The sequence below is a fragment of the Streptococcus sp. SG1 genome (genome assembly GCF_030439935.1).
GTDB lineage: Bacteria > Bacillota > Bacilli > Lactobacillales > Streptococcaceae > Streptococcus > Streptococcus gordonii.
The window spans coordinates 57,672-115,342 of sequence record NZ_JAQFJC010000008.1; the positions used below are offsets into that span (position 1 = coordinate 57,672).

Here is a 57,671-nt window from a genome sequence, read left to right on the forward strand (position 1 = left end):
TTGATAATCGCGACCAATGACTTCTAGAACACTGGCGACGTTTTCATTCATACGATACTGAGCAAATAGATGAGTTAGCTTTTGCTTAATATAATCTAGCAGGTCCTCAAAGGACATCATGCCTTCAATCTCCTTGATAATGCTGGTCATATCATCTGGTTTCAAATGCTCGAACAAATGATAAACATCCATCATAAATTGAATAAAGAGCTGTTTGGTAATCGATATCCTTGGTGTGTGACTCAAGACGACACCTTTTAGCAAGTCTAATTCGTCCAAAATCTGATTGATATTCCCCTGAATAATCACACGATACATGGGTTCATAGTATTGGAAAAGGGGATCCGCCTGATGCAGGCCAACCGTTCCATAAAAGACAACTTTCTCAAGATTGGATTTGAATTGTTGCAAATTATCTTTGTAAGGAGGCTCCAGCTCTATCTGGTAGAGGCTCTCTTCTTTCGTATGTGATAGGAAAAGATATAAGGTCTGACCAGATACGGAATAAGAAGTAGAAGCGATACCTTGAGGGATTCGACTAGCTCCTAGCCAAATTGTTCCTTCCTTTTCTAACAGTCTAGTCAAATCCTCCTCTGATAGACCATCTTGGAAAATTGCTTCCATTTGATGGTGAGAAGATTGGTCAAATTGCTTGGAAAGTTTCTCTAAAATAGCTGCAAGCTCAACCTTATTGACAGGTTTGACCAAATAATCAGCCACCTGCAAATTTAGGGCCTTTTTGACATATTCAAACTCCTGATAGCCTGACAAGATGATAAAGGCGAGTTTAGGTAGGCTTTCTTTCATCTGGGCAATCATTTCTAGGCCATTCATACCTGGCATATTGACATCGGTGATGACCAAATCAACAGGGTGGTTTTTAACATAGTCTAGCGCTTCTTCAGCATCATTGGCTGTTGCCACAACCTCCATATTCCATTTTTCAAAAGGGATGAGAACTTTCAGACCTTCGGTAATCATGTATTCATCATCAACTAGTAATACTTTATGCATGGTGTTTTCTTATTCATCCTTGATCTCTATAATATAGCGAACGCCCCTATTTTCTCCCGACTCTACAGCAATGCTATAGCGATCTCCAAAGAAAAGCAAGAAACGTTCGTGGATATTGATAATCCCAATCGAGGTCCTTTTCTCCTTATTTTCCGAATTTTCCAATTGACGATTGGCTAAAATTTGTTGGATTTCTGCAAGCTTGTCAGCCTTTATTCCACGGCCATTGTCTTGAACAATGATTTGAACTGCATCAGATTTTTTCAAGACTTTGACACTGATTACATTATCCTTTCTGCGATAGTCCACGCCGTGGACGAAATAGTTCTCCACCAAAGGCTGGATAGTAAACTTAGGAATAATCATTCCTTTAAGCTCCTCAGCAATGGTAAAGCCATAAGCAACCGAGTTTGGATGGCGCACCATACAGAGATAACTATACTTACGACAGAACTCCAATTCGCTTTCCAAGGTTACCTGCGTCTCATCAGAAATATTGTTTCTCAGCAAGCTACTAAATTCATAAATAATATCCGCAAGTTCTTCTTGGCTCTTCATAACCGCATACATACGGATAAACTCCAGAGTGTTATACATAAAATGCGGATTGATTTGGGCCTGCAGAGCCCGCATATTGGCATCTTTTTGACTCAGCTGTAGCTGGTAGATGTCATGAATATTGCGGTCAAGATTATCCAACATGGTGTTGGTGTTATCAGCAATCAAGAGCAATTCCTGCTCCTTGGTTGCAGTCTCAATCCTTAGGTGACTGTCTCCTTGTCCTATCGCTTGGATCGTATCCACCAAATCAATAACTTGGCTCTGATAGTTGCGGAATACTCGTTGCAGAATCAGATAAAGACTTCCTGTTAGAATTGCACTAATAGCCACTATGGCAAGGGCATTTACTAAACTTCTCTCTAAAACATAATGTTCTGGAACAGCCACTTGAACACCATAGCCATGAGGTGTCTCCTTGACCAGCCAATTCTTACTTTTCCCTTCCCCAAATGTCAGCATATTTTTTTGAAATGGAGAAGTTATTTTTACCAGTACAGGGGTTGTATTTCGAATATTGTCAATCGTTTGTTCAAAAACTTGAGAATCAATCGTTAGATAAGCGACCCCGATATGGTTGCTGGTGACGCTGTCATAAATAGGGATTGGAAAAGCATTCTTAGCTGGCTTATATTTACTAGCTTCAACTTGCATTCCTCCTTGTTTTTGACGAGTTGAAACAAAGACTGTCTTATAATCCTGCAACGCAACATCAAAACCTGCCACAAAATCATTCTGCAGATAAATATCGGCAATATTCTCGTGTAGCGAAACTTCAACAATCCCAAGAAGACCATTATTTAAACGCCAATAAATGTATTCGGATGGCGACATGGTGAAATAATTATAGACACCTTCCAACTTGGCCTGGTTACCTACAAGGCTTTTAGTGATTTGAACACCACGCTGATAGTAGGATTCAACTTCGTCAACAAGTCTTGTTGAAATACGCTGAGAAGTTTCTGTTACTTCTTGAACCTTGGACTGCCAACTGGCATAAGAGATTAACAAAGCTACAAAACCGACAATGACAAACATGGTCATCGCATAGACTCTTAGCAAGGAATTTAACCAAAATTTTTTCATGGTTGGTCCACTAATCTAGAAGCAATCAACTGATAGACTGGTTCTAATAAATCACTGATAAAGAAATGCCAAGCACCCAGAAAGACAAAGAAAACCAAGGCAGGCATGTAATAAAAGATTGCCATAATCATGGCCGTTCCAAATGCAATCTTAAACATTGCACCTACATTCAAAAACATGCCAATAAAGGAAAGCTTAATCGAATTAATATAAGATAACTCGAAATAAACTTGCAATTTCAAATAAACCGCGTAAGCTAGTGGCAACAAAAGAGCTAAAAGCAGGTTTAAAATACTGATAATCACAGTTAAAATAGACTGAGGAAGCTGAACAAGAAGATAGAGGCCATACAAGAAAACTGCCTCAATTGAAAGTAGGGTATAAAAAACCTGATTAGAACGAAGAAAGTTCTCTTTAAATAAAGACCAAGCCTCTTGCCACTTATAAGCTTTATAATCATATCGGTATTGAGCAAAAAGAGTCATTAAAACCGTACTAGCAGGTGCTAGACCAAACAAGACACCACCACAGAGAGTCAGGACTAAAAAAATTCCCGATGCCAGCATTGCCATATAAATTTTTTGAAAAATTAATTCAATAAATTTTCCCATATCCTACCTCTTCTATTTCATCTTCAATCTAAAGTTCATATAAACAAATTATACCATATTTTAGATCCTTGCTCTTTTCAAAATTGAACAATCGAACAAGAAAAAAACAAGGAGGTCGGGATCTACGTCCCAACCTCAATGTTTACCTCGGCTTATTTTTTAGCAGCCAAAAATTCATCGTATTGTTTTTGCATTTCTTTCAGTACTCTGTCGTAAGCACCTTCAGATTTTAGTTTTTCCATCAATTCTGGAATAGCTTTTTCTGGGTCCACTGTACCAGTGTTAATTGCTGTATCAAATTGTTGCATTGTGTTTGTAACAGCTGTGATATCAGATTTAACTGGTTCTGTGTTGAAGATAAATCCAAGAGCTGGTGATTCTTTTGCTTCAGCCAATTCTTTCTTAGAATCTTCAATTTGTTGATCAGTTACATTTTCGTTGATGTAAAGGATCCAGTTGTTACCAGTGTTCCATCCAGACATGTGAGTGTTTCCGTTATAGCCATCCAAGACTTTTACACGGTTTTCTGAACCTTTAACTTTTTCCCAGTTTTCTCCTTCTGGTCCATAAACAAGTCCATTAAGAAGTTCTGGGTTAGTGTTCAATTCGTTCAATACTTGCATTGCTTTTTCTTTGTTCTTAGAGTTGTTTGAGATGACAAAGTTAGCAACTTGAGTTGTTTGGTTTTTCTTGATGAATTTAGTAATTGGTTTGATTTCGATCTTACGGTTTGCCACACGTGAAAGCAAGCTGTTACCATAGTCAGCAGGACCTACTGTTTCTTCACGAACAAGCCATGTATCACTGTTGTGTTCGTAAGTGGTATCACTTGTTGCTACGTCTTTAGGAATGTATCCAGCATTGTAGAATTTGTGAAGAGTCTTCAAGTGTTCTACGAAGCGAGGAACTTCATAACGGTTGACGATCTTAGTAGTGTCACCTTCCATATCGATAACAAATGGAAGACCGTTTGCTACTGGGTAGTCAAAGTTTTCTGATGGAATGAAGTTTTTACCAATTGCAAATGGAACAACGTTTGGATCTTTTTCTTTGATTGCTTTCAAAACAGGTTCAAGTGTTTCATATGAAGTTACGTTTGAAATGTCAATTCCATATTTTTCCAAAAGTGGACCATTGAAAGCAAAGTTTTGTGATGATGCAACGTTAGCCGCTACTGGAACAGCATAGATCTTACCATTTACAGTGTTACCTTTGATGTAAGCAGGATCGAGTGCTTTATAAAGTTCTTTTCCTTCTTTCTTATAAAGGTCTGTCAAATCAGCATATGCACCTTTTTGAGCAGTTACAACATAGTTATCAGCAAAAGCGATATCATAGTTTTCACCAGATGAAGTAATTACAGACATTTTCTTGCTGTAGTCACCCCAACCAAGGTATTGCATTTCCAATTTAGCATTGACTTTCTTTTCCAAGATCTTGTTAGCATTTTCCAACAATTTGTCCAAGTTGTCTGGTTTATCACCGATTTGGTACATCTTAATGGTTGTTGGACCATTTTCTGAACTAGATGATTTACTGCTACCGCAGGCAGCCAAAGCTGTAATCAAGAGTGCGCTGGCTGAGAAGAGTGCGACTTTTTGCCACTTTTTCATAAGAAAAACTCCTTTATTTTTATTTTTTAATAAACAATTTAATGAACTGATAAGCTCAGTTACGAAGCTTGCTTCAAGGAAGACCAAACTTGACAGGCAGGTTTAGGACTTTTATTCCTTGACCCCACCAATCGTTAAACCTTTTACGAAATAACGTTGGAAGAATGGGTAGAGCATTGCAATTGGCAAGGTTGCCACAACCACCATGGCCATCCGACCAGTTTCTTTAGGCAGACCACTAGCTGCCCCAGCAACTTGTGATGAAAGACCTGTTGATTTTGCGATGTAGTCCATATTTGATTGGATTTGCATCAGCAAGTATTGCAAAGGATAGAAATCTGGATTTTTGATATAAAGCAAGGCATTGAACCAGTCGTTCCAATAAGCTAGAGCTGTGAAGAGACTGATTGTGGCAATACCTGGTAGAGCAAGTGGTAAACAAATTTGGAAGAAAATCCGTGTTTCACTTGCACCATCAATCTTAGCTGACTCAAGAATCGCTTCTGGAATCGTCCGCTTAAAGAAAGTACGCATCAAGATAATGTTAAATGGAGAAAGCAACATTGGTATAATCAAGGCCGCAATGGTATCTCCGATTCGTAGCAACTGAGTTACCACGATGTAACCTGGAATCATACCTGCATTAAAGAGCATGGTAATCAAAGCAAATACTGTAAAGAAGCGTTTGTATTTAAATGTTCTTCTAGAAATTGCATATGCGTATGTCGTTGTCATGAAGACATTGACGCTGGTACCGACTGCTGTCACAAACAGAGTGATAAAAAGGGAGTTTAAAATTTTGTCCTTAAACTGTACCAGGAAAAGATAACCGTCAAAGCCAAATTTAGAAGGCCAGAAGCTGAAACCATTTGTAGCTATCACAGACTCATTTGTAATAGAGATCATAATAACGAAGATAAATGGTAAGATACAAGATAGGGCAATAATCCCAATTAAAATACTGAAAAATAAGTTAGCTGGCTTACTGAAGGCATGGATACCAACGTTATCGATTTTTTCTTTTTTGATTTTTTCCGATTTTTTCATTGGTTCCTCCTTTCTAGAATAGCGCAGAATCTTTATCTATGCGACGAACAATCAAGTTAGATACTAAAACGAGTATTAAACCAACAACGGATTGGTACAATCCTGCGGCTGCGGCCATTGTGATGTCCCCAGTTCCTGAAAGTCCATTGTAGACATATACGTCCAAAACGTTGGTAACGCTATAGAGAGATCCTCCTCCTCCGTTACGGGTTACTGTATAGAAGAGACCGAAATCCGCGCGGAAGATATTTCCGACTGCTAGAATGGTCAAGACCGTAATCAGAGGTGTTAGCTGAGGCAAGGTAATGTTGCGAATGCGTTGCCACTTGGTCGCACCATCCACTGTTGCAGCTTCATAGTAGGTCGGGTCAATCCCCATAATGGTTGCATAGTATATAACACTACTATATCCAAGCCCCTTCCAAATACCCAAGAAGAGCAAAAGAGCCGGCCAAATTCCTAAAGTTGTATAGAAGTTAATGGCTTCCTTTCCAAAACCTTGAAGCAAGTGATTAATCAGTCCTTTATCAATGTTTAAGAAAGCATCTACAAAGTAACTGATAATAACCCAAGACAAGAAATAAGGAAAGAGCATCGAAGTTTGGTACACTTTCACTAACTTCTTAGATCGCATTTCACTAAAGATAATCGCAATCGCCACTGCAGCAATCAAACCTAGAATGATAAATCCAAAGTTGTAGAGCAGGGTATTACGGGTAATGATAAATGCGTCCCTCGAACTAAATAGGAATTTGAAGTTATCCCATCCCACCCATTTACTATTTAAGATACTGGCAATGAAACCATCAGGGTGAATGTGGAAATCCTGGAAGGCAACTACGTTTCCGAAAACCGGAATGTAGAAGAATAAAATCAACCAAATAACTCCTGGCAGAACCATGAGCAAGAAAACGAAATTTTCTTTTAATGTTTTTATCAACTTTTTCATGCAAATCTCCCTTTCTATTTAGTTGACACCGTTTTCACATTTCTATTATATGCTTTTTTAATAATAATTTTAAACTCCAAATTATAGAAAAAACTATACAAATTATTTATCCAATTTATAGATAAAAATGAGATGAAAAAGCCGACCCCCAAAAGGTCGGCTTTTTGCTAAGTCGTATAAATCGTTGAGGCCGTTGCAATCAAGTGCCATTGGTTGGCAGTTGTCGCTGTCAAACCTTGGTCCTTATAGAAATCATTAAAAGGCAAGATTTCTTGTTCTAATTCTTCGACACGATCGATTTGACCTCTAATGTATTTCTCTAGGCGTTCTTGTGCTCGTTTGATCCGCTTGAGTAAACCTCCAAAGCGAATGTCAATTGTGTCCAAACCAAAAATCTTATTTTCCTGCTGCCATTGACGACTAAATTGGTCCGAAAAGTCTTCAACCATTTGGTAAAGCTGGGGTAGATCTTTTTCAGCTAAGGCTGACAAATGTTCTTTATCACCATTACGATAAGCTTTCTGAATACCAGATGTTATGGAAATCTTCAAAGCTAAGAGTGCATTTAACTGGGCTTGGGTCTCAAAAATGTAGGCATATTCGCCCGCTCTTTTGCTGACTTCTCCTAACTGCTGGGCAGAGGAGGCAAAATGTTGCTTGTCTTTCTCAGGTCTGATATGCTGTTCCAACAAGGGGCAGAGAACGTCCTGATAAAGGACATAGCGATTTGGATTAATACCACTGAGGTTTTCTGGTAAACCTGGCAAGAGATTGGCCAAGTCTATTTTCATAAAATCATCAAAGTCAAGCCCTGTGCTCACTAAGAAGTGTTCTGAAACTTTCTTCAAGTCATTTCGATAAGCTAGTTCCGCCCAAATCTGCAGAGCAGGTAAGATTGAGAATTGAGAAGTTTCTCCACCATTATCTCCCCAGCCTGTCACAATCACTTCCTTGACCTGATTTTTCCTGCAGGCCTTATTGGCTTCGATGGCTACCAAGCGACTGAAATGATTGTGTGGTGTAAAGCCAATCCACTTCCAAGCGCCACCAGCAAAGGCAATATTTTGACTGATTTTATGATGATTTTGGAAGTTGCGATTGTATTTTTCCTCGCTATCCTGATAATAATCCCAATAAACCAAGGTCACTCGCTCTTTTAGACGATCCAGATAAACTCGGGTTTCTTCTGGGATTTCTACATCACGGTCGTACTGACCATCTGCAGACATGAGTTTGAAGAACATATCGCTCCACATCTGACAGTGGAAACCATACTTATCTGCAATATCCAAGACTCGCTCAAGGTGTTGACACATGAGAAGACTGCGGTTTTGGAAACCATGTTGAATCAAATAACGTCCGAGACCGACCAAGTGGGCTTCGTCCATGCCGATATTAATCTTGCGTGTACGCAGATGGGCCATGGTCTGGAACATACCTTCGATTAGGTCATAAACTTTTTCTTCACCAATCAGCAGGATATCCTCAACATCTCGCAGTTCTTGCACTTCCTTGACACCCCATTTGACAAAAGCTGACAAGTGAGCCAAGGTCTGAATACAAGGAACAAAGGCTATATCAAAATCTGCTGCATAATCTTCAATCTCTTGCAATTCTGCAACGGTGTAGCGTCCTCTGAAATAGCCAAAATAAGGCTGATTTTCTATCTCGTAGGTGTCTTCCATATAAAGTTCAAAGGTGGAATACCCCATCAAAGCCAAGACCTCAATCATCTGCTTAGCTGCGTTTAGGTTTAAGACGGCATTGCGGGAACAGTCAGCCATATAGGCCAAATCCTCATAGGCTGCTTCTTCCTCAATCTGCACTTCGTCTTGACCTGATCCAAGCGCAGAAGATAAAAGCACCAAAGCTCGATAGAGCTGATGAGGTTGCTTAAAACTAACTTGATAACGCCCCTGACGTCCTTCAACCTTGATCGATGTAGCTGAATCAGTGACAAGACTGACTTCAATCTCGCCCAAGTTCAAATAGTCTTCTAAGCGAGCAAGAGCTTTTTCTTGTTTATTAGATAATCCTAAGAATGTGGCCATTGGCCTTCCTCCTGTAACCAGTTTACTAAAGCACCATACAGATTAGCCTCTCCTTGGTAGGTGCAGGCCAGAATCTCTGGTACAACCGAATATTCTTCATAGCGATCAACATAATAAGCAATCGCTGAGCGGACACCTTGGATAAAATCAGGATTTTGGCTGATAGAGCCACCCAGACTTATCACATCCGGATCAAATAAATACTGAATATTGAGCAGGCCCTTAGCAAGGTTTCGGTTCATCTGCTCCATTGCTGCTTGGCAAGTTTCATCTCCTGCAGCCGCCGCTTCATAGATCTTCTTACCATTCCAGTCTTGCGAGCCAGTACTAGCTTGAACAGAACGAACAAGACTACCTGTTGAAGCAAGAAGTGACCAATTCCCTAGCGTCTCAGCTGGTTCAGACAAGAGCATATAACCAAATTCTCCACCCAGATGGTGCTTGCCACGGTGCAATCTGCCATTGAAAATCATGGCACCACCAATACCAGTACCAACTACCACACAGGCTGCATTTTCTAGCTCAGGGTGAGCTAGCAGCTCGCTTAAACCAACGCAGTTGGCATCATTTTCTAAATGAATCGGTAGATCATGAGAGGCTAGCTTATCATACCATGAAAAACCATGAATATAAGGCACTGCGCTAATCCCACCAATAATACCTGTTGCTCGATCAACTGCCCCAGGCACACTCATGGCAATGCCCTGGTAAGCTCGCTTAGAAAGGCAAGAATCCAACCAAGCCAGCAAGTCGCCTAAATTGTCAGGCGTTGCAAGCTCTTGCTTTTCCAGTATTTCCCCTTCTTTAGACATAGCCGCAAACTTGATACCTGTTCCACCTATATCGACTGTTGCAATGACCATGCTTTTCTCCTTTACTTATTTTATTAATTCTAAGGCTGGGGCAAGACGCCCCAGTCTCAGTTTAATCTTTTTTCAAAAGCTCTGTACGAATTTCCTGTGGTCCTAGGACTCCGGACTTTTCAGGCACTACTTCTTCTAAAAGGTTAACTAGCGTTTGGGAAGAAGTAGTCACTTCCTGCTCTTCTTGGGTCATATTATAGTAACGATGGATGATTCCTGACTCGTTTTCAGCCACTTTCAAGGCGGTTGGACAGATTTCAGGCAGGCTGAGAGCTGGGTGATCCAGGGCTTGTCCAGTTGCTACAACACTTCCTTCTTGTTTGGAAATTTGCAGAGCTGTAAACGGCGTTTGGAAGGCTTTCGCCCGACGATAAGCACTAAAGCGCTCTTGTGGCTGGTGACATTCCACAGTGTACTCAACTTGGAAGTCACGCAAGCACTGTGCTTCTGGTGTTGGGAAATAGCCCCAGTCGCCCAGTTCACCTGTTGCCCGCAGAATGGTAACAGCAATCGTATCATCACCTAAAATCTCGTATTCATTTAGACCTTTATTAGCTACTGTGACAGCTTTTTGGTCATCATAGAGGCTAACGAAGGCTTGTTGGTGCTGTGGATTTTCTGGATTTTCCCATGAAGCAGCTGGCTGGTTATTACGACGAACAACTTCATAAATGCTGTCTGAATCGTTGGTTTTACTGCTGTTGTGGGTTCTGAAAAGAACACGGATGCGGTGATCTTTAGCAGTATTTGAAAAGCGAGTCTTAAAGCGCAGTTGCGGGCTGTCCGCAAAGACTGTCAACTCAGTCGTCAAGATCATGGTTGTCACTTCTGACGAACGACCCGCTGAGCGAGTCATAAATTCAACAATGCCTTTTTGCTCTTGCTCAAGCAAGTCATCAGCACTTACTGGCAAGGTCAATTCATGACTCAACTCTACTTTAGTATAGCGTGCATTATTTTCCAAAACCTTAACGCCAGCTAGTTTTGCATAGATTGGCTCTGTATCTTTTGGCTGGAAGTAGATATACTCATTTCCAATATCACCACGATCTTCAAATTGGAGGAAGTCTTCATAGGCTTCATGAGTTGACTTATCGTAAACGGTCAAGTCTTCATCAAAGCTAACAGTCACAAACGGAGTATCAATCACGCCATTGCGGTAGAGTCCTTCATGCTCTTCTTTTGCACCAGGAAGCAATTGGAAGGTTTTCCAAGATAGAGGTGCTAGATGAAGCGGCAAAGTTACGCGCAACTGACGAGCAATATAAGCCTGACGGAAGCGATCCTTTGGAAGGTCATATTGGAAATTAGCTCCCAAATCTTCGATTTTGGCTTCAACAGGACGACCATCCAAATCCTTGACAATCAGGTCTGGAATCGTCAGATCTGCCATTCTCCGGTAGGCTTCGGTCGGATGCGCCTCCTTGAAATCACAAGTCGCAAATGTCACATCCACAGAAACTGTGTCGACCTTATCATGGAGTCCCGTATTGACAACAGTGAAGAGCAGGTCACTCTCTGCTTGACGGCTATCTAATTTTTGTTTCCATACTTCCAGCAGGTTGCCTTTGACAAATTCTCCCACTTGATTGACTTTGGCAAAGCGAGTCTCCATTTCACGGTGAACTTCGTCTACACTACAGCCACAAATACTATCGTGTGGAGCATTTTGCAAAAGGGTCTTCCAAGCATAAGTCAGCTGGTCTTTGTGATTGTGACCTCCTGTGATAACAGTCAGAGGCTCAACTACCTGCTCTAGCAAGTTACTATTTTCTTGGAAAGCTTGTTTTAGATAGATACGGGCTGAGGAAGTGTTAGCTAAAGTGTACCAACCGTCTGTTTCTTGGCTGGTCAATTCGCCTTGAACTGTAGACAATTCCTCAGGAAGAGCTACTTCCACAGCCTGCATATAGTCATCAAAAGAACTATGCACAAAGTTAATATCTGGATAAAGCTCATTGGCTACTCGGATAGCTTGGCTGAGATTGCGCTGAACTGGCTGGTGGTCACAGCCGTTCATCATCAGCCATTGGTTTGTAGAGGCGTAGCACTTCACATCTGCTAATTTTTGCTCCCAAAAAATCTTCGCTTCCTCAGGGTCGACTGGGATTTCATTCCCATTACTATACCAGTTGGCAAAAAGGATCCCTAGGACTTTACTTCCATCGGCACCCTGCCAGTACATTTCAGAGTACTGAGAAGTGAATTGCTCGTCCTCTAAGACTTGGTTATCAAATCCGATTGGCTTCACTCCTCGACCGAAAGCTGCTACATGAATTCCTGATTGCTGCAAAAGCTGAGGTGCCTGCCCCATATTCCCAAAAGTATCTGGGAAATAACCAATCTGAGTGGACTTGCCCCACTTTTTGCACTCCTGCTGACCAATTAAGGTATTGCGGACATTGGCTTCGCTGGAAATCAGATAATCATCTTGTAAGATATAGAAAGGCCCGATTTTCAGTTTGCCTTCGTCAATGTAGTGCTGTAGCTTGGCCCGATTTTCAGGACGGATTTCCAAATAATCATCCAAAACAATGGTTTGTCCATCTAGATGGAAACTTTTAAAGTCAGGATCGTTTTCAAAAAGATCAAAAAGGTTGTCAAATAACTCTACCAGCTGCATCCGGTGGGACTCAAAAGGGAGATACCATTCTCGATCCCAGTGGCTGTGAGAAATAATATGTACAGTAATATTTTCCATTTTATACCTCTATTTTTAAAATTTTATACGTCAATTCTTAAATCGTAATAGTCTAATACTAATTCGCAGAACATCATATTTGCCCAGCTGAACCATTCACGAGAATACTTAGTCGGATCGTCCACATGGAAGCTCTCATGCATGACACCTGTGCCTCCGTCACAATCCACCAAGAGGTCTAAGATCCGACGTTTTTCTTCCTTATCGTACGTGGTCAAACCTTGAATTGCCAAGGCAATCGGCCAGATATAACGATAAAAGGTGTGTGAACTTCCGATTCCTGCAGCTCGCTCTCCTTCATAATAGTAAGGATTTTCAGGGCTAAGAATCGTGCGGCGTGTCGCTTGGTAGACTTCGTCATCTATCGAGCAAAAGCCCAGGTATGGCGCCGCCAATAGACTCGGTACATTGGGATCATCCATAATGCTGGCATTCCCCAAACCATCTACCTCAAAAGCGTAAATCTTTTCACCTTTGGCATTTTTGGTATAGGCGTAGTTTTCAATTCCGTCTTTGATTTCTCTTTGCAGACGCTGTGCATGCGGAACAATCTCCTCAGCGCCATCCAGATTCAATGTTTCAAAGATTTCTGTCACATAGCCTAAGACAACCGTTGCAAACATATTCGACGGCACTAAATAGCTGTAGATACAAGCATCATCACTCGGACGAAAGGCTGACCAAGTCATCCCTGTCACGGCAAAGTCAGGCCCTTGCCCTTTATTAACTAGTGTATCTTCCTTGCGGTCCGTATCACGTACAAAACGATAGGAAGAGCGACTGTGATCTTGTTCTACCGTCCAAACCCGAAGAATTTCTCTGACACCCGCCACAAAAGTAGCATCTAGATGACTCGTCTCACCAGTCTCTTTCCATAAGAGATAAGCCAGTTGCAGAGGATAGCAGAGTGAATCCACTTCATACTTGCGCTCCCAAATCCAACCAGACAAGTCTGTATGGTCTGTCTCATGATGTCCCTTCCAGTTATCCGCGATATTAAAAGCGTTGGCATAGGGATCTTTTAAAATCAGTGTCATCTGACGTTTGACCAGACCAGCAATTGTTTTGCGTGTTTTCGGATCTTCCTTAGCTACAAAGAGATAGGGTTTTAGCTGAGCTGTCGAATCTCGTAGCCACATAGCTGGAATATCTCCCGTCAAAACAAAGGTTGAGCCATCTTCTAATATTTCTACTGTATTATCTAAAGTGTCTGTATAACAACGCTCAAAAACGGATACCCAAGATGGATGTTCGTGGGCTAACTGGGCAACAGACTCCAGCCATTTCCCGACGATTTCTTTTGAATAAACCATTATTTTCTCCTTTTTCATAGTCCTTTACATCCTCTAGTATAGGCTAAACCGTTTTCAAAATATATACACAAACTAAAGTCGTTTTGAAACAAACTTATGAAAAAAAAGTTGGGATTCCCCAACTTTTTCTAATTTGACTTCTCTGAATATTCTTTATATCCGTCAGTTGCAAGCTCTGCCTTCAACCCTTCATAGTCTTCAGTTCCCCAACTAGAAATCTTTTCTGCCGTTTCAAGGTCTAGATTGCCATCCTTCAACAAGTAAGCTTCATAACCAAAGTACTTGTAACGAACATCAGTAGATCCACCAATTCCAGTGTGTGTCACTTTATAAACTGTAATGAGCGCAATTTTTCCAGTTGATGTTTTATCTTCACCAGGAATTACTTTTAAGTAGCTTCCCTGTGATTCCAAAACATAAGTATTAAATGAATCGTTTTTGTGTTCAGACTTGCTGTAATCTTCATTCTTCTTCAAAAGATCAGCAAAATTCTTCACATCTTTCAACTCTTTCAAACCTTCAACAGTTACTTCAACAGTCTTGCTATCAACCATTTTCCCTGAAGATTTCAGAGTATCGATATAATCTGAGCTAACTTCTAATGTTACTTTATCCCCATTTTTAAGGTTAGTAGGACGTTTACCATTTTCAAATTCGAAATAAGTTTCGTCATCATCATTTTCGGCAATAGAGATCGTACCATAACCATTAAATCCTGAGAAGGTTACCGGAGTCTCTTTGAGCAAATCAGATGCTGAAACCTTTTCATATTTTTTCAAGTTTTTAACTTTGAAAGTCTTCTTTTCAACTTTGAATGGTGAATTTTTTGAGTTCGTTGTTACAGCGAAAGTAACCTCATCACCATTTTTAAGACCATTTGTTTTATCAAATTCATAACGAACACTATTAATCATAGCTTCCGCTTGAACTAGCTTAGATGCCAACTTAGTGTCTCCTGACACTTGTGCGTAAGTAATAGAGTCTCTCTTAGCCAGGCCAGCTGCCTGCTCTTTATTAAAACCAGCTTTTTGGTAAGATAACTCTGCCACTTTTTCAGCAATATCTTGACTATTATAAGTCACTGTTCCAGATCCTTCATAACCAGAAAATTCAACTTTTACATCGTTAATCAAACTTTGTGGTTGTGACTGGATAACATTGTATCCTATAAAAGCTACAATGATGACTGCCACTGCCACAAGAGCCGCAATGACTTCCTTGCGTTTTGTTGCAAATAATCCTTTAGCTTTTTCAACTACTTTTTGGGCATCAAACTGTTGAGTAGAACTTTCAGTTGACACTTTTGCGCCTTCTTGTTGTGCTGGCTCAGAGTTTTTCTTTTCTACCACTTCTTTTTCAGAGTGGTCGTCTTGGACTTGCTCAGAAACTGTTGCTTCCACTGTTTGCTGTTCTTGAGTAACAGTTGACTTTACTTCCTCTGTAGGCTTGTTTTCAATCTTCTCTACAGATTCTTCGTTATTCGTATTATTTACTGAATCACTCATAAAATATCCCCTTTGCCTTTTTATTGTTACAATTCTAGCAAAAGAATGAAAATTTGTAAATGCTTAACAGATATTTATAGAGCTAACAACTATTTTAAATTCATTTATTTATTAATTAATTCATGATATACTAAACAAAAAATCCTACGAAAGCCTTATTATGAAACCAATACTAGAAACAATTGACACCCGTTATGGAACGGACAATTCCCATAGCATTTCACATGGCAATACCCTACCCTATACAGGGGCACCATTTGGTATGAACTACTTTGTACCTCAAAGTAGCCATACAGACGGATCTTGGTTTTTTAATCCAGACTCACCTATTTTCCAAGGCATCCGTCTGACCCACCAACCCAGTCCTTGGATTGGTGACTACTCATGGCTTCTCATAACTCCTGTCTCAGAAAAGATACTGCATTCAGATATTTACCACCGCCAGTCTTCTTATCGACCAGACGAGAGTATCTTCCAGCCTCATTATCTAAAAATCAACTCCAACCGCTACCAGATCAGCACTGAGCTGACTCCTAGTCGCTACGGAGCTCGTTTTCGGCTGACCAACCAGAGAGGGCAACCTATCAGTCTCATCCTCCATAGTGAAGCAAAGATGGTTTTCCAGCAAGTAGATGCCAACACTCTCTTAGGTAGCCTCAAGGAAGAAACCAAGCCAGCCAAGCAGTCCTTAGTCATGCATGTCTGCCTGCGCTTTGACCAACCTATCAAAAAACAGAGTTTCTTAGACCAAGACCTTGTCCTAGACTTCGAGCAAAGCCAACTGCAATTTTCCTTAGCCACATCTTTTATATCAGAAGAACAAGCCCTGATCAATCTACCCCAGTCTTCCTTTGACGAACTCAAAGAAGAAACAAAGAGGGACTGGGAATACTTTCTCCATCGTTTTGATATTGTAGACCAAGGCAAAATAGACCGTCGGATGTTTGACCAAGCTCTCTACCGGCTCTTTCTCTTTCCTCAAACCTTTTATGAGCTTGATGCAGAAGGTCAAGAAATCCATTGGGATTTTAGCCACCAGACTGTTCAGCCAGGGAAACTCTTTACCAATATCGGTTTTTGGGATGTATTTCGTACTAGCTTTCCTCTATTAGCCCTTATGGCTCCAGATACCTATCATGACTTTCTAGAAGGCTTTCTGAATTTCTACAAAGAAACAGGATTTTTACCAAAGTGGCTTGCTCCTGACGAACGGGGCATGATGCCAGGTACCTTGATAGACGGTGTCATTGCAGATGCTGCCGCTAAAAATCTCATACCTGATTTAGAAAAAGATCTTTTCCAAGCCATGTTAGAGACAGCAGAGAAGGAAGACCCTTCTAAACGATACGGCAGGCAAGGAGCTTGGGACTATCAAACTCTAGGATACCTGCCATTTGACTACCATGAAAGTGTCAGTCATAGCCTAGACTATAGCTATAGTGATTTTTGCATTGCCAGTCTTGCCAATAAACTCCAACAAGAACAAGTTGCTCAACGATACTCACAGCAGTCTCTTAATTACCAGCATCTATTCGATCCAGAAACAGGCTATATGAGAGCCAAAGATCGGAAAGGTCAATTCAGGCCAGACTTTTCTCCATATACTTGGGGTAGAGATTATGCAGAATGCTCAGCTATTCAAAATACACTCAGTGTCTTCCATGATATTGAAGGATTGAAAAATCTAATGGGAGGACAAACAGCTTTCACTGATTATCTAACCAGGCTCTGTCAGGACCAGCCTTTCTTTGACGTAACAGGCTATGGCTATGAAATTCACGAAATGAGTGAAATGGCGACAGCACACTTTGGTCAACTAGCCATTTCGAATCAGCCTAGCTTTCACATCCCCTATCTCTTCCGCTACAGCGACAAACCGGAGTATACAAGTCTACTTATTAAAAGCCTGAGAGAGCAAGGCTTCCGACCTGGCTGGCAAGCTTTCCCTGGTGACGAAGACAATGGTAGCCTCTCTGCTTGGTACATCTGGAGCGCCATCGGGCTCTATCCGACCTGTCCTGGAAAACCATTTTACGACCTAGGTATTCCTCTCTTCAATCATCTACGTTTGTATCTACCACAAAGTCAAACATGGCTAGACATTTATGCTCATGACAACTACCCTCACTTCCAGTTTGTGACTAAAACCGAGTTAGATGGGCAGGCATTGCAACACATTTCCCATGAAGAACTGCTAGTTGCCAAGCGCCTAGACTTCCACTTATCTTGGCTACCAAATTCTTCAAAAGAATAATAAACAAAAAAACGCAGAACAAAAGTTCCGCGTTTTTATTCTGAGCTTGGCTTGACCATGATTTTGACCCGATTTTGTCGACCGTCCTCTCGACAAGCACAAAGATAAAAATCTAAGTCTTCCTGACCTGTAAAAGCTAAAGTCGATAGCTTAATTTCTTTCGTCTGCTCCCCAGAGTCAAATGTGATTTCCCAAACCTGATCTAGATAAGCCGTCCCATGCGTTCCAGTACCGGGCTCCGTGACTATCTGAATTTTCTCTCTATCCTCCACATTGTCCAAACGGCTGAGGCTGATGGAAAGGTTTTGCCCTCCGACAAGAGGAGAGCTTATTTTTGAAAATTCTAAACCAGCAATCGTATTTTTCTTTTCCAGCACAGCCGGTGTCTTATAGACTGCAAACTTGTTCAAAAGAGGAAGAGCTTGAAAATCCGTCAGGGTCAATCTTAAATAGCGAGCCTCAACCATTTGTCCTAAGAGTAGGCGCTTGTAACCAATGGTCTGACCACGAGCAAAGACAGTCCAGCCATTCTCTTGCTTCACTTCTAAGGTAAAGCCTGCGATTCGTTGACCTTTAGCAATGGGTTCTCGAATTTCAACGAGATTAAAGCTACGAGTCTGGCCCAAGTCAATTTCTAAGACATAGGCTGACTCGTCTGAAGCTGGCGCCCAGAAAGTATCTTCCCGTCCATCTGTCAGATGACTAGATGGAAAGCCTTCTTTTTCATTACTACAGCTCACCTTGGCCTGGAAGGCTAGATTATCCGTATATAAATCTGAAACGACCTGGTAAAATTCCTGCAAGCGCTGGACATCTTCTTCAGCCAATAGTCCCTCTTTGGTTGGTGGCACGTTGAGTAGGAGGGGGGTCCCTCGTCCAACGGAATCCATATAGATATCCAGCAGATCAGCCAAAGATTTGGGTTGCTGACTCGCATGATAAAACCAGCCCGAGCGCAAGGATACATCAGCTTCTCCCAAGGAATACTGTGTTCCTTGCGGATCCCCATGGCAGAGGTAGGCCAACGGAGTATTCTCACTTAGTTTTTCTGGTCGAATTTTCTGCCACAAGGGATCTCCGGCCCGACCTCTTTCATTTCCTATCCAGCGCAATTCAGTCGCTTCTGTCGAAAAGATCAGAGCGTCTTTTTGGTAATGACGAATGGTCTCAAACCAAGATTCAAAATCATAGGTAAGCTTTTGTGCACCCTCACCACGCGCCCCATCCATCCAGATTTCTACAAATTTCCCTTTATTGCCATAAAGCGGATTACTCAGAATTTCTTCCAGTTGCTTCTGATAATATTCATTATAGGCTTTTTGAGTCTCAATATGATAGAGTGGACTGTGAGCATCCCAAGGAGACAAGTAAAGGCCCAGATCCATATCATACATACTAGCTGAGCGTGAAATTTCTGCCAATAGATCTCCCTTGCCATCTCTCCAGGGGCTGGCTGCCACCGTATAGTCTGTGTGGCGACTCGGATAAAGGACAAAACCGTCATGGTGCTTGACTACGACAACTACTCTTTTAAATCCAGACTCTTTCAAAATCCTAATCCACTGACCCGTATCCAGTTTAGACGGATTAAAAAGACGAGGATCTTCCTGACCATTGCCCCATTCCTGCTCATAAAAAGTATTGATGCCAAAATGAATAAAAGCCGCCAACTCATCTCGATGATAAGCCAGCTGGGCTGCTGAAGGTAAGGGAGCAAGATCTGCAATTTCGTCCATTTTTTTCATAAATATATCTATCCGCCTCTTTCTTTTCTAGTAAATCTCTTTGCTAGCACCACTATAACAAAAAAAGAAGGCGCTAACAACACCTTCCAGATAACTTCCTAAAAAGCCACTCTTTCTTCTATAATTTGTTGAAGAGGGAAGCTCGTTTTAATTTTTCTCTCAAATTAAATCGCAAAAATCTGTCCGACCAGATAAGTGACCGCCATGGTTAGAAGACCGATCACGAGGTTTCGAAGCATAGCATTTTTGAGCGGTGCTTTGCCCAACTTAGCACTGGTATAACCCGTTCCCAAAAGCGCCAAGGCCACAATCACAACCGTTGACCAGATACGGATATGGGCAGGAAGCAGGATAATGGTAATCATAGGAAAAAGCGCACCAACTGCAAAAGCTAAAAAGCTAGAGATGGCCGCATGCCAAGGATTTGTGAATTCCTCGATCTCGATGCCATACTTTTCCGCCACCAAGGCCTCCAGCGGATCTTGGAGAAAGGCCCGGTTGGTCATGAGCTGAGCAGAAGTCTCACACTCACCATTTTGGACATAGGCAGCATAGAGAGACTGCCTTGCAATATCTGGATTCTTCTCTAAAAGCTCCCGCTCTCTGGCAACAGCAGCCTCCTCTGTATCTTTTTGAGTAGAAACAGACACATACTCTCCGCCTGCCATAGAAAATGCCCCGGCAAAGACAGCTGCCAAACCAGACAGAAAGATAATCCAAACATTGTCCGTCGCACTGGCCACCCCGATGACTACTCCTGCGATAGAAATAATACCATCATTGGCTCCTAAAACCCCAGCTCGCAAGATATTCAGCCGACCACTAAAGTTCTTATCAATTTTATGCTCTTCCATTTATATTATTCTCCCTTATTTCTTATTTATAATCATTATAAATAAAGCTTCAAACTAATACAAGGAAAAATAGGAAAATGAGAAAAGTCCGACGATTTAAGAGAAAAGGTAGCAGATTTCTACCATCTGAAACCTTTCAAACTCTATTTATCTTTTAGGAGTGTTTCTGAATCTTTTCACTATGCTCCTATATCGTCTTTCCCGTCCACTTTTTAAAGGATTGAGAACAAACTAAAAATCCCATCTAGTTCCAGATGGGATTTTCTTTATCTATTAATTTCCAAATACCTTGAAGCGGTTTTCTGTTTGAACCTCTTTGTCAGCAGCTGGTGCCTTGATTGCTCCAAATGGTGCTTGAGCACGGAGTTTCCAGTTGGCTGGAATATCATATTTTTCAGCCAATTGTGCATCTACTAATGGGTTATAGTGTTGCACATTGAGACCAATATTTTGCTCAGCTAGAGCCAACCATGTCGCATAAAGGGCAATTCCGTGGCCTTGCTCTGACCAAATTGGGAAATTTTCAGCGTAAAGCGGGAATTGCTCTTGAAGACCTTTGACAACGTCTTGATCTTCATAGAAAAGAATGGTTCCTTTGGCTTGAGCAAAACCTGCCAAGCGTTCCTTTGTTCCTTCAAAAGCTTCAGCTGGAGTCACTTTTTCAAGTTCTGAGTAAGCAATCTCATTCCAGAAAGCATCTGACTCTTCATCCAACAGAATCACAACTCGTGATGTTTGTGAGTTGAAAGCTGTTGGTGTTTGGAGAATTGCTCCTTGAATAGTATCAATCAATTCTTGGTTTGTGAGTTCTACATCTTTGCCCAAAGCATAGATGGAGCGGCGTTTGGCTTGTAAATCTGAAAAGTTTGTCATTGTTTTTTCCTCTTTCTGTTTAAAAAATTGTTTGAATCCGTTAAATATATTCATAGCACCCTTTCTTTGTTGTAATGATATTTATTACATTATCTATTATACAGCTTTTCGAAATATTGTCAATAATTAGTGATAATTTTTTTGATATTTTTTATTTTCCTAAATCTACCTATGCCACAAGACCTTCTTTATCTACAAATCTTACTCAGTAAAGGCCAACAAGCTGATAAACTTATTCTATCGTTTGCACGCAGATAATAATAGACTCCATAGAACTTCTTTTCGCATATAAGCTCAGCTTTTATTGGCCCGTAAATTCATTTTCATGGGGAACAGACAGAAAGGTTCAACAGCAATTTAAGAATGACTCTAACAAAAAGTCTAGTAGACAACAATTCTACTAGACTCTTTTCTAATCAATCACAATCATAGCCTTAATGGTCTTGCGTTCATCCATGTCTTTATAGGCTTGATCAATATCTTCTAGTTTATAACTGGAAGTGAAGACACGTCCTGGATTAATGTCCCCATCCAGGACAGCTTTCAGCAAGATTTGCTTGTCGTAGGTGGTAACAGAGGCTGCTCCACCTGCCACCGTAATGTTTTGAGCGAAGGTCGATCCAAGAGCACGGTTGTTATAGTGAGGAACCCCAACAAAACCCATCCGACCACCATTATGAAGAACTCCCAGCGCCTGGTCAACGGCAGCTTCTGTCCCAACACATTCTAGAGCCACATCTGCACCACCACCTAGAATATCACGCACCTTGGCAATTCCTTCTTGACCACGTTCAGCTACAACAGCTGTCGCTCCTGACTCTAGCGCCATTTTTTGTCTGTCTTCGTGACGGCTCATGAGGACGATTTGGGAAGCCCCACGCATTTTAGCAGCAATCACTGCACATTGTCCAACCGCTCCATCACCAATGACAACTACCTTATCACCTGGCTTGACGTCAGCAACACGCGCTGCATGGTAACCTGTTGGCATGACATCAGCTAGCGTCAAGAGAGATTTTAGCATACCTTCTGTGTAATCTGAGGGTTGCCCTGGGATTTTGACCAGGGACCAGTTGGCATATTCGAAGCGCATATATTCTGCTTGCACACCATCAGACCAATTATTACCAACATGACGATCACAGGTACCGTCATATCCTGCCCGACAAGCATCACATTCCCCACATCCATGAGTAAAGGGAGCAATAACAAAGTCACCAGGCTTAACCGTTGTGATCCCTTCACCAATTTCTTCAACAATCCCGATAGCTTCATGCCCACTATTTTGATGGCCCTTTTCGATGTCTGGATTGCGATAATGCCACAGGTCTGAACCACAGACACAGGTCCGAACGATACGAATGAGAGCATCATCTGGCGCCTCTATTCGCGGACGGCCCACTTCAACAAGACCAACCTGACCAGCTTTTGTATAGACTGTTTTCTTCATAGAATAATCCTGCTTTCTATTCTTCCTTGCTTTTAGTATACACCTTTATTATCTATTTTGTAAGTAGAATATGGGCTTGAAGCTTCTAATGAAAATTTCCCCTTTTGCGACATTTGTTTGCTCTTAATTAAGTAATCAATTTGATTAGTTTAATAAATGTTTAAAAATCTAGCAAAAAACCTTGAGAAAATATTCTCAAGGTCTTGTTCATAATATATAGTTGAAATACTGGACATGATGGTCTTCTGTGTTAATCAGACTCTCGTATCATAGCTTACTCTTAAAAATCATCTTCATCATCGTCATAAACACGTTCACCATGGATTTTGATGTACTCCTCACGCTTTCTATCCAACTCTTCCCAAATAGGATCGTCAATAGCATCAATCGTCTGAATTTCTTCCAAACTCATCTCATTTGCTTTATCAAAGGTCAAAGATAAGATATCTTGGTGCTTTTCCTTGAATTCCTCGATTGTTAGCCATGTTTTCTTATCATCTTCACTGATTTGTCCATTAAATATTGTGGCAATCTCAATAGCCATGATATAGAACGCTCTTTTATCAAGAGTGAGCAATTCAAGATGGGTAGAAGCCAAACGTAAACAGTCTCCATTTTCGCGAAAATCTGTTACATAAGCATCTTCATAATCTAAATTCAAATATTCATCAATTTGTGAATAAAAACGATATTTTAGCCCTTCTTGTATCGGAATATGCAACCAACGTTCATCATAATCCTGTTTATCTAGTTTTAGATGAATGGCTATATCATTCCTATCTCTGATTTGAAGAAAACCAGAATAGGAGAGAGGGATGCTTTCTCCTTGATAATTTTCAAACCACATTCTCTTCGCTAGTTCTAAATAATCAAACGGAATTTCTTTGGTGTAATCGCCTTTGATATATAGTCTCACTCGTCTTCCTCGTCGTCATAAACACGTTCACCATGGATTTTAATATATTCTTCGCGAAGCCGTTCTTCTTCTTCCCATAGAGGATCTCTTACTGGTACCATTGTCTTTAATTCTTCCAAACTAAGCTCAACCGCTTCATCATAAGTCAGTGAAAGAACATCCTTGTGCAACTCCTTAAATGTCTCTACATCCACCCAGGTATCTTTGTCATCCTCGCTAATCTGCCCATCAATTGCACCAGCAACCTCGACAGCCATGACATACATCGCACGCTTGTCAATCGTTAAAATGTCCATATGGGTGGTCGCAATCCTAAGGTTTTCTCCACGTCCTCTCCCATCAGTAATAAAATCATTTTCAAATTCCAATTGAATATTTTCATCAGAAAACGAATTCCAAGGATCGCTCTTGTCGTATGGTATATGATTCCATCGTTTATCATTAAATCGCCATTTATCAAATTGAACTCCAAAAAAGAAATCATCTTGTAGCATCTCATCATCACCGACGTTTGAGTATGTAATTGGATGACCACGCCATTCCTTAAACCACATCTGCCAAACTAGCTCTCTAGTAGTAAATGTTATTTTTTGCTTAAAATCACTTTTGATATAAATTCTCACTCGTCTTCCTCTTCGTCATCCAACTCCACTTCTCCATAGATTCGGATATACTCCTCGCGCTTCCTATCCAATTCTTCCCAGAGGGGCTCGTCGATGGCTTTCAAAACCTTTATCTCTTTTAAACTAATATCGACTGCTTCGTCGTAGGTCAAATTCAGTAGGTCTATATGTTTCGTTTTGAATTCTTCAATGCTCAGCCATGTTTCTTTGTCGTCTTCGCTGATTTGACCGTCAATGGCAGATGCAACTTCAATCGCCATGATATAGAGAGCTCGCTTGTCAACCGTTAGAATATCCTTATGAGTCGTGATTATTCGAAGATAGTTTCCTTTTTCTCGCCCATCACTTTCATAAGAATCTTCAAAATTTAAATTTAAATTTTCACGCTTAAAAGTCGCCCAAGAGTCTTTTCCTATTCTAAAATCAGTCATTCCCTAACGCTCATCATTTGAAGAAAATTTATCTAGAGTTAAACTCAAATAAAAATTATCATCAAGTGCATAAGAAAAACCAACTTTCACTCCCTTACGTTCTTTGAACCACATTTTCCAAGGATATTCCATACAGTTTTGATAAATACTAGTTTCGTAGTTGCCTTTAAGATATAGTCTCACTCGTCTTCCTCTTCGTCTAACTCCACTTCTCCATAGATTTTAATGTATTCTTCATTCCTGCGGTCGTCTTCTTCCCAAACTGGATCTCGAACATCATCCATAAACGGAATTTCTTCAAGGCTCATCTCATTAGCCTGTTCATAACTCATCGAAAGGATGTCTTCATGCCGTTTTTTAAATTCCTCCACACTTAACCAGCTCTCTTTATCATCTTCGCTAATCTGACCATCAATAGCAGTCGCAATTTCAATCGCCATAATATAGAAGGCACGTTTATCAACAGTTAGAAGATCAAGGTGGGTAGAAGCTAAACGTAGACAGTCTCCTTTTTCTCGATAGTCTGTTGCTGGATTATCTTCAAAATCTAATTCAAGGTTTTCATATATATGACTTCCAAATTCGTTGGTAATCCCTTCTTTCAACCGAACATTATTCCATCTATTATCATGCATCCACTTATTTAATTTTAAGTGAATAGTTGGGTCTGTTTTAAATGGGCGAGTATTTCCAAAATAAGAAAAATCTACTCGCTTACCATCTTTAGTATCAAACCACATTCTCTTCGCTAGTTCTAAATAATCAAACGGAATTTCTTTAGTAAAATCGCCTTTTATATATAATTTCACTTGTCTTCCTCGTCGTCATAAACTCGTTCACCATGGATTTTGATGTACTCTTCGCGAAGCAGTTCTTCCTCTTCCCATAGAGGATCTCTTACTGGTACCATTGTCTTTAATTCTTCCAAACTAATTTCAACCGCTTCATCATAAGTCAGTGAAAGAACATCCTTGTGCAACTCCTTAAAAGTCTCTACATCCACCCAGGTCTCTTTGTCATCCTCGCTGATATACCCATCTATTGCACTCGCAACCTCAACTGCCATAATGTATAAGGCACGTTTGTCTACTGTTAAAACATCTATATGAGATGTTGCGATACGTAGATAATCTCCACGTTCTCTCCACTCTGTAATGAAAGTTTTTTCAAATTCAAGTGTTATACTCTCATATTCTAAAGACAACCAAGGATTACTAGGAATTATAAAAGGAGCCTTATCCCATCTTTCGTCAACTGAAGACCATTTGTGTAACCGAACACCAAAGTAAAAATCATCCTGTAACATAGCATCATCACCAACGTTGGAGTAACTTATTTTCTTGCCATTCCGTTCCTTAAACCACATCTTCCAAACAAGCTCTCTAGTTGTGAAGTCTATTTTTTTCGTAAAATCACTTTTGATATATAGTCTCACTCGTCTTCCTCATCGTCATCCAACTCCACTTCACCATGGATTTGGATATACTCCTCGCGCTTCCTATCCAATTCTTCCCAGATTGGCTCGTCAATGGCGTCGATCGTTTGAATTTCTTCCAAACTCATCTCATTTGCTTCATCAAAGGTTAAAGATAAGATATCTTGGTGCTTTTCCTTGAATTCCTCGATTGTCAGCCATGTCTTCTTATTATCCTCGCTAATTTGCCCGTCAATCACCTTTGCAATCTCAAGTGCCATAATGTACATCGCGCGTCTATCAACTGTCAAAATTTCTAGATGGCTGGTTAAAATACGGAGATAGTCTCCCTTTTCATTATAATCTGTAGCAAATGCATCTTCAAAATTGATTTCAATACATTCCTTAATATGTGAAAAGAGTCTTCGTACCCCTTCCTTTAGGGGGACACTAGACCATCTCTTATCAGCAGTGCCTTTCCTCAAGGATAAATTTGAGAAAAAATCTTCTTGTAATGCATCATTGTTCCCAGCATTTGAGTAAGAAATTTGCTCATCTTCTGGAAACCACATTTTACCAGCAAGTTCTAAATAACCATAAGGTACTTTTTTTGTATAATCGCCTTTTAGGTATAATTTCATTCGTCCTCGTCGTCCAACTCCACTTCTCCATGAATTCGGATATACTCTTCGCGTTTTCTATCCAATTCTTCCCAGAGGGGCTCGTCAATGGCTTTCATAACCTTTATCTCTTCTAAACTAATATCGACTGCTTCGTCGTAGGTCAAATTCAGTAGATCTTTATGTTTCGTTTTAAATTCTTCAATGCTCAGCCATGTTTCTTTGTCGTCTTCGCTGATGTGACCGTCAATAGCAGATGCAACTTCAATCGCCATGATATAGAGTGCTCGCTTATCAACCGTTAGAATATCCTTATGAGTCGTGATGATTCGAAGATAGTCTCCTTTTTCTCGCCCATCACTTTCATAAGAATCTTCAAAATCCAATATTAGATACTCATATTTAAATGAATTCCATGGATTATCTCCTATTTTAAAATCAGTCACTCCCCATCGCTCATCATTTGAAGAAAATTTATCCAAACTAACGCTAAAATAGAAATCATCATCACGTGCGTAAGAAAAACCAACTTTCACTCCCTTACGTTCTTTGAACCACATTTTCCAAGGATATTCCATACAGACTTGGTAAATACTAGTTTTGTAGTTGCCTTTAAGATATAGTTTCATTTGTTCTCCTAGTTTCAATAATTATTTTGGTATGTTTTCCAAATTCTATTAAATATCTCTTCTTTAACACTCTTTGATAGATTTCTCAATTGAGGGTGATTGTTTATAAAATTCAGGATAGAATCTTTACCAGTAATTCCATTTATATCTAAATGAGCATCTACATTGTACCCCGACTTCCCACTTCCAGATTGAACCTGGAATACTCCATCACCATTAGTACCACTATTTGGCTCCCAATCCACACGAAGCTTCACTTTTCGATTTCCTACTCGGGCTTCAATAAGTTTACCACCCCTGCCAGAAATGGTCTTACTCGTCGGTTTATTGGCCTGCCAGCTGTCGTAGTTACTAGCTGTATTTAGGCTGATTTTGCCATTGGCTATATTCGTTTTAACAATAGCTGTACCTATATTTCTGGCACCATCTATTACTAAACTTCCGCCAAAAGCATAGCTCAAATCAGCCACTGCTATACCAGCAATTGCAGAAGTTCCAGCAGATTCTAGTCCAAAGAATAAACCTACAGCCTCAGCAACTGTTCCTCCAAAGTAAACACCAATACCAGCTAAAATTTCTACAAGCCCCTGAGCCACTGCTCCTAAATTAGCTTCAGCATTTTCTGCTTCTAGTTTATGTAATTCCTCATTGATCTGGTTAGTATACTGTTCATCGTAACGACCATTTTTATTTACAACGTAGAAAGAACTATCATAATCACTAAAATCAATTATATCAATTATGTTTCCTTCATTGTCAATTTTTAGGGTATGGTTATAATCATCAACAATCTTATCCCATTCTGAACGAGGTTTACCCTTTAATTTTTCCTTGAGTTGGCTACGATAATAAGCATCACCTTCATCCGATAGCATCATATTGCGAGAAGCTTCTTGAATCAGTCGTTCTTTAGGTTCCAGATACCTTTTCTTTGAAATAGTCTGAATCTTTGCCTTTTTGATTTCTTCTACCCAACTCATATTCAAGCCTTCAGTTGAATAATTACCATCGCTATCCAGCAATATATGACTGAGCTGACTTGCCCCCTGAATAGCTAAGCCCAAGACCTGCAGGCTATCTGAGAAATACTGAGACACCTGAGCCACAAACCATTCTAGTTTATCTATTTTTTCTTGAATTTCTCGAATACCGATATTTAGTTGAGTTTCAACTTCCATTAAAGCAGATGTCTGAGATAAAAGGTCTCCCAGCTTACCTGTCAGCAGAGCTCCTGCATTACGGAAAAAATCTTGATTATCTGCAATCTGCTTTTCTACTTTTGCCAGTTGCTCATTTTTTATTTTCAGCTGTTCCTTCAGTAGATCCAAGTCCAATTCGCCATATCCAGCCACCTCGGAATCAGCACTTTTATAGGAAGCAAGCTCTCCCTGAATATCATCAATAGCCTCTTGTAGCTTCTTGATAGCAGGGATAATAATCTCAGTAAATAGGCCTTTACCAGCTGTATAAGCTGCACCTTGAAGTTCACCTGATTCTAAAGAAGCAACCAAGTGATCACAACCACTTGACAGCCGATCTGTGACTTGATTAGCTATCTGCAAATTATTGCCCATTGCTTGGATCAGCTGGGCAGAATCCGTTGCACTATATTTTACTCCCACGGCAGACTATTCCTTTCTTTAATCAGTTTTTCTCGCTCTTCTTCCATAGCATTTCTTGTTTGATGACTGAGTTTTCCCAGTTCATCCATCTGAACATCCACATAATTCTTGACCTGTTGGTTAAGAGACTGAGTATCCGCTAAATCACGACTGAGAGCAGCAGCATTTTGCGGGTGTTCATAAAGAAGATTTTCCATTTGAGTTGTTAAATATTGAAAATCTGTTGCAAAATTCCCCAGAGAATTCTCATATTGACGTTTGAGAAGCATAAATTCATCTTCTTTTTGCTCTACTTGTAAAATTTTCTCATGGAGTTCCTGACGTTCTTTTTCACTTTTATCAGTTTTCATCTTAACTCTCCCAGCGCTTGGCTTCTTCTATGTCGCGTTTTTCTATTTTAGCAGCAATCTCTGGAATTTTATTGGCCTGGATTAGAACAGCTGAGCTGAAATCACTGACAGCCTGCAACATTTGATTGCAGGCCTGACGGCCAGCTTCCATCCCAGCAATTCCAGTCGTATAGGAAAATTCAACTTGTTGATTTTGCGCATTACTTGTATCAAGATCAACTAACTCACTGATTGCGTCTGCTGCTGAAATTGTACTTGATTGTATTTTCCCCATTAGCTTCTTTCCTTTACATAATTTTTCAGCTATTATACCACATCCAAGGCGAAAGAAGAAGCGTGAGCAGGGAATTCTGATACCGGTTCTATAAATTTCTACAGTTGTCGGTTTTAATAAAAGTGAACAATAAAAAAACCTCAGAAACGACATTCTGAGGTTAAGAAGTTTATTTCACAACGATATTAACAAGTTTATTCGGTACACTAATCACTTTCACGACTTCTTTGTCGGCGATTTCAGACTTGATTTTCTCATCTGCCAGAGCGATTTCCTGCAATTCCTCACGGCTCAAGTCCTTAGCTACGACTAGCTTAGCACGAACTTTACCCTTGATTTGAACTACGATTTCGACCTCTGCTTCGACAAGCTTGCTTTCATCATAAGTTGGCCAAGCTACGTAGGAGATACTCTCGCCAGTTTGAGCTAGTGACTGCCAGAGTTCTTCAGCCAAGTGTGGTGCGAAAGGCGCCAGCAATTGGATAAAGCCTTTGGCGTATTCGACATAGAGTTTTTCTTCCTTGTTGGCTGCATTGACAAAGATCATGAGCTGGGCAATGGCCGTGTTAAACTTGAGCTCCTCAAGCTGCTCTGTGACAGACTTGACTGTTTCGTTGTATACCTTGTCAAGAGCTCCGCTATTTTCCGCAACGATTTCTTTGCTTGTCATCAAACGGTAAACACGATCAAGGAACTTGCGGCTGCCTTCCAGACCTTCCTCGCTCCAAGCAATGGACGCATCCAGTGGCCCCATGAACATTTCATAAACACGAAGGGTATCAGCACCATATTGCTCTACTACATCGTCTGGGTTGACTACATTCTTCAGAGATTTAGACATCTTAGCAGGTGCTTGCTCTAATTCTTCTCCCGTTTCGATGTTGAAGAATGAACCATCACGTTTTTCCACCTTGTCAGTCGCCACAAGTGCTCCACGGTGATCACGGTAGCTAGTCCCCAAAATCATTCCTTGGTTAAAGAGTTTTTGGAAAGGCTCTTTGGTCGGTACCACTCCAAGATCATAGAGGAACTTGTGCCAGAAGCGAGCGTAGAGGAGGTGAAGCACGGCGTGCTCTGCACCACCGATGTAAATGTCAACTGGAAGCCAAGCCTTGAGCAGGTCTTCGTCTGCTAATTTCTCATTATTGTGCGGGTCAATATAACGCAGGTAATACCAGCTAGAACCAGCCCATTGAGGCATGGTGTTGGTTTCACGGCGTCCTTTTACACCATCTTCTCGAGTGACTTCCAGCCAGTCAGTCAGATTAGCCAGAGGACTTTCACCGGTACCAGAAGGACGAATGTCCTTAGTTACAGGCAGGACAAGTGGCAGTTCACTTTCAGGAACAGCCGTTGAAGTCCCGTCTTCCCAATGAATAATTGGAATCGGCTCACCCCAGTAGCGCTGACGGCTAAAGAGCCAATCGCGCAGGCGATAGGTGACTTTTTCGTTTCCGACACCTTCTGCTTCCAGCCAAGCAACCATCTTTTCAATAGCGGTAGCCTTGTCCAAGCCATCTAAGAAGCCAGAGTTAATATGCGGACCGTCTTCTGTGTAAGCAGCGTCAGCAACATTGCCCCCCTCTAGAACCGGAATAATCTCTAAATCAAACTGCTTAGCAAACTCCCAGTCGCGCTCATCGTGGGCAGGAACGGCCATGATAGCCCCTGTTCCATAGCTTGCAAGCACATAGTCGGCAATCCAGATTGGGATTTCCTTGCCATTGACAGGATTGATAGCATAAGCTCCTGTCCAGACACCGGTCTTCTCCTTAGCTAGATCAGTCCGAGCCAGGTCGGATTTGAGGCTGGCTGCATGTTTGTAGTCTGCAACTGCTTGAGCTTGTTCGGCACTTGTAATGGCATCAACGAGAGCATGCTCTGGAGCCAAAACAGCATAGGTCGCACCAAAAAGGGTGTCCGGACGAGTCGTAAAGACGGTGAAGTCCTTGTCTGTGTCCTTAATCTTGAAGGTTACATTGGCACCGGTTGACTTGCCGATCCAGTTGCGCTGCATATCCTTGATAGACTCTGGCCAGTCCAGCTCCTCCAAGTCATTGAGCAAACGCTCTGCATAGGCTGTGATTTTCAACATCCACTGACGCATAGGCTTGCGGACAACTGGATAACCACCGCGCTCAGAAGTGCCGTCTGGTAGAACCTCCTCATTGGCAATAGCCGTTCCCAGCTCTTCTACCCAGTTTACTGGTACTTCGGCTTCATAGGCCAAGCCTTTTTCGTAAAGCTTGGTGAAGATCCACTGAGTCCATTTGTAGTAGTTTGGATCTGTTGTGTTGACTTCACGGTCCCAGTCGTAAGAGAATCCAAGCGCATTGATTTGACGTTTGAAGTTGGCAATGTTTTCCGCTGTAAATTCTGCCGGGTCATTCCCCGTATCCATAGCGTACTGCTCAGCTGGCAAACCAAAGGCATCCCAGCCCATAGGATGCAGGACATTATAGCCCTGAGCCCGCTTATAGCGGCTGAGGATATCTGTCGCCGTGTAGCCCTCCGGATGCCCTACATGGAGCCCCGCTCCTGATGGGTAAGGAAACATGTCAAGCGCATAAAAGTTAGGTTTGTCCTTGTCCATACCAGTCTTAAATGTATGGTGCTCTGCCCAGTATTTTTGCCACTTAGGCTCGATTTCTCTATGATTATAAGTACTCATATTTATCTCCAACTTTTGTGATGTTACTATTATACCATTTTCAAAGGATTTTGAAAGACGGAATCCAGTTTTCACCGATAAAAACTATAAGCCATTTCTAAAGCGTTAATCTTTGATTGACCTCCAAAATTAAAAGGTGTATAATTCTAACCGGAGGAATAATCATGAATTTACAAACTATTTTCACTTATGTTTTCTTTGTTATTTTTATTAGCACAGAAATGTGGATTAAAAATAAAACTAAGTCAAACAATGTAAATGATTCTGCAGACAAAGGAAGTCGCTACATCATTATTGGTAGTGTTGTTTGTTGTCTTCTATTAATGAATGAACAACTTCTACCTTCTATAGCTCAATTGCCTCCTTTTTTGATCTATGTTGGAATCCTCATCTCCCTAGCAGGGTTCGTATTGCGGATCTATGCGGTCAATTATCTCGGAAAAAACTTCACACTGGCCGTTCAAACAACCGATAGTCAACAATTAGTAGACCATGGCCCTTATGCTATTGTGAGAAATCCTGCTTATACTGGCAGTATCTTGTCTATCCTTGGCCTATCGATTACTTCACTAAATCCTTTTACAATCATTATCTGTCTTATTTTACTAGTGGTAGGATATAGCATTCGGCTTAAAGTAGAAGAAAAAGCCTTAGGTAATCACTTTGGAAAAAATTACGAAGCATATTGCCAAAAGGTTAGATACCGAGTTTTTCCTTACATCTGGTAATCTCACCAAAAAAACAAGCCGCCTTGTCAGCCTTATAGTTGAAAGGTGGCTTGTTTTCTATTTTGCTTTTATTTATCCAAATCCGGATTCTTACTGTATATTTTTCTCAAAAGCAACCTCATTTATATAAATATGATATGAGCTTGAATTTCATTTTTATAGTAACTTTCTCAAAGGATTTTGAAAGACGCTAAAAATGGAGAATGGGGAAAATCTTTGTTGATTTACCTTGACTTATCTTTAAAAACAGATAGAATTAAAATTAAATTCATATGAATAAGGGAGATCTATGATTATGAGAAAGACTTTGTTTCAGATTATTGAGCCCCATCAGCAGGAAAGTTTTATTGAAGAAGCCTACGATATTTTTATGATCTTGGCCATCATTGTCAGTTTAATTCCTCTAACTTCAAAAAGTCATTCAGGAATCTTCATTTGGCTTGATCTTATAACAACGATTATTTTTATTATTGACTATGTTCTTAGGCTTGTCACTGCCGATTATAAATTACAGAAAGGACAGATTTCTTTCCTCCTCTATCCTTTTACTTTCTTGGCTATGGCTGATTTGCTCTGCATTTTACCATCACTCTTTTTGTTAAATGACAGTCTGCGCCTATTTAAGATTTTACGTATGCTTCGTACCCTGCGTATCTTTAAATTTTTCCGCTATTCCAAGAACATTCTGATTTTGACAAATGTCTTAAAAAAACAGAAAGACAGTCTGATTATTGTAGGGGTTTTAGCACTTGGATATATCTTTGTTTCCGCCCTTGTCATTTTCAACGTAGAGCCTAGTACTTTCCTTACCTTTTTTGATGCCCTTTATTGGGCAACGATTTCCCTGACTACGGTTGGCTATGGGGACATTTACGCGATATCAACTACCGGAAAAATCATTACAATGATCTCTTCATTTTTAGGAATTGCAATTGTTGCACTCCCCGCTGGTATCATTACAGCTGGTTATATGAAAGAGATCAAAGAACTATAAAACCTGTTTAGGGAACCCTAAACAGGTTTTTTGTATATGCATTCACTTTTATACAATTTTAGCTGAGGTCCCTTTCATTTCTTAACCTTTTTAATAAAAAAGTGGAGTGTTAATAGAGCAACAATAATCATTGAAATATAAACTAGCATGAATTGATTAGAAAGATGATTCCCACTAGCATTCTGCAATACTACTCCATAGGATTCCTTGTATTCATTTACCACCGAAGGTGGAGCACTATCAAATACTTGAGCAATTGAGTCTTTCATCAAAACTTGTTTTAAAAGTGCATTCACTTGTGTCATAGGAAACCAAGTCATAACCTGCTGCAATGTTTCCCCAACTGATCCGATAGAAAGATAAACTCCTGAAATAAATCCGATAAAGGTACCGACGATTGAACTCAAAGTGGTAAAAGCTGAACTTGTTCGAATAAAGGCTAATACAGGAAGAACCATAGTAGCTGATAAGACTGTTGATAAGCTAACAATTCCAAAAATCTTTAGATAGTCCATAGCCGAATAATCTAGAAGTGAACTAAAACCGTTGAAAATCCCAATCGCAAAGACACAAGAGAACATGGTGAGGATCATCCCAAATAGGATTGCAAAAATAGCATAGGATAGTTCAACCTTGAAATTAGAAATGGGACTAACCTTGAAATCTTCACTCAGTTTCTTTTCCTTATCTGAGACCATTACTCCAAACGCTCCTAAAGTACTGGTCATAGAAACAATCGTCGTCAAACCTGATATCAACCAATAGTTTACCATCTTAATCGTATCGCTCGAAGCAGTGTCGCTACCTAATGCTTCCTTAATGGCATCAATCTGGATTTGGCCTAGAAAGACTTGATAGACTAAAATTAAAATAATAACTGACAAGAATGACATGAAAAACGCCAAACGATCTCTCGTGTATACTTTCCTATTTCTAGAAATTAACTCAAACATTCATTTCTCCTCCTGTTTCTTTTAATAAATTCAAATAAGCTGCTTCCAAGTTTGAATATTCCACATTAAATGCTTCAATGATAGACTTATCTTGGTTTTCAGAAATAATTTCCATCATTTCTTCAACAGAAACATCTTTAAAAACAATCTCTCTTTCTGACAAAACTTGACTTTTGTTCATAAATTGTGATATCGATAGTGATGTTACAGACTGCCCTTCTTTTAAAAGCAAATTCAAGTTAGTTGTTGAATGCTTTTCAATAAAAGTAGCAATATCTCCTGAGCAATAAAGATTCCCAGAAATTAAAACATGTAGAATATCACATCCAGCCATCTCTTCTAAATAGTGAGTGATGAGAACTACCGTCATATTATCTTTCTTATTCAACTGATAAATGGCATCCCATAAATCATGTCGAGATTGCGGATCTAGACCAGTGGTTGGCTCATCCAGCAATAAAAGTGATGGTCGAGGTAGCAGAGCACGAGCAATATCTACTTTACGTTTCTGCCCTCCTGACAAGCTCCCATAGTTTTTATTTTTAATAGATGCAACATCTAGATAGTTTTGTAAATCCTTCATCCTCTCCAAGACCTTGGTCTTAGATAAGCCATACAAGGCACCTCTAGATACCAAATTTTCCTCTACTGTTAAATTTTCATCCAAACGATTGCTTTGAAAAACGATTCCGATATGGCGATAAAAATCTTTTACGGATAGAGGATGCCCGTCAACTTCCCAGCTAATATCTCCTGAGCTTTGTTTGAAATTTTGAATGAGGAGATTAAAGAGAGTCGTTTTACCAGCACCATTGGGCCCAAGAAGACCATAGAACTTGCCTTCTTCCAAAACTAAATCAATTCCCTTTAAGGCTTCAAAGGAGCCATAGTTTTTCTTAATATTTTTTAATCTAATTTCCATTTTTCCCAAATTCCTTCCTCAAGAAGAAGTAACTTCTTTTTTCTACTCCCACTATTATAAGAGATCATTTAACCGAAGTGTGAGGACATTCATGTCCTATTTAAAAAACTCTATGAGTTCCTAGACTCACAGAGTTCTGTTGCTTATTCATCAATTTTACTATAGCGGCTTATATCCTGCTCCCAGTCCAGTCTCATATTCTCCTTAAGGACATCTTCTGGCAATAGCTCTAGCATTAACTTTACCTTTTGATAGTTGTCCTCAGCTTTTTCGAGATTATTTTCCAAGAAGAGGGCGATTTTCCACTGAAGCGCATAGCTAAAGACACGATCTTGAAAGTCGTTTCTCCTCAACATCAGCTCTTCTAGGACTCTTAATATTTCGGGTAGTCGGTCATATTCTTGATAGTGAGACAAGACCCCCGCCGCAAAAATGATTCTGGCCTGAATTTTTTCCAATCCATTGGTCGGATAATCAGCTACCGCCTCAAGTAACTTGTTTAGCAAACAAGTAAACTCCTTCTTGTCAAAATCTTTCAAACCAAGCGCCAACAGGCGTAAATCAATGATTTCTAGATCCATTTCCGTCAACTTTTCTTTGGCCAAAGCCTGATCCAGATATTCATCTATTAAGCCTTGATCATAGGCAATATTTTCCGTTAAAACCATATCGTTCTTGGCCTGCTTAATCTGAAGATAAAGTTGTTCTTCCTCAGGGAGCTGATCGAAATACTTCCGATAGATTTCCTCGATCAGCTCTTCTCTCTGTTGAAGACGTTCTCCATCGCCATAGTGATATAGCTTTTCCAAGCGATACTTCAATTCAAAATAGCCAGACGGTAACTCTAATCGCTCTCTATTTGCTAGTGTATCCAGTGATACTTCCAGTTGCTCAGCAATATAGAGAGCTGTCGCGATGGTAGGCAGAGACTGGCCTTTTTCAATTCGCTGTAGTTGCCGCGTTGTCAAAATGTCTTCTTCCCCACAAATCGCCAGACGACTCAAGCCTTTTTCTTCTCTTAGAGATTGAATTTTCTGTCCTAGCTCTTCCTTAAATTCCACATCAGGCTCTCCTTCTTCCAGATATTTCCTATTATAGCATAATTTGATTATCAAAATTTATCTCTACAGCTACAAATAAAAACCTGACCAAAGAACTTCGTCTGAAGCTCCTCCAGTCAGGTTTTTACGTCTTCTTATGACTTGTTTGTTACCAAATAATCACACGATCTTCAGGGCTTCGCCACATGCCATCTCCTTCTTGGACATCAAAGGTCGTAAAGAAGTCGTCAAAGTTAGGCAGCTGCACATTGGTCCGAAGCTTGGCTGGCGCATGGACATCGACGCTTGCCAGAAGTTTCATGTACTCTTCTCGACCCTTCATCCGCCAGATACGAGCAAAGTTGGTGAAGAATTCTTCAGCAGAGAAATCTGCTTCTTTCTTGGCTGCTTCCAAGGCTGCTGCAATACCGCCCAGATCTGCCACGTTTTCTGAAACAGTCAGCTTACCATTGACCTTAGCACCATAGGAATCCTGTCCTTCGAACTGGTCAATGACCTTTTGAGTCCGTTCAGTAAAGGCTTGATAGTCGTGCTCCGTCCACCAATTATTAAGGCTACCATTTTCATCAAAGGAAGCACCATTGGTATCAAAAGCATGAGAAATCTCATGGGCAATGACCGCTCCAATACCACCGTAATTAGCTGATGAAGACTGGTGCAGGTCGTAGAAAGGCGCCTGCAGGATAGCTGCTGGAAAGACAATCAGATTTTTCTGCGGATTGTAGTAGGCATTGACCATATGAGCTGGCATACCCCATTCCTTGTAATCTACTGGTTGATTCCACATACTCCAGCTATAAGCAATATCAATCTGGCTCAGCTTCTGAGCATTTTCAAAGAGCGTCAGATTTTCGTCCACAACCTTGCGAGAATAGCGCTCAGGAAGCTCGTCTGGATAACCAATATAAGGCTTGATAACATTGAGTTTGACAATGGCCTTGTCACGAGTTTCTGGTGTTAGCCAGTCATTCTGAGCTAGGCGGTTCTTGTAAACTTCAATCATCGTTGCCACTTTCTGCTCCACATCTGCCTTAGCTTCTGGTGAGAACTTTTGACCTGCATACCAAAGACCGATCGCTTGATTAAAAGGCCCCTGAGCTAGGTAATAGGCAGCTTTTTTCTTGTCCTGAGCTTGAGGAGTTCCTGATAAAGCACGTTGATAAGCACCTGCTAAAACACGGATGTCATCCGTTAGATATGGGGTTGTATTGCGAACCGCAGAGAGAATTAGCAAAGCGTGAAGTTTATCCCAGTTTGCAGCTGTATAAATATCTTTAGCTGCTTTCCAGAAGCGTTCCTCAGGAACAATGACTTGGTCGGGTTCTTGACCGATTAACTTGGTAAAAATATCTGCCAAAGGCAATTCCGGCACCAAGGCCTTGAAATCGTCCCACTTATAAGGATGGTAGAGCTTAGCATACTCAGAGCTCTCTTCATTAGAAAGAACATACTGAGCAAAAACAGCATCCAACTCTAAAACCTTGTCTAAAATATCCTTGATTTCCTCTTCAGTAAAATCAAATTTTGCTAGCAAATCTTCCTGTGCCTTTCGCCATTTTGCAAGCAGGTCAGCCTTCTGCGGATGGTCCTCTGCATAGTAGGTCGTGTCTGGCAAAATCGTTCCCGGTCCGTCAGCCCAAAGGACATTAATACGGGCATCCATAAAGTCAGGCGCCACACCAAAAGGGAAATAAGTCGGCTTACCGGCCAACTCAAAATTAGCAATCTTAGAAGCATATTCTTCAAAAGACGCTAGGTTGCGAATCTCATCAATATAAGCACGCGCAGGCTCAGTTCCTGCTGCTTCCCGCTTGTCATAATCCGCTGCTAGGCGATGGTAAGCAACGAAGTTCTGCAGAATAGCATCTTCTGGTACTCCATCGCCAGCCAACCATTTGTCAGTCGTAGAGAGCATGAGATCTTCAATTTCCTCAGCCAAGTCCATAAAGCCACCTGTAACTGGTTTATCGTCGGGAATAACAGCTGTCTTGGCCCATTCGCCATTTATTGCATCATAAAAATCATCTTGCAGTCGTGTCATCTTTTTCTCACTTTCATACTTTTGATATAACCTTATCAAAAATAGCTTTGATTTTCAAATCTTTGTTAAATATTTCCCATATTTTGCAAAATTAACTTGACTTAATTTTTATGTTAAGGTATATTAATACAGTGGGGGGTGATATACATGATTGAGATACAAAACCTAAGTGTCAGCTATCAGGGCCAGCTGGCATTAGATAAGGCAAACGTAACTATAAAAGGCCCTACTATTACAGGGATTATCGGCCCAAACGGAGCTGGAAAATCCACCCTTATTAAAGGTTTATTGGGAATCGTCGACCACCAAGGCCAAGCTTTACTGGATGGTCAGCCCTTAGACAAAGAACTAAAACGAATTGCCTATGTAGAACAAAAAATCAATATTGACTATAACTTTCCTATCAAGGTAAAAGAGTGTGTTTCTCTTGGGCTTTATCCTAAGATAAAGCTTTTCCAAAGATTAAAGACTTCTGACTGGGACAAGGTCAACCAGGCTCTAAAAATCGTTGGTTTAGAGGATTTTGCTGAACGTCAAATCAGTCAACTGTCTGGCGGTCAATTCCAACGGGTCTTGATTGCGCGCTGCCTAGTCCAAGAAGCGGATTATATTTTCCTTGATGAGCCCTTTGTCGGTATTGATTCTGTCAGTGAAGAGATTATTATGAAAACACTCCGTCAGCTAAGAAAAGACGGGAAGACGATTTTGATTGTCCACCATGACTTGAGCAAGGTGGTCGCTTATTTTGATCAGGTCTTGCTACTTAACAAAAAAGTCGTCGCTTTCGGATCAACCGAGAGTACCTTCACCAAAGAAAATATGCAGCAGACCTACGGCTCTCAGCTCTTTATGAATGGAGGTGCCTAGGATGATTCAGGAATTTATTCAAGGCTTACATGACTTTCATTTCCTGCAAAATGCTTTGATTACAGCCATTGTGATTGGAGTGGTGGCCGGTGCCGTTGGCTGCTTTATCATTCTGCGGGGCATGTCACTCATGGGGGATGCCATCTCTCACGCGGTGCTGCCCGGTGTGGCCCTGTCTTTTATTTTGGGGATTAATTTCTTCATCGGTGCCATTACCTTTGGCTTACTAGCTTCCATTATTATCACTTATATCAAGGGCAATTCTATTATCAAAAGTGACACGGCTATCGGAATTACTTTTTCTTCCTTCCTGGCTCTGGGGATCATTTTGATTAGCGTTGCCAAGAGTTCGACCGACCTCTTCCATATCCTCTTTGGGAATATCTTGGCGGTACAAGACCTTGATATGTGGATTAGTATTGGCGTGGGTATTTTGGTGCTGCTGGTCATTAGTATTTTCTTCAAGCAACTTTTGCTGACGTCCTTTGACCCGCTTTTGGCCCAAGCTATGGGAATGAAGGTTAATTTTTACCACTATTTGCTGATGATTCTCTTGACTTTGGTTTCTGTCACAGCTATGCAAAGTGTCGGAACGATTCTGATTGTGGCCATGCTGATTACACCAGCTGCGACAGCCTATCTCTATGCCAAGAGTCTCAAGACCATGATTTTATTGTCATCTGCCTTGGGGGCTGGTGCATCTGTTTTAGGCCTCTTCATCGGTTATAGTTTTAATGTTGCAGCAGGTTCTAGTATCGTTCTAACCTCTGCCCTGATCTTTTTGGTTTCATTTTTTATCGCACCAAAACAGCGGTATTTAAAAAGAAAAGTAAAATAATATATTTATGGAGGATTTCCAATGAAAAAATGTCGTTTCTTAGTTCTGCTTTTGCTGGCTTTTGTCGGCCTAGCAGCCTGCTCTAGTCAAAAAAGCAGTACTGACTCTAGCTCTTCCAAGCTAAATGTCGTTGCAACCAATTCAATTATCGCAGATATCACAAAAAATATCGCTGGCGATAAAATCAATCTGCACAGTATTGTCCCTGTCGGTCAGGATCCGCACGAATACGAACCTCTGCCCGAAGATGTCAAAAAGACTTCTAAGGCTGATCTTATTTTCTACAACGGTATCAACCTTGAAACAGGTGGTAATGCTTGGTTCACTAAATTGGTAGAAAATGCCCAGAAGAAAGAAAACAAGGACTACTATGCTGTCAGTGAAGGCGTTGATGTCATTTACCTAGAAGGCCAAAATGAAAAAGGAAAAGAAGATCCTCATGCTTGGCTAAACTTGGAAAATGGGATCATCTATGCGCAAAATATTGCCAAACGCTTGATTGAAAAAGACCCTGACAATAAGGCTACTTACGAGAAAAATCTCAAAGCTTATGTAGAGAAGCTAACTGCTTTGGACAAGGAAGCCAAAGAGAAATTCAACAACATCCCAGAAGAAAAGAAAATGATTGTGACCAGCGAAGGCTGCTTCAAGTACTTCTCTAAGGCCTACAATGTGCCATCAGCCTACATCTGGGAAATCAACACTGAAGAAGAAGGTACTCCAGACCAAATTAAAAGCTTGGTTGAAAAACTGCGCAAGACCAAAGTCCCATCTCTCTTTGTCGAATCAAGTGTAGACGACCGTCCGATGAAGACTGTTTCTAAAGACACTAACATCCCAATCTACGCTAAAATCTTCACCGACTCAATCGCTGAAAAAGGCGAAGAAGGAGACAGCTACTACAGCATGATGAAATACAATCTGGATAAAATTTCTGAAGGATTGGCCAAATAATAACAAAAGGTTAGGAAGCAAATCCTAACCTTTTTATACAAAGAAAAAACTCTAGATAAAATGTAGGCGCTCTCAAATTTCCAGTCAAATTATTCGAAAAAAATACTTATTCGGAGTACAATGAATCTATCAAACATGAATGGAGACTTTTATGACAACTTTTCTCGGAAATCCTGTAACCTTTACTGGAAAACAACTACAAGTCGGTGACACAGCCCATGATTTTAGCCTGACAGCAACGGATCTTTCAAAGAAAACTCTGGCTGACTTTGCTGGCAAAAAGAAAGTTCTAAGCATCATCCCATCTATCGATACTGGTGTCTGCTCGACTCAGACTCGCCGCTTCAACCAAGAACTCTCTGACTTGGACAACACAGTTGTTATCACAGTTTCAGTTGATTTACCATTTGCACAAGGCAAGTGGTGTGCTGCTGAAGGCATTGAGAATGCTGTGATGTTATCTGACTACTTTGACCATTCTTTCGGCCGTGACTATGCTGTCCTCATCAATGAATGGCACCTTTTGGCTCGAGCAGTTCTCGTTCTAGATGAGAACAACACTGTGACCTACGCTGAATATGTCGACAATATCAACACTGAACCTGACTATGATGCAGCGATTGCAGCAGTGAAAAACTTATAATCATCACGACCACTCAAACTGAGTGGTCTTTTTGTATCCAATTTTGAAAGAAGAGAGGCTGAAGCCTTTGATAGAACTGAGTCTTAAATTATTTCTTTTCTCACTTACGAAACAAAGTTTCTCAAGATCTGACACACTACAAAAAAACTCTCCCTGTCACCAGAGAGAGTCTGAAAAATACGATTCGTTTTTAGAGAGTCTAGACAATTCTTCCTTGATCGACGACCAGTTTTCCTGCCTTGTAAACCTGATGGGTCAGGTTAGTCGCAAAGAAATAAAGTGGATAGTCAATATTCTTAGCATCTAGGATAGTAATGTCAGCCTGCTTGCCAGTATCAAAGCTACCAATCTTATCTTGGCGGTTAACTGAGTAGGCCGCATTGATGGTTACAGCATTGAGAACTTCCACTGGCGTCAGACGCATCATAAAGCAACCAAGCTGCATAACGAACTGCAGGTTAGCTGTTGGACAGGAGCCTGGATTGCTGTCAGTGGTTAGAGTAATGGCCATACCAGCTTCCAGCATCTTGCGAGCTGGTGCATAGGTATCTTCCATCAGACTGAAGGTAGTTGCTGGTAGGAGATTCCCGATAACCTTGGCTTCTGCCATCTTGCGAATACCTTCGTCTGTCGCCATCATCAAATGTTCTGCACTGGTTGCTCCTAGTTCAGCCGCTACATCTACTCCACCAATAGACTCGATTTCATCAGCATGGATACGGAGCTTGAAGCCCATCTCCTTAGCTTTAGAAAGCAGGTAGCGTGACTCGTCAGCTGTAAAGACGCCTTTTTCACAGAAAATATCACAGAACTCAGCTAGATTCTCTTCTTTTACCCGAGGCAGCATTTCCTCGACGATGAGCTCTAAATACTCCTGAGAACGTCCCTTATATTCTGGTGGAACGGCATGGGCAGCCATAAAGGTCGAAACTAAATCAATATCATGGTCACGGTCCAGAGCCCCAACGACATCTAGTTGGCGCTTCTCTGTTTCCCAGTCCAAACCATAGCCACTCTTGGCCTCAACCGTTGTCACTCCATGAAGCAACATATAGTCCAATAACTTCTTAGATTTATCGTACAGATTTTCAAAAGAAGCTTCTCGCGTTGCTCGGACTGTACTGAGAATTCCGCCACCTTGAGCAAGAATTTCCAGATAAGGAACACCGGCTAATTTCTTAGCAAATTCATGTTCCCGGCTGCCACCATAGACCAAGTGAGTGTGGCAGTCGATTAAGCCGGGCGTAGCAATCTTACCCTCATAAGACTGAATCTTAGTATCTGGTCCAATCAGACTAGCATCCGGCTCTCCGCTACCAAGGGCTAGAATTTTGCCGTCTTTGACTGCAATGTAGCCGTCTTCCAAGACCTGAGCTTTCTTCATCTCTGCTCCAAAAAGGGGGTGCCCAAGATCATTAGGACAAAAGACTTGATTAAAGTGAGTTAATAGTAAATCAGCAGTCATGTTTCTTCCTCCATTTTATTTCTAACATTTTTACTTGCTTTTCATCATAATACACTATCGTCAAATTATAGTCAAAAGCTTTTAAAAAATAGGAAATTCTCTTTTTTTCTATTTTATTTTTTTTCTTGACTTTTCATGGACGGGGGTCTTATAAAATAAGGTCGAAACATATTTTATACTTGACTTAATAAGGAGGAATCTTCATGTCATACTTTAGTGAAAATGAAATTGCAGCAGCAATGACCGTCAAATTAGACGATGTATTACCTGAAAAAACGGTTTTCCAAGAAGGCATCCGCCGTGCGCCTGACCGGGGCTTCCGTCTCACTCAGGCACAAACAGAAATCGCTCTAAAAAATGCCCTTCGCTATATTCCAAAAAAATTCCACGAAGAAGTGATTCCAGAATTCTTGGAAGAATTGAAAACTCGCGGACGGATTTATGGCTACCGCTGGCGTCCAAAAGAACGCATCTATGGTAAACCAATTGATGAATATAAAGGAAACTGTACCGCAGCTAAGGCTATGCAGGTCATGATTGACAACAACCTGAGCTTTGAAATCGCCCTCTATCCTTATGAATTGGTTACTTATGGGGAAACTGGATCTGTCTGCGCTAACTGGATGCAGTATAATTTGATTAAAAAATATCTGGAAGTAATGACCGACCATCAAACTTTGGTCGTGGAATCTGGTCACCCTGTTGGTCTCTTCAAATCCAAACCAGAAGCTCCACGTGTTATCATCACCAACGGCCTCTTAGTCGGCGAATACGACAATATGAAAGACTGGGAAATTGCAGAAGAAATGGGTGTCACTAACTACGGTCAAATGACAGCCGGCGGTTGGATGTACATTGGCCCTCAAGGTATCGTCCATGGTACTTTCAACACCCTCCTCAATGCTGGACGTTTGAAACTGGGTGTGGCAGATGATGGTGATCTAACCGGCAAACTCTTCATCTCTTCTGGTCTAGGTGGTATGAGTGGAGCTCAAGGGAAAGCAGCCGAAATTGCTAAAGCTGTGGCAATCGTAGCTGAAGTAGACCAATCTCGGATTGAAACTCGTCACTCCCAAGGCTGGATTAGTCAATTAGCCGAAAGTCCAAAAGAAGCAATCGAGCTAGCTCAGAAAGCTCTGGAAGCTGGTGAATCAACTTCTATTGCCTATCATGGTAACATCGTAGACCTCTTAGAATATGTCAACGAGAACAATATCCATGTCGATTTGCTGTCTGACCAAACTTCTTGCCACAATGTTTACGATGGTGGTTACTGCCCGGCTGGCATCAGCTTTGAAGAGCGGACTCGCCTCCTAGCTGAAGACAAGGAAACCTTTGTTAAGTTGGTTGACCAAACCTTGGAACGTCACTTCAAGGCAATCAAGACCTTGACTAACAACGGCACCTACTTCTTTGACTACGGTAATGCCTTTATGAAGGCAGTCTATGACTCTGGCATCAAGGAAATTTCTAAGAATGGCTTTGACGACAAAGACGGCTTCATCTGGCCTTCTTATGTAGAAGATATCATGGGCCCAATGCTCTTTGACTATGGTTATGGTCCTTTCCGTTGGGTATGTCTGAGCGGTAAGCACGAAGATCTAGTTGCTACTGACCATGCTGCTATGGAAGTGATTGATCCTAACCGTCGCTACCAAGACCGTGACAACTACAACTGGATCCGCGATGCAGAAAAGAACCAGTTGGTTGTTGGAACTCAGGCTCGGATTCTCTACCAAGACTGTATGGGACGCGTCAATATCGCCCTCAAGTTCAATGAATTAGTCCGCGAAGGCAAGATTGGTCCTGTCATGATCGGCCGTGACCACCACGATGTATCAGGTACTGACTCTCCATTCCGTGAAACTTCTAATATTAAAGATGGATCTAATGTTACTTGCGACATGGCCGTGCAATGTTACGCTGGTAATGCAGCTCGCGGTATGAGTCTGGTAGCTCTCCACAACGGTGGTGGAACTGGTATCGGTAAAGCAATCAATGGTGGCTTTGGCTTGGTACTGGACGGCAGCGAACGCATCGATGAAATCATCAAATCTGCTATCGCTTGGGATACAATCGGAGGAGTTGCTCGTCGTAACTGGGCTCGCAATGAGCATGCTATTGAGACAGCTATCGAATACAACCGTCTCCACCAAGGAACTGACCACATCACCATTCCGTACTTAACTGACGAAGATTTGGTCAAAGAATCTGTTAAGAAATTGTTCGAATAGGAAAAACTTGTCCCCCAACTTCTAAGCTTAGCTAGGCCTCTCTCCTAGCTAAGCTGGAAGCTCTACTTTATTCACTTTGTAATTTTAATAACATATAACACGAGGTAATATCTTATGGCAAAAATTGTTGAATGCATTCCTAACTTTTCTGAAGGCCGCAACCAAGCGGTCATTGACGGTCTAGTGGAAGTAGCTAAGAGCGTGCCAGGCGTAACACTTTTGGACCACTCTTCTGATGCCAGCCACAACCGCAGCGTCTTTACCTTGGTCGGTGATGATCAAAACATTCAGGAAGTTGCTTTCCGTTTGGTTAAATACGCTTCTGAGAATATTGACTTGACCAAGCACCAGGGTGAACACCCTCGTATGGGCGCAACTGATGTCCTGCCTTTTGTACCGATCAAGGACATCACAAGTGAGGAATGCGTAGAAATTGCGAAGACCGTATCTGAGCGGATCAACCGTGAGCTCGGTATTCCTATCTTCCTCTATGAAGATGCAGCGACTCGTCCAGAGCGTAAGAACTTGGCTAAGGTTCGTAAAGGACAATTTGAAGGCATGCCAGAAAAACTCTTGGAACCTGACTGGGCTCCTGACTATGGTGAAAGAAAGATTCACCCAACTGCTGGTGTCACTGCTGTTGGTGCTAGAATGCCGCTCATCGCCTACAACATCAACTTAGATACAGACAATCTAGAAATTGCCAACAATATTGCCAAAATCATCCGTGGATCAAGCGGTGGTTACAAGTACTGTAAAGCGATTGGCGTTATGCTGGAAGACCGCAACATTGCTCAGGTTTCTATCAACATGGTCAATCTGGAAAAATTCCCACTCTATCGTGTCTTTGAAACTGTTCGCTTTGAAGCCAAGCGCTACGGAGTTGGAATCCTCGGCTCAGAGGTCATCGGTTTGGCACCAGCTAAGGCTTTGATTGACGCAGCAGAATACTATCTGCAAATTGAAGACTTTGACTATGGCAAGCAAGTTCTGGAAAACCATTTGCTGGGCTAGGAGGACAGAAACCTATGAAATTAGTAGATTTAAGTTTGACAGAATTTGCCCAGGTCCTAGGCTCAGATGCTCCTGCACCAGGAGGTGGCTCTGCCGCTGCTCTTTCAGCCGCAAACGGTATTTCCCTGACTAAGATGGTTTGCGAATTAACCCTTGGCAAGAAAAAATACGCAGAATTTGAAGCAGAAATTGCTCAAGTGCACGCAGAAAGTGCTCGACTCCAAGAAAGCCTTCTTGCAGCTATTGACAGGGACACTGAAGCTTTTAATCTGGTCTCTGCTGTCTTTGATATGCCTAAGGAAACAGATGAAGACAAGGCTGCCCGTCGGGAAGCTATGCAGCAAGCCCTCAAGGAAGCGACCAAGTCACCATATGGCATGATCGAAGACATCTTGGCTGCCCTGCAAACAACTCAAAAGGCCGTCGGCAAATCCAATACCAATGCTGCCAGCGACCTAGGGGTAGCAGCCCTCAACCTTAAGGCTGGCCTGCAAGGGGCTTGGCTCAATGTCCTCATCAACCTGTCAGGTGTCAAGGATGAAGCATTCGTCGCAGACTACCGCAGCAAGGGTGAAGAGCTACTGCAAAAAGGCTGCGCTCTAGCCGATGAAATTTATCAAGAAATTTTGAAAGTTGTCTAATAGATAAACTGAAGAGAAGTCTGCTCTTTCCCATGAATGGGCTTCCTCTTCTCAAGAGGTAACAATATGGTTTTATCAGATATTGAAATTGCTAATTCGGTTCAAATGAAGCCCATCAAAGAGGTGGCTGAAAAGCTAGGAATTGCTGAAGACGCCTTGTCTCTTTATGGAAATTACAAGGCAAAAATCAGTGCTGGCCAACTGGAAGCCTTAAAAGACAAGCCAGACGGCAAACTGATTCTCGTGACAGCTATTTCTCCAACACCAGCCGGAGAAGGCAAGACAACGACTTCTGTCGGATTGGTCGATGCTTTGGCTGCTATCGGTAAAAAAGCCGTTATCGCTCTACGGGAACCTTCACTCGGACCTGTCTTTGGTATCAAGGGCGGAGCTGCTGGCGGTGGACACGCTCAAGTTGTGCCAATGGAAGACATCAATCTCCACTTCACTGGTGACTTTCATGCCATCGGTGTTGCCAACAACCTGCTGGCAGCCCTCATTGATAACCACATCCATCATGGAAATGCCTTAGGCATCGACTCTCGCCGCATCACTTGGAAGCGGGCAGTGGATATGAATGACCGGCAACTGCGCCACATCGTAGACGGCTTGCAGGGCAAGGTCAATGGCGTTCCGCGTGAAGATGGATTTGACATTACAGTTGCTTCTGAGGTTATGGCTATTCTCTGTCTGTCAGAAAATATCACTGATCTCAAGAACCGTTTGGAAAAAATCATCATTGGCTACAGCTTTGAAGGTAAGCCAGTAACTGCCAAGGATTTGAAAGCTGGTGGCGCTATGGCTGCTGTGCTCAAAGACGCTATCCATCCAAACCTGGTTCAAACTCTGGAACACACACCAGCCTTGATTCACGGTGGACCTTTCGCCAACATTGCTCATGGATGTAACAGTGTCCTAGCTACCAAGCTGGCTCTCAAATATGCTGACTATGCAGTCACCGAAGCTGGTTTCGGTGCTGACCTGGGTGCTGAAAAATTCATTGATATCAAGTGCCGTACATCTGGTCTTCGTCCATCGGCTGTAGTTCTGGTAGCTACTATCCGCGCTCTCAAGATGCATGGTGGTGTGGCTAAGAGCGACCTGGCTGAAGAAAATGTCCAAGCTGTTGTAGACGGTCTGCCAAACTTAGAAAAACATCTGGAAAACATTCAAGATGTTTATGGATTGCCAGCAGTCGTTGCTATCAATAAATTCCCGCTGGATACCGAAGCAGAATTGCAAGCAGTTTATGATGCCTGCCAAAAACGGGGAGTTGACGTAGTGATTTCCGACGTCTGGGCAAATGGCGGAGCCGGCGGTAAAGAGTTGGCTGAAAAAGTTGTTGAATTGGCCGAAGGAGACAATCACTTCCAATTTGTATATAATGAAGAAGACTCCATTGAAACCAAACTGAACAAGATCGTTACCAAGGTCTATGGAGGCAAGGGCGTTCGCCTGACTCCTGCCGCTAAACGCGAGCTCAAACAACTGGAAGAGCTGGGCTTCTCCAACTATCCTATCTGTATGGCCAAGACTCAGTACTCCTTCTCAGACGATGCTAAGAAACTGGGCGCACCTAAAGACTTTGTCGTGACTATCAGCCAGCTCAAAGTTTCTGCTGGTGCAGGCTTTATCGTTGCTCTGACTGGTGCAATCATGACCATGCCAGGACTGCCTAAAGTGCCGGCCAGCGAAAAGATTGATGTTGACAAAGACGGCAATATCAGCGGTTTGTTCTAATAAATACCAAAAATGACAAATATAACTCTTCTAAAATCAAACGATTTTCAAGTTTCCGATTGGTCGGGAGGAAAGACAAAACAACTTTATCTTTCCCCGTCCACCGGCGACTATGGCCGGCGGGAATTTGACTATCGGCTCTCAACAGCAACTGTGGAAGTAGCTGAAAGTGAATTTTCTGACTTGAGTGGCTTTCACCGTATTCTTATGAGCCTAGACCATCCTCTGCGCCTTCTCAATGCTAGTCGACAAGAGGAAATGGTTCTAGCTCCCTTTACCCCCTATTTCTTCGAAGGGAGTGATTCTATCACAAGTCGCGGGACTTGTACCGACTTTAACTTAATCTACAGCGACCACTATCAGGGACAGATGATTGCCGTCTCCAATAAGCAAGAGCTTAGCCGAGATGACGAAATTCAATTTATCTATGCTTTGACAAATCTAACAGTGATTGGAGATAACTTTCCACCACTTGATATAGAGGAAGGAAATCTTCTGATAGTGGAAAAAGAGACTCAGGAAACTGAGCTGCATATAATGTTTTCATGTAACCAATCTAAAGGCTCTCCTCTTGCCATTTGGGCTGGTTTGAACCACATCCCCGCTAAGTAAAGATACAGTGATGCTCCAAGATTGGTCTGCCACCACCCTATCTTTACTTGGAAGGGATCCTCATATCTCTAAAGGAGAAACATTATTATGGATGCAAACAAACTCAACACACAAGAGCAGGAAAAAGCGAAATTCAGCTTTGCCGGTGCAACTCTTTATGGTATTAATGCCGTTATCGGCTCTGGTATCTTCCTCCTACCTCAAAAAATTTACAAAGGGCTTGGACCTGCTTCTCTAGCTGTCATGTTAGGGACTGCCATCCTCGTTATTCTGCTAGCAGTCTGCTTGGCAGAAACTGCAGGTTATTTCAATAAAAATGGTGGAGCCTTCCAATATGCCAAGGAAGCATTTGGTAACTTTGTCGGATTTAACGTAGGCTTTCTGGGTTGGGCGGTTACCATCATCGCTTGGTCCGCTATGGCTGCAGGATTTGCAAGACTCTTTGTCATTACCTTCCCAGCTTTTACCCCTTATGAACTAGTCCTTAGTATCACTTTAATTGTCTTGCTCAGCTTGATGAATATTGCTGGTTTAAAGACCTCTAAGTTTTTCACACTAGCTGCAACCGTAGCTAAGTTGATTCCAATCATTGCATTTGCAGCATGTGCCATCTTCTTTATCAAAGGCGGAATCGACAAAGGAAACTTCACTCCCTTCCTTCAACTAGAACCTGGCACAGATATCATGAAAGCTATCTCAAGTACAGCTATCTATATCTTCTACGGTTTTATCGGCTTTGAAACCATGTCTATCGTTGCTGGTGAAATGCGCGATCCAGAAAAGAATGTACCACGTGCCATTCTAGGGTCTATCAGCATTGTATCTGTTCTCTACATGCTCATTATTGCAGGAACCATTGCTATGCTAGGTAGCCGTATCCTACAAACAGATGCTTCTGTGCAAGACGCTTTTGTTGAAATGATTGGCCCTGCTGGGGCATGGATCGTTTCTATCGGAGCCCTTATTTCTATTGCCGGCCTCAACATCGGTGAATCCATCATGGTACCGCGTTTTGGAGCAGCTATTGCCAATGAAGGTATGTTGCCTAAAAAAATTGCTGAAACCAATTCTAAAAACGCACCTATTTTTGCTATCATCATCTCAGGTGTTTTAGCTATCGCATTGCTCTTTACAGGAACATTTGAAGTATTAGCAGCTCTCAGCGTAGTCTTCCGTTTCTTCCAATACATCCCAACTGCTCTAGCCGTATTGGTATTGAGAAAGAAATATCCAGATAAAAAAGTAGTCTTCCGCGTTCCATTTGGTCCAGTAATCCCAATCCTAGCAGTCTTAGTCAGCCTTGTCATGATTTGGGGTGAAAATCCAATGAACTATATCTATGGTCTCATAGGTGTCCTTATCGCAAGTACGGTATACTATATCTATATTGTACTGATTTGTGAAAATAAAGTTCTTGAATAAAAAGGAGAATAAATCGTATGACACATGTAATAAATTTGGATGGTGAACATCTTACTTTAGAAGATGTGATCGCAGTAGCTCGTCATGGAGCTACCTGCGAAATCGACCAAGAAGCTAAGAAAGCTGTGGAGGCTTCTCGTAAAATCGTGGACGACATCGTTCGTGAAAAACGGGTAGTCTATGGTGTTACAACTGGATTTGGATCTCTTTGTAACGTTAGTATCTCACCAGAAGATACGACTCAACTACAGGAAAATCTGATCCGTACCCACGCTTCAGGCTTTGGTGATCCCCTACCAGAAGACGCAGTCCGTGCTATCATGTTAATCCGGATTAATTCTCTGGTAAAAGGCTACTCTGGTATTCGCCTGTCCACTGTCGAAAAGCTTCTGGAACTGCTCAATAAAGGCGTCGTTCCATTCATTCCAGAAAAAGGATCTTTAGGAGCTTCTGGTGACTTGGCTCCGTTGGCTCACATGGTTCTTCCTATGCTAGGACTTGGCCACGCATACTATCAAGGTCAACTGCTCTCTGGACAAGAAGCTTTGGACAAGGCTGGGATTGAAAAAATTGCTCTAGCTGCTAAGGAAGGTCTGGCGCTAATTAACGGTACGACTGTCCTAACAGGTATCGGTGCTCTTGCTACCTACGATGCCATCCAATTGCTTAAATTATCAGATGTGGCTGGTGCTCTTTCTATGGAAGTACACAATGGTATTACCAGCCCATTTGAAGAAGACTTACATACCATTCGACCTCAGAGCGGTCAGCTAGCTACAGCCCGCAATATCCGCAACCTTCTAGAAGGCAGTGGCAATACGACCGTAGCTACTCAACAACGTGTCCAAGATCCATACACCCTGCGTTGTATTCCGCAGATTCACGGTGCAAGCAAGGACTCTATCGCTTATGTGAAAACCAAAGTTGAGATTGAGATCAACTCCGTTACAGACAACCCTATTATTACTAAGGAAGGTCATGTCATCTCAGGCGGTAACTTCCACGGTGAACCAATGGCTCAGCCATTTGACTTCCTCGGTATCGCTATTTCTGAAATCGGAAATGTTTCTGAACGTCGTGTAGAACGTCTAGTTAACAGCCAACTGAGCAAGCTACCATCCTTCTTGGTCAAACACCCAGGACTCAACTCTGGCTTTATGATTACCCAATATGCTTGTGCTTCTCTTGCTTCTGAAAATAAGGTTCTGGCTCATCCAGCCAGCGTAGACTCTATCCCATCTTGTGAAAACCAAGAAGACTTTGTCAGCATGGGAACTACCGCAGCACGCAAGGCAGCTGAGATTCTCAAGAATTCTCGCCGCATCGTGGCAACAGAAATCATGGCAGCCTGCCAAGCTCTAGATCTGAAACCAGAAAACCATGAACTGGGCAAGGGAACCAAACCAGCCTACGACCTCTTCCGTCAACATGTCCGCTTTATCGAATTTGATAAGGACATCGAAATCTATGAAGAGCTCAACAAGGCCTCTGAGCTGATTGAAAGCGATGAATTCCTAGCAGCAGTTGAAAAGGCTGTGGACTTGAGCATTCAATTCTAAATCTGATACTCTTTGAAATTAACTTTTGAAGGTCTTAAGCTCTTTTGATGAACTTCGGTTCTATCAGCAGTGGCTTACCTTGTCAAATTTGGATCTTCGTTGAGTCAGAAAAGCGAATAAAAGAAGCCCACGCTTGTTCAGCTGGGCTTTCTTTTTTCAGCTAAAAGTCATTGACAGCCATAGTGGAAACTCTTATAATAAAGTCGCTAGTGCCATTAAGCAAGGTCAAATAAAATGAAAATCTCAAGGGCAAATCTTAGAAGCTAGAAAGAGTTTGATTAAGGAGAAAAGTAACAATGAAAAAAGCCTCTAAAGTAGACTATTTTGCAATTCTACATCCACTTGTCTTAATCATTTTACCAGCAATGGCCTACCTCATTTGGCATATGTTAAAAACCATTTTATTTACTTTTTTAAATCTCCTAATAGGCAAGCCTATTGTTAAACAGGACGATAGCTTTCTCATTGTATTTTTTTATCTATGTATCGCTGTTTTTATCCTTTATTCAGTCGGCTTTTTAGCACAACTGATGCTCCATATTTGCAATAGCAAAGAGAGCACTCTTTTACCTGTTTGGTGCATGCTTACAGCTTTAATTCTGCTTGTACCAACGGTTGAAAATGGCCGAATCCTTAGCTCTGGATGGACACCATATGCTTATTTTCTTTCAATTGCAGCCTATATTGCTTATCTCTTTTCGAAAAGACCAAAGGTTAGAGAGGGCTACCGGTCCAACACTAAGATACGCTACGCTACATGGACTGCATTGATTCTCGCCATTATAGTGGCTTTCTTGTAAACAATTCTCTCTCCACTAAGCTTCTTTCCCCGCAGAAAGTCATTGACAGGCTTAGCGGAAACTCTTATAATAAAATCGCAATATCGTTATGGAAAAGGAAAAGATTATGTTAGAAGATTATTATCAGTTAGATAACAGCTATTATCAACGTGGGGTCGAAGATAATTTATACGCTGCAAAATGGGGTATGGTTATCGAATTCTTGAATTTAAATGACCCAGACTTAAAACCTTTTGAGGGAGTCAACTTTGCCTTAATTGGTTTCAAGAGCGACAAAGGAGTCTACATCAACCACGGTCGGGTTGGAGCAGTTGAAGGACCACAATCTATCCGTACTCAGTTGGCCAAACTGCCTTGGCATCTAGGTCGAAACGTCCGTGTCTTTGATGTCGGTGATATTGATGGTCCCAATCGGTCTCTGGAACAACTCCAAAGCAGTCTAGCAAAAGCTGTCAAGCGCCTGCGGGAGCTCAATCTTCGTCCCATCGTACTGGGAGGCGGGCACGAAACAGCCTACGGAAACTATCTCGGACTCAAGTCTTCACTAAAACCCGAGCAAGAATTAGCCGTCATCAATATGGATGCCCATTTTGATCTTCGTCCCTATGACCAGACTGGTCCCAATTCCGGTACTGGATTTCGCCAGATGTTTGACGAAACTTTAGCTCAGAAACAAGTCTTTAACTATCTCATTTTAGGTATCCAAGAACACAATAATAACCTCTTTCTCTTTGATTTTGTAGCCAAGTCTAAAGCCATCCAGTTCCTGACTGGACTAGATATCTACCAAATGGGCCACAAGGAAGTCTGTAAGGTTGTTGATGCCTTTCTTGCAGACAAGGAACAAGTCTATTTGACCATTGACATTGACTGCTTTGCTGCTGGTGCTGCTCCTGGTGTCAGTGCTATTCAGTCGCTGGGCGTGGATCCAAATTTAGCCGTTCTGGTCTTCCAGCATATCGCAGCTTCAGGAAAACTAATTGGTTTTGACGTGGTAGAGGTTTCTCCACCCCACGATATTGACAACCATACAGCCAACCTAGCTGCCAGCTTTATCTTTTATCTGACCCAGGTCTGGGCCCAAATACATGATTAATCTTTTTGTCAGAATAAAAAGAGAGGATAAAATTCATTTTCATCCTCTTTTATTTTGTATTTGATTATCGAGACAGTCTCAAGCGCAAGCTTTCCAGTTCTTTTAACTGATGGCGGTCCCGATAAAAATTAAGATGGCTTTTAGCCGTATCATAGTAATAATCAAAATCCCGAGTCAATAACTCTTCAAAACCACTTTCTTTCAAATCTCCTAGCAGAAGTTGATATTTAAGCACTGCCATTAGGTAGTAAATCAAACCCTTGTCTCGTGGATTGCCATATCGGCTGATCAACTCTTCCTTCTTTCTCAGTAGGTCCAAGACTGGCTGATAGTCTCCTTTTTCGCAGCTAATCAAGCCTAGATAAACTTCTAACTGAGTCTCCTTCCAAGGAAAACTAAGAGATTCCATAGCTTTTTTAGCTTTCAAAAGGATCGCCTCTGCCTGCTCATAATCTTTCAACTGATAATAGGTCATACCTAATCCAATATAGAAGGCAAAAATTGATGGCTCTGCTATTTTGTTTTCTGTTAGATCAATTGCTTCTTTCTGGTGGGCCAAGGCTGTTGTAAAATTCCCGCGAATCTGCTCAATCTCCGCCAGATAATCTAGAGCTGCTGCAATCTGAATCGAATATTTGGAGCGAAGCGAGTCTGTTAAGCTGAAACAATCAATAGACTGATAGAGATGGTGAAGCGACTGTTCTTCATCTCCGATCATGAGATGATATAGCCCTTTCAGACGAAGATTGACGGCAATGGCTTCGTGGTTATTGGCCTGGACTGAAGCATCCAGAGCCCTCTCCGTATAATAACGCATTTCAGGAATATTCTCCGTCTGAATACAGTAATAGATCATCTGCCGATAACCTTCCAGAAGGAACTCCATCTGCTGCAGTTCCTTGGCCGAAGCAATCACCTGCTGGATATTGTCCATCCCCTGCTGGTAATTTCCTGTCCGAATAGCATAGCGCCCTTCCAGATAGAGGAAACGAAGTACCAGCAATTGAAAATCCTTATGATTTTGATGTTTGCTTTCTAAGTCCTTTATTTCCTGACGAATTCGATCAAATTGCTCCAGAACAGCAGTCTGGTTGTTATCCTCTGTCTTTTCAATAAAACCAAACTCACGTGAGTAAATTGGAAAGAGTTCATGATGAAACTGTAAAGTAGCTTCCAAATAATGCAACTCGTATTCCAAAGACTTGATCGGTTGCTTAGACATCTTATAATGATAGGCAATTTCATTGAGCAACTGGGAATGATAAAGGGGATCTCCCAAGCATTCTTCCATGCTCTGGGCAATCTGATGATGCAACATCCGGCGCTTGGCTATTGACAGACGCTCATAAGCATATATTTGCAGGAGTTCCTGACTAAAATTCACTACCAGCTTGTCCTCCTCTTCCACCTCAATTAAGAGTCGCTTTTGTCTCAAAGCCTCAATAATTTCAACCAGGTCTTCCACAGGTAAAGCAAGTAACTTGGTCAAAAAGGAAAGCGACGCAGGTTCTCTGAAACAAGTTAGATAGTCCAGTAGTTCCTCTTCCCCACTGCTAAGATGATCCAGCTTCAAAGACAGCTTAGCCTTGATAGCCGGCGTCAATGGCTGAAACTTTTCTCCTCTCAAGAGTTGCTCAGCATATTCTGACAGGAAGAATGGAATCCCCTGACTAACTCGATAAATGTCTTTGACTTTTTCCTCAGAAAGAACTTCTATTCCCTTTTGAGCTTGTAGATAAGCTACACTATCTTGAAAATTGAGGGGCTGTAGCTCAATAAAGTCAATCTTATCACGAACCAGTAAATGATTGAAAAAATGCTCCAAATAAGAAGGAGTACTGAGATGTTTGGTCAGCACAAAGGCTACTGGATAATCATACATATGGTTCATGACTTGTTCCAAGACCGCAGTACTAGCTGCATCCATCCAGTGACAATCCTCAATTAAAATCACCAGAGCTTTTTTCTTAGAAATTTTCTGCAGAATATCGACTACAAACTGGGCTAATTTGTCTGCATCTAACTCAGCGCCAGAGACCCCTCCTGTTAAGATTGGAAAATAGCTTTCCAAAATGACTTGCCACTGACTAATTGTAAGAATCTTGTGCTGAATGACCAAATCACCCAAACCATCCAGTAGGCCACGCCAAGGCTGAAGCTCCGACTTCATTTCTTCCTTGAAACACTCGGCCATAACAATTTGAAAGTACTTGGTCTGATTGGCTAGCACCTGACGAGTCACAGTGCGTTTCCCTATGCCTGTGCCACCCACTAGGACTAGAGCACGCGCCTCCTGTTCTCCTAAAATCTTAGAAAAATAAGACTCTAAGCGCTGAATTTCACTCACTCGACCAAAGAAATGGTCCGTATTCCGAAGAAATTGCTTGGTTTTTCTTTCACTCCGATCTTTAGCAAGAACTTCATGATAAAGTTGTTGAATAGACTCATTGGGACTAATTCCCAGTTCTTTGTCCAAGAGATTCACTAGTTTATAGTAAGTCTCAATAACCTTCCCTGGTCGATCATTATCCCGGTAGAACTTCATGAGCAGATGATAATTCTTTTCATCAAACTCGTCCAAGCTAATCAAACGACGCAGATTTTGCTCGGCTTCTTCTAGATTTAGCTGATCCTTTTCCTTTTCAAGCTGATGGTAGCAAGCTTGAACATAAAGTTGCTCATACTGGGTCCGCATTTTGGAAACCCAGTAATCAAAAGCTTCGCTATCCTTAAGATAGAACCCCTGCAAAAAATCTCCTTGATAGAGAGACAAATGCTCTGCTGGTTTAGCTATAAAAGTCTCCACATCACTTTCAATTTTGAAGTTTTGATTAAGAGACAAAACTGTCCTGTTGGGCGCAATAATCCAATCCCCACCTAAGAGTTTATTGGCCTGGTAGATGGTATTACGTAGATTTTTTTTAGCAGACTGATTGTCCTTATTTTCCCAGAGGATTCCTGCAATTTCTTCTCGATTAACTGCTCCATTGATATGAAGATAGTAAATCAAGGCATTTATTTTAGCAAAAGGGAAGAATACTTCCTCCTGA

General features: G+C 41.5%; 47 protein-coding genes and 1 pseudogene (2 of these 48 cut by a window edge). 16 read left to right on the plus strand and 32 right to left on the minus strand.

The genetic code is table 11. The annotated features are described in order from the left end of the window. The 11 genes from PCY06_RS07910 to PCY06_RS07960 form a co-directional block, all read right to left on the minus strand. Positions 1–1,014: the 5' portion of a response regulator transcription factor gene (locus PCY06_RS07910; RefSeq protein ID WP_048777784.1), read on the minus strand. It extends 270 nt beyond the left edge of the window; the window shows 1,014 of its 1,284 coding nt (coding positions 1–1,014); its start codon is at positions 1,012–1,014; its stop codon lies beyond the left edge, outside the window. Between the two features lie 9 nt (positions 1,015–1,023). Continuing rightward, the gene (locus tag PCY06_RS07915) at positions 1,024–2,658 is read right to left on the minus strand and encodes a sensor histidine kinase (RefSeq protein ID WP_053794399.1); all 1,635 of its coding nucleotides are present in this window, start codon (positions 2,656–2,658) and stop codon (positions 1,024–1,026) included. After that, complete coding sequence (locus PCY06_RS07920; RefSeq protein ID WP_053794398.1) at positions 2,655–3,269, minus strand: YesL family protein; 615 nt, start codon at positions 3,267–3,269, stop codon at positions 2,655–2,657. The genes PCY06_RS07915 and PCY06_RS07920 overlap by 4 nt, the downstream gene beginning before the upstream one ends. Before the next feature lie 152 nt (positions 3,270–3,421). Then, entirely contained in the window at positions 3,422–4,882 is a 1,461-nt protein-coding gene (locus tag PCY06_RS07925) for an ABC transporter substrate-binding protein (protein ID WP_020992727.1), read from the minus strand. Positions 4,883–4,993: 111 nt separating this feature from the next. After that, positions 4,994–5,929, minus strand: a complete 936-nt coding sequence (locus PCY06_RS07930; RefSeq protein WP_053794396.1) for a carbohydrate ABC transporter permease — start codon at positions 5,927–5,929, stop codon at positions 4,994–4,996. A gap of 13 nt (positions 5,930–5,942) precedes the next feature. Continuing rightward, positions 5,943–6,878, minus strand: coding sequence for a sugar ABC transporter permease (locus PCY06_RS07935; RefSeq protein ID WP_012130801.1), 936 nt, complete (start codon positions 6,876–6,878; stop codon positions 5,943–5,945). 167 nt (positions 6,879–7,045) lie between these two features. Then, positions 7,046–8,929 carry a family 20 glycosylhydrolase gene (locus tag PCY06_RS07940; protein ID WP_082307399.1) on the minus strand — a complete coding sequence of 628 codons (1,884 nt, stop codon included), beginning with the start codon at positions 8,927–8,929 and terminating at the stop codon, positions 7,046–7,048. After that, positions 8,914–9,792, minus strand: coding sequence for an ROK family protein (locus PCY06_RS07945; RefSeq protein WP_082307398.1), 879 nt, complete (start codon positions 9,790–9,792; stop codon positions 8,914–8,916). Before PCY06_RS07945 ends, PCY06_RS07940 begins: the two co-directional genes overlap by 16 nt. Before the next feature lie 61 nt (positions 9,793–9,853). After that, entirely contained in the window at positions 9,854–12,493 is a 2,640-nt protein-coding gene (locus PCY06_RS07950) for an alpha-mannosidase (RefSeq protein ID WP_105165116.1), read from the minus strand. Between the two features lie 23 nt (positions 12,494–12,516). After that, positions 12,517–13,806 (minus strand): glycoside hydrolase family 125 protein, encoded by a 1,290-nt coding sequence (locus PCY06_RS07955; protein WP_082307397.1) that lies wholly within the window; start codon positions 13,804–13,806, stop codon positions 12,517–12,519. 128 nt (positions 13,807–13,934) lie between these two features. Next, positions 13,935–15,311: a hypothetical protein gene (locus PCY06_RS07960; protein ID WP_082307396.1), complete on the minus strand. Its 1,377-nt coding sequence runs from the start codon at positions 15,309–15,311 to the stop codon at positions 13,935–13,937. A 160-nt stretch (positions 15,312–15,471) separates the two neighbouring features. On the opposite strand from PCY06_RS07960, the gene PCY06_RS07965 reads away from it, so the two are divergent. Beyond that, positions 15,472–17,565, plus strand: a complete 2,094-nt coding sequence (locus PCY06_RS07965; protein WP_082307395.1) for a GH92 family glycosyl hydrolase — start codon at positions 15,472–15,474, stop codon at positions 17,563–17,565. 35 nt (positions 17,566–17,600) lie between these two features. Here the strand turns inward: PCY06_RS07965 and PCY06_RS07970 are convergent, their stop codons facing one another. The 15 genes and pseudogenes from PCY06_RS07970 to leuS all read right to left on the minus strand — a co-directional run bounded on the left by PCY06_RS07970 (position 17,601) and on the right by leuS (position 32,037). Further along, positions 17,601–19,310 (minus strand): alpha-L-fucosidase, encoded by a 1,710-nt coding sequence (locus PCY06_RS07970; protein ID WP_082307394.1) that lies wholly within the window; start codon positions 19,308–19,310, stop codon positions 17,601–17,603. A gap of 164 nt (positions 19,311–19,474) precedes the next feature. Next, complete coding sequence (locus PCY06_RS07975) at positions 19,475–20,164, minus strand: VIT family protein (RefSeq protein WP_048774665.1); 690 nt, start codon at positions 20,162–20,164, stop codon at positions 19,475–19,477. A gap of 273 nt (positions 20,165–20,437) precedes the next feature. Beyond that, a complete protein-coding gene (locus PCY06_RS07980) occupies positions 20,438–21,037 on the minus strand; it encodes a nitroreductase family protein (protein WP_053794899.1) in 600 nt (199 codons plus the stop codon). 412 nt (positions 21,038–21,449) lie between these two features. Then, on the minus strand, positions 21,450–22,487 hold the full coding sequence (locus PCY06_RS07985; RefSeq protein ID WP_053794385.1) for a Zn-dependent alcohol dehydrogenase: 1,038 nt from the start codon (positions 22,485–22,487) through the stop codon (positions 21,450–21,452). A gap of 280 nt (positions 22,488–22,767) precedes the next feature. Further along, the gene (locus PCY06_RS07990) at positions 22,768–23,403 is read right to left on the minus strand and encodes a hypothetical protein (RefSeq protein ID WP_082307393.1); all 636 of its coding nucleotides are present in this window, start codon (positions 23,401–23,403) and stop codon (positions 22,768–22,770) included. Continuing rightward, positions 23,400–24,026, minus strand: coding sequence for a hypothetical protein (locus PCY06_RS07995; RefSeq protein ID WP_082307392.1), 627 nt, complete (start codon positions 24,024–24,026; stop codon positions 23,400–23,402). The genes PCY06_RS07990 and PCY06_RS07995 overlap by 4 nt, the downstream gene beginning before the upstream one ends. After that, a pseudogene (locus PCY06_RS08000) lies at positions 24,023–24,640 on the minus strand (hypothetical protein). Before PCY06_RS08000 ends, PCY06_RS07995 begins: the two are co-directional and overlap by 4 nt. Next, positions 24,637–25,266 carry a hypothetical protein gene (locus PCY06_RS08005; RefSeq protein ID WP_082307391.1) on the minus strand — a complete coding sequence of 210 codons (630 nt, stop codon included), beginning with the start codon at positions 25,264–25,266 and terminating at the stop codon, positions 24,637–24,639. The pseudogene PCY06_RS08000 and the gene PCY06_RS08005 overlap by 4 nt, the downstream one beginning before the upstream one ends. After that, positions 25,263–25,892, minus strand: a complete 630-nt coding sequence (locus PCY06_RS08010; RefSeq protein ID WP_082307390.1) for a hypothetical protein — start codon at positions 25,890–25,892, stop codon at positions 25,263–25,265. Before PCY06_RS08010 ends, PCY06_RS08005 begins: the two co-directional genes overlap by 4 nt. Continuing rightward, a complete protein-coding gene (locus PCY06_RS08015) occupies positions 25,889–26,512 on the minus strand; it encodes a hypothetical protein (protein WP_096755003.1) in 624 nt (207 codons plus the stop codon). The genes PCY06_RS08010 and PCY06_RS08015 overlap by 4 nt, the downstream gene beginning before the upstream one ends. Continuing rightward, positions 26,509–27,120 carry a hypothetical protein gene (locus tag PCY06_RS08020; RefSeq protein WP_082307389.1) on the minus strand — a complete coding sequence of 204 codons (612 nt, stop codon included), beginning with the start codon at positions 27,118–27,120 and terminating at the stop codon, positions 26,509–26,511. Before PCY06_RS08020 ends, PCY06_RS08015 begins: the two co-directional genes overlap by 4 nt. 14 nt (positions 27,121–27,134) lie before the next feature. Further along, the gene (locus PCY06_RS08025) at positions 27,135–28,742 is read right to left on the minus strand and encodes a virulence protein (RefSeq protein WP_096755002.1); all 1,608 of its coding nucleotides are present in this window, start codon (positions 28,740–28,742) and stop codon (positions 27,135–27,137) included. Next, complete coding sequence (locus PCY06_RS08030; RefSeq protein ID WP_046164638.1) at positions 28,733–29,092, minus strand: hypothetical protein; 360 nt, start codon at positions 29,090–29,092, stop codon at positions 28,733–28,735. The genes PCY06_RS08025 and PCY06_RS08030 overlap by 10 nt, the downstream gene beginning before the upstream one ends. A gap of 1 nt (position 29,093) precedes the next feature. Further along, on the minus strand, positions 29,094–29,366 hold the full coding sequence (locus PCY06_RS08035) for a hypothetical protein (RefSeq protein WP_046164639.1): 273 nt from the start codon (positions 29,364–29,366) through the stop codon (positions 29,094–29,096). A 169-nt stretch (positions 29,367–29,535) separates the two neighbouring features. After that, positions 29,536–32,037, minus strand: coding sequence for a leucine--tRNA ligase (leuS, locus tag PCY06_RS08040; protein WP_082307388.1), 2,502 nt, complete (start codon positions 32,035–32,037; stop codon positions 29,536–29,538). A gap of 164 nt (positions 32,038–32,201) precedes the next feature. Between leuS and PCY06_RS08045 the strand changes: the two genes are divergently transcribed. Next, positions 32,202–32,765: an isoprenylcysteine carboxylmethyltransferase family protein gene (locus PCY06_RS08045; protein WP_048777655.1), complete on the plus strand. Its 564-nt coding sequence runs from the start codon at positions 32,202–32,204 to the stop codon at positions 32,763–32,765. 295 nt (positions 32,766–33,060) lie between these two features. Then, positions 33,061–33,759 carry an ion transporter gene (locus PCY06_RS08050; RefSeq protein WP_185758148.1) on the plus strand — a complete coding sequence of 233 codons (699 nt, stop codon included), beginning with the start codon at positions 33,061–33,063 and terminating at the stop codon, positions 33,757–33,759. A gap of 74 nt (positions 33,760–33,833) precedes the next feature. On the opposite strand, the gene PCY06_RS08055 is transcribed toward PCY06_RS08050, so the two are convergent. The 4 genes from PCY06_RS08055 to PCY06_RS08070 all read right to left on the minus strand — a co-directional run bounded on the left by PCY06_RS08055 (position 33,834) and on the right by PCY06_RS08070 (position 38,736). After that, on the minus strand, positions 33,834–34,712 hold the full coding sequence (locus PCY06_RS08055; protein ID WP_082307387.1) for an ABC transporter permease: 879 nt from the start codon (positions 34,710–34,712) through the stop codon (positions 33,834–33,836). Beyond that, a complete protein-coding gene (locus tag PCY06_RS08060) occupies positions 34,705–35,634 on the minus strand; it encodes an ABC transporter ATP-binding protein (protein ID WP_105165115.1) in 930 nt (309 codons plus the stop codon). Before PCY06_RS08060 ends, PCY06_RS08055 begins: the two co-directional genes overlap by 8 nt. A 143-nt stretch (positions 35,635–35,777) precedes the next feature. Then, entirely contained in the window at positions 35,778–36,695 is a 918-nt protein-coding gene (locus tag PCY06_RS08065; RefSeq protein WP_082307386.1) for an XRE family transcriptional regulator, read from the minus strand. A gap of 148 nt (positions 36,696–36,843) precedes the next feature. Beyond that, complete coding sequence (locus PCY06_RS08070; RefSeq protein WP_082307385.1) at positions 36,844–38,736, minus strand: M13-type metalloendopeptidase; 1,893 nt, start codon at positions 38,734–38,736, stop codon at positions 36,844–36,846. Positions 38,737–38,883: 147 nt separating this feature from the next. Here PCY06_RS08070 and PCY06_RS08075 point away from each other — a divergent pair, with 147 nt between their 5' ends. The 4 genes from PCY06_RS08075 (at position 38,884) to tpx (ending at position 42,038) form a co-directional block, all read left to right on the plus strand. Beyond that, the gene (locus PCY06_RS08075; RefSeq protein WP_012130835.1) at positions 38,884–39,603 is read left to right on the plus strand and encodes a metal ABC transporter ATP-binding protein; all 720 of its coding nucleotides are present in this window, start codon (positions 38,884–38,886) and stop codon (positions 39,601–39,603) included. Position 39,604: 1 nt separating this feature from the next. Continuing rightward, entirely contained in the window at positions 39,605–40,441 is an 837-nt protein-coding gene (locus tag PCY06_RS08080; RefSeq protein WP_045504337.1) for a metal ABC transporter permease, read from the plus strand. Between the two features lie 21 nt (positions 40,442–40,462). Further along, positions 40,463–41,395 (plus strand): metal ABC transporter substrate-binding lipoprotein/adhesin ScaA, encoded by a 933-nt coding sequence (gene scaA / locus PCY06_RS08085; RefSeq protein WP_082307384.1) that lies wholly within the window; start codon positions 40,463–40,465, stop codon positions 41,393–41,395. A 151-nt stretch (positions 41,396–41,546) separates the two neighbouring features. Continuing rightward, a complete protein-coding gene (gene tpx / locus PCY06_RS08090) occupies positions 41,547–42,038 on the plus strand; it encodes a thiol peroxidase (RefSeq protein WP_012130838.1) in 492 nt (163 codons plus the stop codon). A gap of 199 nt (positions 42,039–42,237) precedes the next feature. Here the strand turns inward: tpx and hutI are convergent, their stop codons facing one another. Continuing rightward, the gene (hutI, locus tag PCY06_RS08095; RefSeq protein ID WP_125365598.1) at positions 42,238–43,503 is read right to left on the minus strand and encodes an imidazolonepropionase; all 1,266 of its coding nucleotides are present in this window, start codon (positions 43,501–43,503) and stop codon (positions 42,238–42,240) included. 203 nt (positions 43,504–43,706) lie between these two features. Here hutI and PCY06_RS08100 point away from each other — a divergent pair, with 203 nt between their 5' ends. The 9 genes from PCY06_RS08100 (at position 43,707) to PCY06_RS08140 (ending at position 54,621) form a co-directional block, all read left to right on the plus strand. After that, positions 43,707–45,737 carry a urocanate hydratase gene (locus PCY06_RS08100; RefSeq protein WP_046164655.1) on the plus strand — a complete coding sequence of 677 codons (2,031 nt, stop codon included), beginning with the start codon at positions 43,707–43,709 and terminating at the stop codon, positions 45,735–45,737. Positions 45,738–45,851: 114 nt separating this feature from the next. Further along, the gene (gene ftcD, locus PCY06_RS08105; RefSeq protein ID WP_002903832.1) at positions 45,852–46,751 is read left to right on the plus strand and encodes a glutamate formimidoyltransferase; all 900 of its coding nucleotides are present in this window, start codon (positions 45,852–45,854) and stop codon (positions 46,749–46,751) included. A 14-nt stretch (positions 46,752–46,765) separates the two neighbouring features. Then, entirely contained in the window at positions 46,766–47,392 is a 627-nt protein-coding gene (locus PCY06_RS08110; RefSeq protein WP_301390411.1) for a cyclodeaminase/cyclohydrolase family protein, read from the plus strand. Between the two features lie 66 nt (positions 47,393–47,458). Further along, on the plus strand, positions 47,459–49,132 hold the full coding sequence (locus PCY06_RS08115; protein ID WP_032915390.1) for a formate--tetrahydrofolate ligase: 1,674 nt from the start codon (positions 47,459–47,461) through the stop codon (positions 49,130–49,132). A gap of 12 nt (positions 49,133–49,144) precedes the next feature. After that, a complete protein-coding gene (locus tag PCY06_RS08120) occupies positions 49,145–49,744 on the plus strand; it encodes a HutD family protein (RefSeq protein ID WP_082307381.1) in 600 nt (199 codons plus the stop codon). Positions 49,745–49,831: 87 nt separating this feature from the next. Further along, positions 49,832–51,166: an APC family permease gene (locus PCY06_RS08125; RefSeq protein WP_082307380.1), complete on the plus strand. Its 1,335-nt coding sequence runs from the start codon at positions 49,832–49,834 to the stop codon at positions 51,164–51,166. 17 nt (positions 51,167–51,183) lie between these two features. After that, entirely contained in the window at positions 51,184–52,725 is a 1,542-nt protein-coding gene (gene hutH, locus PCY06_RS08130; RefSeq protein WP_060970764.1) for a histidine ammonia-lyase, read from the plus strand. Between the two features lie 296 nt (positions 52,726–53,021). Next, complete coding sequence (locus PCY06_RS08135; protein ID WP_125365594.1) at positions 53,022–53,525, plus strand: hypothetical protein; 504 nt, start codon at positions 53,022–53,024, stop codon at positions 53,523–53,525. Positions 53,526–53,631: 106 nt separating this feature from the next. After that, a complete protein-coding gene (locus tag PCY06_RS08140; protein ID WP_125365592.1) occupies positions 53,632–54,621 on the plus strand; it encodes a formimidoylglutamase in 990 nt (329 codons plus the stop codon). A 64-nt stretch (positions 54,622–54,685) separates the two neighbouring features. On the opposite strand, the gene PCY06_RS08145 is transcribed toward PCY06_RS08140, so the two are convergent. Next, positions 54,686–57,671 carry the 3' portion of an AAA family ATPase gene (locus PCY06_RS08145; protein WP_125369793.1) on the minus strand. The gene runs 56 nt beyond the window's last position, so the window shows 2,986 of its 3,042 coding nt (coding positions 57–3,042); the start codon falls outside the window, past its right edge — the gene reads right to left on this strand; the stop codon is at positions 54,686–54,688.

Bases quoted from the DNA above. Each gene is read 5' to 3' on its own strand.
- hutH (WP_060970764.1), top strand. From the start codon at position 51,184: ATGACACATGTAATAAATTTGGATGGTGAACATCTTACTTTAGAAGAT.
- PCY06_RS07930 (WP_053794396.1), bottom strand. From the start codon at position 5,929: ATGAAAAAATCGGAAAAAATCAAAAAAGAAAAAATCGATAACGTTGGT.
- PCY06_RS08015 (WP_096755003.1), bottom strand. From the start codon at position 26,512: ATGAAATTATACCTAAAAGGCGATTATACAAAAAAAGTACCTTATGGT.
- PCY06_RS08110 (WP_301390411.1), top strand. From the start codon at position 46,766: ATGAAATTAGTAGATTTAAGTTTGACAGAATTTGCCCAGGTCCTAGGC.
- scaA (WP_082307384.1), top strand. From the start codon at position 40,463: ATGAAAAAATGTCGTTTCTTAGTTCTGCTTTTGCTGGCTTTTGTCGGC.
- PCY06_RS07945 (WP_082307398.1), bottom strand. From the start codon at position 9,792: ATGGTCATTGCAACAGTCGATATAGGTGGAACAGGTATCAAGTTTGCG.
- PCY06_RS07940 (WP_082307399.1), bottom strand. From the start codon at position 8,929: ATGGCCACATTCTTAGGATTATCTAATAAACAAGAAAAAGCTCTTGCT.
- PCY06_RS07925 (WP_020992727.1), bottom strand. From the start codon at position 4,882: ATGAAAAAGTGGCAAAAAGTCGCACTCTTCTCAGCCAGCGCACTCTTG.
- PCY06_RS07935 (WP_012130801.1), bottom strand. From the start codon at position 6,878: ATGAAAAAGTTGATAAAAACATTAAAAGAAAATTTCGTTTTCTTGCTC.
- PCY06_RS07920 (WP_053794398.1), bottom strand. From the start codon at position 3,269: ATGGGAAAATTTATTGAATTAATTTTTCAAAAAATTTATATGGCAATG.
- hutI (WP_125365598.1), bottom strand. From the start codon at position 43,503: ATGACTGCTGATTTACTATTAACTCACTTTAATCAAGTCTTTTGTCCT.
- PCY06_RS07950 (WP_105165116.1), bottom strand. From the start codon at position 12,493: ATGGAAAATATTACTGTACATATTATTTCTCACAGCCACTGGGATCGA.
- PCY06_RS08060 (WP_105165115.1), bottom strand. From the start codon at position 35,634: ATGGAAATTAGATTAAAAAATATTAAGAAAAACTATGGCTCCTTTGAA.
- PCY06_RS07980 (WP_053794899.1), bottom strand. From the start codon at position 21,037: ATGACAAACTTTTCAGATTTACAAGCCAAACGCCGCTCCATCTATGCT.
- tpx (WP_012130838.1), top strand. From the start codon at position 41,547: ATGACAACTTTTCTCGGAAATCCTGTAACCTTTACTGGAAAACAACTA.
- PCY06_RS07970 (WP_082307394.1), bottom strand. From the start codon at position 19,310: ATGAAAAAAATGGACGAAATTGCAGATCTTGCTCCCTTACCTTCAGCA.
- PCY06_RS08075 (WP_012130835.1), top strand. From the start codon at position 38,884: ATGATTGAGATACAAAACCTAAGTGTCAGCTATCAGGGCCAGCTGGCA.
- PCY06_RS08135 (WP_125365594.1), top strand. From the start codon at position 53,022: ATGAAAAAAGCCTCTAAAGTAGACTATTTTGCAATTCTACATCCACTT.
- PCY06_RS07915 (WP_053794399.1), bottom strand. From the start codon at position 2,658: ATGAAAAAATTTTGGTTAAATTCCTTGCTAAGAGTCTATGCGATGACC.
- PCY06_RS07985 (WP_053794385.1), bottom strand. From the start codon at position 22,487: ATGAAGAAAACAGTCTATACAAAAGCTGGTCAGGTTGGTCTTGTTGAA.
- ftcD (WP_002903832.1), top strand. From the start codon at position 45,852: ATGGCAAAAATTGTTGAATGCATTCCTAACTTTTCTGAAGGCCGCAAC.
- PCY06_RS08020 (WP_082307389.1), bottom strand. From the start codon at position 27,120: ATGAAACTATATCTTAAAGGCAACTACAAAACTAGTATTTACCAAGTC.
- PCY06_RS08140 (WP_125365592.1), top strand. From the start codon at position 53,632: ATGTTAGAAGATTATTATCAGTTAGATAACAGCTATTATCAACGTGGG.
- PCY06_RS08055 (WP_082307387.1), bottom strand. From the start codon at position 34,712: ATGTTTGAGTTAATTTCTAGAAATAGGAAAGTATACACGAGAGATCGT.
- leuS (WP_082307388.1), bottom strand. From the start codon at position 32,037: ATGAGTACTTATAATCATAGAGAAATCGAGCCTAAGTGGCAAAAATAC.
- PCY06_RS07965 (WP_082307395.1), top strand. From the start codon at position 15,472: ATGAAACCAATACTAGAAACAATTGACACCCGTTATGGAACGGACAAT.
- PCY06_RS08030 (WP_046164638.1), bottom strand. From the start codon at position 29,092: ATGAAAACTGATAAAAGTGAAAAAGAACGTCAGGAACTCCATGAGAAA.
- PCY06_RS07955 (WP_082307397.1), bottom strand. From the start codon at position 13,806: ATGGTTTATTCAAAAGAAATCGTCGGGAAATGGCTGGAGTCTGTTGCC.
- PCY06_RS08050 (WP_185758148.1), top strand. From the start codon at position 33,061: ATGAGAAAGACTTTGTTTCAGATTATTGAGCCCCATCAGCAGGAAAGT.
- PCY06_RS07975 (WP_048774665.1), bottom strand. From the start codon at position 20,164: ATGGAAGAGCATAAAATTGATAAGAACTTTAGTGGTCGGCTGAATATC.
- PCY06_RS08125 (WP_082307380.1), top strand. From the start codon at position 49,832: ATGGATGCAAACAAACTCAACACACAAGAGCAGGAAAAAGCGAAATTC.
- PCY06_RS07960 (WP_082307396.1), bottom strand. From the start codon at position 15,311: ATGAGTGATTCAGTAAATAATACGAATAACGAAGAATCTGTAGAGAAG.
- PCY06_RS08115 (WP_032915390.1), top strand. From the start codon at position 47,459: ATGGTTTTATCAGATATTGAAATTGCTAATTCGGTTCAAATGAAGCCC.
- PCY06_RS08120 (WP_082307381.1), top strand. From the start codon at position 49,145: ATGACAAATATAACTCTTCTAAAATCAAACGATTTTCAAGTTTCCGAT.
- PCY06_RS08070 (WP_082307385.1), bottom strand. From the start codon at position 38,736: ATGACACGACTGCAAGATGATTTTTATGATGCAATAAATGGCGAATGG.
- PCY06_RS08045 (WP_048777655.1), top strand. From the start codon at position 32,202: ATGAATTTACAAACTATTTTCACTTATGTTTTCTTTGTTATTTTTATT.
- PCY06_RS08080 (WP_045504337.1), top strand. From the start codon at position 39,605: ATGATTCAGGAATTTATTCAAGGCTTACATGACTTTCATTTCCTGCAA.
- PCY06_RS08100 (WP_046164655.1), top strand. From the start codon at position 43,707: ATGTCATACTTTAGTGAAAATGAAATTGCAGCAGCAATGACCGTCAAA.
- PCY06_RS08035 (WP_046164639.1), bottom strand. From the start codon at position 29,366: ATGGGGAAAATACAATCAAGTACAATTTCAGCAGCAGACGCAATCAGT.